Genomic DNA, 56,050 nt, shown 5'->3' with positions numbered 1-56,050 from the left:
GGCTCGAGCGCAACCCCGACGTGGACGTCATCGTCGTCGCCCGCGGCGGCGGCTCGATCGAGGACCTGCTGCCCTTCTCCGACGAGGCCCTGATCCGCGCCGTGCACGGCATGCGCACTCCCGTCGTCTCCGCCATCGGCCACGAGCCCGACCAGCCCCTGCTCGACCTCGTCGCCGACGTCCGCGCCTCGACACCGACCGACGCCGCGAAGCTCGTCGTGCCCGACATGGCCGAGGAGGCCCACGGCGTGACGTGGGCGCGTGACCGCCTGCGCCAGGTGATCCGGCAACGCATCGCCCGCGAGCAGGAGTGGCTCGGGCAGGTGCGCTCCCGACCGGCGATGGCCGACCCGCGCAACCTGCTCACCGCGCGGACCGATGAGCTCGACGAGCTGCTGGCGCGTGCCCGTCGTACGCTCTCGCACCGCCTCGACCGCGCCGCCGACGACATCGGCCACCAGCGCGCCCGCGCCCAGGCGCTGTCGCCGCTCGCGACGCTGCAACGTGGGTACGCCGTCCTGCAGGACGCCCACGGGCACGTCGTCACCTCCGTCGCGGAGGCGGCGGTCGGTGCCGTGGTGTCCGTGCGGGTCGCCGACGGCCGGATCCACGCCACGACGGACCGCATCGAAAAAGCATCCCTGGTCGGAGAGGACCCCCATGCCTGACGCAGCCACCCCCCAGCAGCTCAGCTACGAAGAGGCCCGCGAGGAGCTCATCGAGGTGGTGCGCACCCTCGAGGCCGGCGGCACGACCCTCGAGGAGTCGCTCGCGCTGTGGGAGCGCGGCGAGGCGCTGGCGAAGGTCTGCCAGGAATGGCTCGACGGAGCGCGCAAGCGGCTCGACGAGGCCATCGGCCCCGACGCCGACTGACCGCTGGTCGAGGAGGGACGAAGTCCCGTCACGAGACCGGTCAGCGCGTGAGCAGCCCGAGGTAGGCCTCGATGTCGGCGATGGGAGCCGAGCCGTAGACGAGCACCGCCTCGTCCCCCACCTCGGTCGACCACCCGTGGTCGCCGCCCGAGTCCGACCAGGTCTGCCAGGTGTCGGTGATCTCGGAGTCGACGCTCGCGTCGTCGCCGGCCTCGGCCTTCTCATCGACGTACTGCTCGACGAGCGCGTCGACCGACGCGTCCTGCTGGCGGATGCCGACGAAGTCGCCCTCGTCGGTGAGCACCCCGAGGCCCCAGCGCGGATCGTCGCCGGCCCGCAGGTCGACGCTGGTCGCGACCCACCCGGCCGGGAGCTCGCGGGGGCGGACGACCTGCAGTCCCGCCTGGTCGGCGAGCTCGACGCTCTCCTGCCAGTCGACCGGGACCGGGGTGTCGTCGGTGTCGGTGCGGAACAGTCCCCGCCACGCCACGAAGGCCACCACGAAGAGCACGGTGACGATCAGGGCGCCGGTCATGCCGCCGAAGGAGCGGTTGTACCTGCTCGGCTGCCCTCCCTGCCCACTCACGTGACCCATCCTCCCAGTCACCCCCAGCCCCTGTAACGCCGGGTTAGTTGCTGTACCCACCCCCGAGGAACCTGGTGGGTACAAGCACTAACCCGGCGTTACAGCGGGACTGGCCGACGGCTGCGTGTTCCGCAGGAACGGCGACCACAGGCGCAAACACCCGCACGTGCGGCATACTTTCCCCGTGATCACGTACCGACTCGCGGAAGCAGCGGAGATCCTGGCGGTCAGCGACGACACCGTACGCCGCTGGGTCGACACCGGGCGCCTCCCGTCCCAGCGCACCGAGGGCCGCGCGACCGTCTCGGGGGCCGACCTCGCGGAGTTCGCCGAGCACCTGGTCGAGTCGGGCGAGGTCGCGGAGCGAGACCGCACCCGCGCCAGGACGGTCAGCGCGCGCAACCGGATGAGCGGGATCGTCACGCGGGTCAAGCGCGACCACGTGATGGCCCAGGTCGAGATGATCTGCGGCCCCTACCGGGTCGTGTCGCTGATGAGCAGCGACGCGGCGGACGAGCTCGGCCTCGAGCCGGGCGTACGCGCCATCGCGAGCGTCAAGTCCACCAACGTCGTCGTGGAGGTCCCGAAGTGAGGCGCCACCTGGCCGCCCTCGTCCTCGCCCTGCCGCTGGCCGCCTGCGCGGGTGACGACGGGGGCGCGACAGACCGGCTCACGGTGCTCGCCGCCGCGTCGCTGACAGACGTGTTCGAGGAGCTGGCGACCGGCTTCGAGGAGGAGCACGACGTCGACGTGACGTTCTCCTTCGGATCAAGCACCGACCTCGCGGAACAGGTGGCCGACGGCGCGCCGGGCGACGTCCTGGCCACGGCCGACGAGACCTCGATGGGCCTGGCGGAGAACGCGGGCGTCACCGGGGAGGTCGAGACCTTCGCCACCAACGTCCTGACGATCGTCGTCCCGGCCGACAACCCCGCCGGCATCGAGTCCCTCGACGACCTCGAGGGGTCGACGTGGGTGCGCTGCGCCGACGAGGTGCCCTGCGGCAAGGTCGCGCTGGCCGTCCTCGACGCCACCGGCATCACCGCGGAGCCCGCGAGCCTCGAGGAGGACGTCCGCGCCACCCTGGACAAGGTCGTCTCGGGTGAGGCCGACGCCGGCCTGGTCTACGCGAGCGACGCCGTGGCCGTGGGCGACGACGTCGAGGCGGTCGAGATCCCGGGGGCCAACGACGCCCTCACGTCCTACTACGCCACGACGCTGGACCAGTCGGAGAACCCCGACCTGGCCGCAGACTGGGTCGAGTGGGTGACGTCGGACGAGGGTCGGACGATCCTCGCGGACGCCGGCTTCGGCAGCCCATGAGGAGCTGGCCGTGAGGGACCGGCTCGGCAGGCCGCCCGCACTCCTGATGGTGCCGGCGGCCCTGGCCGCACTGCTCCTCCTCGTCCCGCTGGTGGCGATGGTCGCCAGCACGAGCTGGGCCGACCTCCCCGGCCACCTCACGTCGGAGGTCGCGCTCGATGCGCTCCGGCTCTCGCTCGTCACCTCGACCGTCGCGATCGTGTTCTGCCTGCTGCTCGGCCTGCCGCTGGCGTGGCTGCTCGCCCGGGTCGACTTCCGCGGACGCGGCGCCCTGCGCGCGCTGGTCACGGTGCCGCTCGTGCTCCCGCCGGTGGTCGCCGGCATCGCCCTGCGCAGCGCCTTCGGCCGCACCGGCCTGCTCGGCGAGCCGCTGCTCGACTGGACGGGGTTCGCGTTCCCCTTCACGACGTACGGCGTGGTGCTGGCGCACGTGTTCGTCTCGATGCCCTTCGTGGTGATCGCCATCGAGGGCGCCCTGCGGTCCGCGGATCCGAGGTACGACGACGCCGCCGCCACGCTCGGCGCCACCCGCTGGACGACGTTCCGACGGGTCACCGTGCCGCTCGCGCTGCCCGGCGTCGTCGCCGGGACCGTGCTGGGCTGGGCACGCTCCCTCGGCGAGTTCGGCGCGACGATCACCTTCAACGGCAACTACCCCGGCACCACCCAGACGATGCCGACGCTGATCTACGTCACCCGGCAGGCCGACCAGGACGCCGCGCTCTCGCTGAGCCTGGTGATGCTGGTCGTCTCCATCGGCGTGCTCATCGCGCTGCGCGACCACTGGCTGGGCACGCCGTGACCGCCCAGCTCGTGGCCGACCTCGAGGTGGCCGACCGGGTGCGGGCAGCCTTCACCGCCGAGCCCGGCGAGGTGCTGGCGGTCATCGGTCCCAACGGCGCCGGCAAGAGCAGCCTGCTCCACGCGATCGCGGGGCTCGTCGACGTACGCGGTTCGGCGCGGCTCGGCGGCACCGAGCTGCTCGCCACGCCCGTCCGCGAGCGTCGGGTGGGGCTGGTCTTCCAGGGCCAGCTGCTCTTCCCCCACCTCACCGCGCTCGACAACGTCGCGTTCGGCCGTCGCTCGCGGGGGGAGGACCGTCGCCGGGCGGAGGCCGTCGCCCGTGACTGGCTGGAGCGCTTCGGCATCGCCGAGCTCGCCGACCGCAAGCCGCGCGAGCTGTCCGGCGGCCAGGCCCAGCGCGTCGCCATCGCCCGTGCCCTGGCCACCGACCCCGACGTCCTCCTGCTCGACGAGCCCTTCACCGGTCTCGACGTCTCCGTGCAGATGGCGCTGCGCATCGAGCTCGGCCGGCACCTGCGCGACTTCCCGGGCATCGCGCTGCTCGTCACCCACGACGCGATCGACGCGCTCACCCTCGCCGACCGGGTGCTGGTCCTCGACGGCGGCCGGGTGGCGCAGGTCGGCCCGCCGGCCGAGGTCGCCGCCGAGCCGCGCACACCGCACGTCGCCCGGCTCGTCGGGCTCAACCTCGTGCCCGACGGTGACGACCTGATCTCGTTCACCCCCGACGCGGTGACGGTGTCGCTGGCCGAGCCCGAGGGTTCGTCACGGCTGCGCTGGCGCGGCCCGATCGCGACCCTCGCGCCGCACGGCGACGCCGTACGACTCCTGGTGCACGCCTCCCCCGACCTGCTCGCCGACGTGACACCGGCGGCCGCCACCGAGCTCGAGCTGGTGCCCGGCCAGGAGGTCTGGCTGTCGGCCAAGGCGACGGCCGTCAGCCGGTACGGGGCGCGGGAAGCGGGCCGTTAACCTGTGCGCCATGAGCGCCCCGCAGCCCGAACGCAACCTCGCCCTCGAGCTCGTACGCGTCACCGAGGCCGCGGCCATGGCTGCCGGCCGGTGGGTCGGTCGCGGCGACAAGAACGACGCGGACGGCGTCGCGGTCGAGGCGATGCGCTACATGATCGCCACCGTCGAGATGCGCGGCACGGTGGTGATCGGCGAGGGCGAGAAGGACAACGCGCCGATGCTCTTCAACGGCGAGGAGGTCGGCGACGGCACGGGGCCGGAGTGCGACGTCGCCGTGGACCCGATCGACGGCACCACCCTCACCGCCAAGGGCATGAGCAACGCGGTCTCGGTGCTCGCCGTGTCGCCACGCGGCTCGATGTACGACCCCAGCGCCGTCTTCTACATGGACAAGCTTGCCACCGGGCCGGAGGCCGCCGACCACGTCGACATCCGGCTGCCGGTGAAGGAGAACATCGCCCGCGTCGCCAAGGCCAAGGGCCTCTCGATCCACGACGTCACGGTCGTCCTGCTCGACCGCCCGCGCCACGCGAGGCTCGTGGAGGAGATCCGCGAGACCGGGGCGCGCATCAAGTACATCACCGACGGTGACGTCGCCGGCGCGATCATGGCGGCCCGGCCCGACACCGGTGTCGACCTGATGCTCGGCGTCGGCGGCACCCCCGAGGGCATCATCACGGCCTGTGCGATGAAGTGCATCGGCGGCAAGATCCAGGGCCAGCTGTGGCCGCAGGACGACGACGAGCGGCAGCGCGCGCTCGACGCCGGCCACAACCTCGACCGCGACTTCGTGCTGGGCACCGACGACCTCGTGACCGGCGACGACGCGTTCTTCGTGGCCACCGGGATCACCGACGGCGAGCTGATGCGGGGCGTGCGCTACCGGGGCGACCACGTCGTGACGCACTCGCTGGTGATGCGCTCGCGCAGCGGCACGGTCCGCTCGATCACCGCCGAGCACCAGCTCTCGAAGCTACGCAATCTCTCCACGATCGACTTCGACAACTGACGCGACCACTGGGCGCAGCGCCGCCGACACGACAGCGATGACGGCGGGGTCGAACGCCATGCCCACGTGGGACGAGCGCACCTCGACGGCCCGGGCGACCGGGTCGATGCAGGCCCGCCAGTCGACGATGCCGTCGCGCCGGGAGTAGATCGCGGTGAAGTCGACGTCGGCCGGCAGCTCGGCGCGGGCCTGGGCGAAGCTCTCCTGGGCACAGTGCCCGGCGACGCAGTCCTCGGCCATCACGTTGCGCACGCCGGCGCGGTTGAGCCGCACCAGCAGGTCGACGCTGCGGGCCAGCGACATGTGGTGGGCCCCGGGTGCGAGCATCGGGCTGCCCATCGTGACGATGCCGGCGACCAGGTCGGGGCGACGGGCCGCGACGCCGCGGGCGAGCATCCCGCCGAGGCTGTGCCCGACGATCCGCACGCGCGAGCCGCGGCGCTGGGTGATCTCCTCCAGCCGCTCCTCGAGCTGCGTCGCCGCGGTGAGCGTGCACCCGATGTTGGCGCGGATGTCAGCGCGATAGGTGCGGAAGCCCTGGTGGCGCAGCGACCTGCTCATCGGGCCCAGCGAGGAGTCGCCGGCCATGAAGCCCGGCACGAGCAGCACCGGCTCGCTCGTCCGGACGGGGCGCGAGCCATAGGGCGTACGACGTCGCGCACCGCGCGCGGTGAAGGCCTGCACGGCGTACCGACCGGCCTCGGTGAGGACCGATCCCTCGCGCAGCACGGCCGCCGCGGAGGGCTGCGAAAAGCCCTCCGGCGTCAGGAATGCCGCCATTGTGCGCTGGGTCACAGTCATCGAACCTAGCCCAGACCCCTTGTGGAATGGGGGACATCCCCCACATTCCGTTTTCCCGGAGGCCCTTGTCGTGTTCACTGGAGCCATGCCCACTCGTCGAGACACCACCGAGGCGCCCGTCGGCTCCGACGAGCTCGTCGCGCCCGTCGGCAACGAGGTCGAGCTGTGCTACCAGACCTTCGGCGACCCCGCGGACGAGCCGCTGCTGCTCGTGATGGGCCTCGGTGGACCGATGACGTGGTGGGACACCGAGCTCTGCGTGATGCTCGCGGACGCGGGTTTCTACGTCGTGCGCTACGACAACCGCGACACCGGCCGCTCCACGCGGATCCGCGCGCGGGTCAAGCGCAACCACCTCGTCCGGGCCTTCGGCGGCGGCAAGGTCAAGGCGCCCTACAGCATGGGCGACCTCGCCGGCGATGCCGTCGCGCTGATGGACCACCTCGGCCTCGAGTCGGCGCACGTCGCCGGCATCTCGATGGGCGGAATGATCGCGCAGACCGTCGCGGTCGAGCACCCGAAGCGGGTGCGGTCGCTGACGAGCATCATGTCGACGACCGGGAAGCGCTCCGTGGGATGGCAGGACCCGCGCCTGATCCCGGCGCTCATCGCTCCGCGCAAGCCGGGCCGCGAGTCCTACGTCACCACCAGCGTCGCCCTATGGGACGTCATCGGCTCCCCCGGCTACCCCGCCGACCGTGACCGGCTCACCGTCCGTGCCGGCGAGACCTTCGACCGCGGCTACAGCGCCAGCGGCGTGATGCGCCAGATGATGGCGATCCTCCAGCAGCCCGACCGCACCCAACGGCTGCGCAGCCTCCGCGTCCCGGCGCTCGTCGTGCACGGGATGGCCGACAAGATGGTGCACGTCAGCGGCGGCCGGTCCACCGCGGCCGCGATCCCCGGCGCCGAGCTCGTGCTGATCGACGGGATGGGCCACGACCTGCCCCCCGCGCTCTTCGAGACGCTCGTCGAGGCGATCGTGCGGACGGCCGACCGGGCTTCGTGATCCCCGGCTGACCGGCTCTCGCTGAACTTGTCAGGCCTTGCACGGGCCGACATGTTCAGTGACCCCCGGCTGACCGGGGATCACTGGAAGAAGGTCACACCCGCCGGGCGCCGGCCTCGGCGGAGGCGGTGAAGAGCGACGGCTCGCCGAAGCCCGCGTCGGCGAAGGCACGGCGTACGGCGTCGCCCGCCGCCTCGACGTCGCCCTCGGGCAGCAGCCCGATCACGCAGCCGCCGAACCCGCCGCCGGTCATCCGCGCGCCGAGCGCGCCGGCCGACAGCAGCGCGTCGACCGCCGTGTCGACCTCGGGCACGGTGATCCGGAAGTCGTCGCGCATCGAGCGGTGCGAGGCGGTCAGGGCCTGGCCGATGTCGGGCAGCCGGCCCTCGTCCAGCAGGCGGGCGACGGCGAGGACGCGCTCGTCCTCGGTCACCACGTGGCGGACGTAGCGACGCAGCTCGTCGTCGTCGAGCCGGCCGAGCGCGTCGGCGAGGCCCTCGCCCGACACGTCGCGCAGCGCGGGGACACCCAGGATCCGGGCGGCCTCCTCGCAGCCCCGCCGGCGAGCGCCGTACTCGCCGTCGGAGTGCTTGTGCGGCGCCCTGGTGTCGGCGACGAGGACGGACAGCCCGTGTCCGGCGAGGTCGAGCGGGACGGGGCGCGTGTCGTGGCTCCGCATGTCGCACAGCAGCACGTGACCGGCCTCGCCGCGCAGGCTCACGAGCTGGTCCATGCCTCCGGTCGGCGCACCGACGGCGTCGTTCTCGACGTCCCGGGTCAGCGCGAAGACAGCGTCGTCGTCGAGGTCGAGCCCGAGGTGGTCGCCCACCGCGCGCACCACGGAGCAGACCAGGGCGGCCGACGACGAGAGCCCGGCTCCCGTCGGCACGTCGGAGTCCACCGTGACCTCGAGCGGCGGCACGTCGATCCCCCGGTCGGTGAGCAGCCAGAGCGCGCCCAGCACGTAGCGCGTCCACTCCGGCACGGCGTCGGCCCCGGCCAGCCCCGAGCGGCGTACGACGACGGGCTCGGGCTCCTGCGCGGACCGGACCGACCAGTCCTGCGCCGCTTGCGACACCGTCGCCGTGCACCCCACCGCGAGCGCGAAGGGCAGCACGAAACCGTCGTTGTAGTCAGTGTGCTCGCCGATCAGGTTGATGCGTCCGGGCGCGAACCAGCTCGTCACAACAAGGCCGTCCGTTCGATGTTCATGGGGGTGAGACGCGGTTGCCAAACCCTAGCGGCACCCGCTAGACCAGTGGTCCACGTCACACAGGAGGAGAGCGCATGGAAACCCGATCATCGACCGGGTCCCGGCTGCGCCCCAGGTCCCGACGCGCGGCAGGATCTGTGGCCGCACTGGCGCTCGCCAGCAGCCTCCTGGCTGCGTGCGGTGGGGACGGTGGCAAGCCGGAGCTCGTCTGGTACATCAACCCCGACAGCGGTGGGCAGGACGCCGTCGCCGAAAAGTGCTCGACCGACGACTACACGATCTCGACCCAGGTCCTGCCGCAGGACGCCGGCCAGCAGCGCATCCAGCTCGCCCGTCGGCTCGCGGCCAAGGACCCCTCGATCGACCTCATGTCGATCGACCCGCCGTTCACGGCAGAGTTCGCCGACGCGGGCTTCCTCGCCGAGGTGCCGCAGGACGCCAAGACGCAGCTCGAGGAGCAGGGCACGTTCAAGGGCGCCCTGGACGCGGCCACGTGGAACGACCAGCTGGTCGTCTTCCCGTTCTGGTCCAACACCCAGGTCCTCTGGTACCGCAAGTCCTTCGTCGACAAGGCCGGCATCGACATGTCGCAGCCGGTGACGTGGGACCAGATCATCGACGCCGCCAGCGAGAACGACGGCAAGGTGGCCGTGCAGGCCAACAAGTACGAGGGCTACGTCGTGTGGATCAACGCCCTCGTCGAGGGTGCCGGCGGCACGATCCTGGAGAACCCCGAAGAGGGTGTCGACGCCGACATCACCCTCGGCGACGAGGCCGGCAAGCAGGCCGCGGGCATCATCGAGAAGCTCGCCACCTCCGAGGCCGCACCCGCGGACCTGAGCGTCTCCAACGAAGGCACCGCGGGTTCGACCTTCGGGTCCGACCAGGGCTCCTTCCTGGTCAACTGGACCTACATCTTCAAGAACTACGACGAGACCGCGCCCGACGTCGCCGAGGACATCGGCTACACCCGCTACCCGCAGACGGTCGAGGGCGAGGAGTCCCGCCCGCCCTACGGCGGCATCGGGATCGGCGTCAGCGCCTACTCCGACGAGCAGGAGCTCGCGCTCGAGGCGGCGCAGTGCCTGGTCAGCCCGGAGAGCCAGGGCATCAACGCCGACCTGACCGGCAACATGCCGGCCAGCACGCAGGGATACGACTACCCGAAGCTGAAGGAGCAGTACCCCGCCGACCTCCTGGAGCTCTTCCAGACCAGCGTCGACGCAGCTGCCCCGCGCACCGTGACTCCCTACTGGAGCGACGTGTCGGGATCGATCCAGAACATCTGGCACCCGCCGCGGTCGGTCAACGACGACACACCCGGGCGGTCCACCACGTTCATCGAGGACGTCCTGAAGGGCGGTGACCTGCTGTGACCGCGACCGTGGCCCCCGAGAAGGACGTGACCAAGTCGGGCAAGTCGGGCAAGTCGGCGAAGAAGCCGGCCAGCGACCGCAGCTCCGCCGAGAACAAGCTGGGGCTCAAGCTCGTCGCGCCGGCTGTCGTGCTGATGCTGCTCGTCACCGCCTACCCGATGCTCCAGGCGCTCTACCTGTCGCTCTTCCGCTACCGGCTCACCGCACCCGACGACCGGGCGTTCGTCGGCGTCGACAACTACTTGACGATCCTGAGCGACGACCAGTTCTGGTTGAGCACCGGCACCACGGTGCTGATCATGGTCGTCACCGTCGCCGTCGAGCTCGTCATCGGCTTCGCGTTCGCGATGGTGATGCACCGCATCGTCTTCGCCCGCGGACTGATGCGGACGTCGATCCTGATCCCCTACGGCATCATCACGGTCGTCTCGGCCTTCGCCTGGCAGTTCGCGTTCTCGCTCAACAACGGCTTCGTCAACGCGTGGTTCAACTGGCTGCCGTGGATCGCCGAGGACACCAACTGGTTCGGCGACTACTGGCACGCGATGTTCGCGATCATGGTCTCGGAGATCTGGAAGACCACGCCGTTCATGGCGCTGCTGCTGCTCGCCGGCCTGGCCCAGGTCAGCGAGGACATGCTCGAGGCCGCCAAGGTCGACGGCGCCACGTGGACCCAGCGGCTGACGAAGGTGATCCTCCCGAACATGCGGGCGGCCATCATGGTCGCGGTGCTCTTCCGCGCGCTCGACGCCTACCGCATCTTCGACAACATCTTCGTGATGACCAAGGGAGCTGAGGGAACGCAGTCGATCTCGTTCCTCACCTACCGCCAGGTCATCGAGCAGATGCAGCTGGGCCTCGGCTCAGCGATGTCCGTGCTGCTGTTCCTGTCCGTGCTGCTCCTGGCATGGCTGATCGTGAAGCTGTTCCGGGTCGACCTGGCCCAGGCGAGGGGTGAAGGCTGATGGCAGGCAACACGAGCGGCAAGACCGCTGTCGGCACCTGGATCGGGTTCGCCCTGATCATGCTCTGGTGCCTGTTCCCGGTGGCGTGGATCATCTCGCTGTCGTTCAAGTCCGAGGGCGAGACAGCTGCGGGCAGCGCACAGTTCCTGCCCAAGGAGCCGACCTTCGACAACTACAAGGCGATCATCGACAACCCCGACTTCACCCGGGCGCTGATCAACTCGTTCGGCATCGCGCTGATCGCGACGCTGCTGTCGGTCATCTTCGCCACCCTGGCGGCGTACGCCATCGCCCGGCTGGAGTTCAAGGGCAAGCGGCTCGTGCTCTCCCTCGCCCTCGCGATCGCGATGTTCCCCGTGGTCGCGCTCGTCGGACCGCTCTTCGACATGTGGACCACGTTCGGGCTCTTCAACACCTGGCCCGGCCTGATCATCCCCTACATGTCGTTCACGCTGCCGCTGGCGATCTGGACCCTGTCCGCCTTCTTCCGGGAGATCCCGTGGGAGATGGAGCAGGCCGCCCAGGTCGACGGCGCCACGTCGTGGCAGGCATTCCGCAAGGTCATCGTCCCGCTCGCCGCACCCGGCGTGTTCACGGCGGCGATCCTGACCTTCTTCTTCGCGTGGAACGAGTTCGTGCTCGCGATCTCGTTGACCTCCACGACGTCCTCGCGGACGGTGCCGGCGCAGATGTCGTTCTTCGTCGGACCCGACCCGTTCAACCCGCCGTACGCGCAGCTCGCGACGGCGTCGGTCATCGTCACGTTGCCGGTGATCGTCATCGTCCTGCTGTTCCAGCGCAAGATCGTCGCCGGCCTCACCTCCGGCGCAGTGAAGGGGTGATCAGCTCATGGCTGCCATCGAGATGAAGAACATCGTCAAGAAGTACGGCGACGGGTTCCCGGCCGTCAACGACGTGAGCATCGACGTGGAGGACGGCGAGTTCCTCATCCTCGTCGGCCCGTCCGGGTGTGGGAAGTCGACGCTCCTGCGCATGATCGTGGGGCTCGAGGACATCACCGACGGCGACATGATGATCGGCGGCAAGAAGGTCAACGACCTCGCGCCACGCGACCGCAACCTGTCGATGGTGTTCCAGAACTACGCGCTCTACCCCCACCTGACCGTCTACGAGAACATCGCGTTCCCACTGCGCCTGGCCAACAAGCCGGACTCCGAGGTCGACGAGAAGGTGCGCGAGGCGTCGAAGACGCTGGAGCTCGACGAGCACCTCGAGCGCAAGCCCGGCAACCTGTCCGGCGGCCAGCGCCAGCGCGTCGCGATGGGTCGTGCGATCGTGCGCGACGCCGAGGCGTTCCTCTTCGACGAGCCGCTCTCCAACCTCGACGCCAAGCTCCGCGGCCAGATGCGCACGGAGATCTCGCGGCTGCAGAAGCGCCTCGGCATCACCACGGTCTACGTCACGCACGACCAGACCGAGGCGATGACGCTGGGCGACCGGGTGGCCGTGCTCAAGCGCGGTGTGCTGCAGCAGCACGCCACGCCGCGCGAGCTCTACGAGAACCCTGCCAACCTCTTCGTCGCCGGCTTCATCGGCTCCCCGCCGATGAACTTCCTGCCCGCGAAGGTCGACGGCAACAAGGTCGAGCTCCCCTTCGGCACGCTGACGATCCCCGAGGACAAGGCCGCGAAGGCCCAGGGCAAGGGACTGCTCATCGCCGGCATCCGTCCCGACCACTTCGAGGACGCGAGCGTGATGGACGCCGACAAGGTCTCCGACGAGGCCACCTTCAACGCGACGGTCGACGTCGTGGAGTGGCTCGGCAACGAGGCCTACGCCTACATCCCGTTCGAGGCCCCGCCCGAGGTGCGCGAGCAGCTCACCCAGCTGGAGAAGGACCTCGACGGCGAGTCGATGCGCACCCAGCTGGTGATCTCGCTCGACGGCGCCAGCCGGATCAAGGAGGGCGACGACGCGACGATCTGGGTCGACGCGCGCAAGATCCACCTCTTCGACCCCTCGACCGGCGAGAACCTCACGATGGACGCCGACAACGCCGGGATCGTCCCCGGAGCGGCCGAGGCACTCGCCAAGGCCGAGGAGGTCGGCAAGGAGCAGGACGCGGTCGACCCCCACGCGGCCACCACCTGATAGACGGCTACACGCCGCCGTCGTGGAGCCACACGGCGGCGTAGGGCTCCAGCGGGATCGCACCCTCGTGCAGCGAGGGGGCGGTCCCGCTGATCGCGTCCCGGAGCCCGTCGGTGTGCAGACCGAGCCAGTGCAGGACGTCGGCGTCGACCCACGCCTGTTCCCCCGTCACGTTGTGGGCAGCGAGCAGCGGCCCCGACGGGTGGCGTCGCACGACGAGCAGCACGCCGGGGTCGCGCGGGTCCCACACCTCGGTGGGCGAGGCGGCATGCAGGTGCGGCAGCGAGCGGCGTACGTCCAGCAGGTGCCGCAAGCCCGACGTGATGCCGCGGGGGTCCTGACCCTCGTCGACGACGGTCCACGGCATCCGGGGCCGGTGCACCCAGCGGTTGTCGCCCGCGTGGGCCGGGTCATCGGCCCAGGCGGGGTCGTTGAGGAGACCGAGCTCGTCGCCCATCCAGATCACGGGTAGCCCGCCGAAGGACAGGATCACTGCGTGCGCCAGCAGGATCCGTGCGACCGACTGGGGATCTCCCGCCTCGAGGCCCGCGAGCGACGCCAGCGAGCCGGAGATCCGACGGTCGCCGGTCTGCTCGTTCTGCTGGAAGACCAGCCCGCGCGCCCACGAGCCGGGGTAGGAGCCGGAGTACCAGTCGGAGAGGAACCGGCGGTGGGCCCACGGATCGATGCCGACGGCGTGGGCGTCCTCGTCGGCGATCGCCCACCCGATGTCGTCGTGGCAGCGGACGTACGTCGTCCACGCGGTGGTGGCTGGGGGCTGCGGCACCTGCTGGAGCGCGTGCGAGGCCAGCCGGACGTCGCCCGAGGCGAGCATCGACCAGATCTGCACCATCAGCCCGTTGTGGTAGGCGAGGTCGCTCACCTTGCCGGCGTGCTCGCCGACGCCGAGGTAGGCCGGCAGGTCGGCCGGACCCACGATCGCCTCGGCCTTGAAGAGCACCGACGGCGCCGCGATCCGGGCGACCGTTCGCAGTGCGCGGGTCAGCTCGTGCACCTCGGGCTCGTTCTGGCACGCCGTGCCGAGCCGCTTCCAGATGAACGCGATCGCGTCGAGCCGGAAGACCTCGACCCCGAGGTTCGCCAGGGTGAGGATGATGTCGGCGTACTCGCACAGCACCGAGGGGTTCGACCAGTTGACGTCCCACTGGTAGTCGTTGAAGGTCGTCCAGACCCAGCCCGCGAGCTCGTCGTCCCAGGTGAAGTTGCCGGGCGCGAAGTCGGGGAAGACCTCGGGGAGCGTCGCCTCGTAGGCATCCGGCCCCTCGCGGTCGGCGAAGGTGTGGAAGTAGTCGCGCTTCTCCGCGTCCCCCGCACGCGCCGCCACCGCCCACTCGTGCTCGCGAGCGACGTGGTTGAGCACGAGGTCGAGGCACAGGCTGATGCCCTCGCCGCGCAGCGTCGTCGCGAGGTCGCGCAGGTCGTCGATGTCCCCGAGGTCGGCACGCACGGAGCGGTAGTCGGCGACCGCGTAGCCGCCGTCGTTGGGCGCCGGTCGCGGGGTCAGGAGGGGCATGAGGTGGAGGTAGCCGACGCCGAGGTCGCGCAGGTAGGGCACCCGCTCCTCGACGCCACGCAGGGTGTCGGCGAAGCGGTCGGCGTACGCCGCGTAGCCGAGCATGCCGGGTCGCTGGAACCAGTCGGGCTCGGCCAGCCGCCGCTCGTCGAGCGCGCACAGGTCGTCGGGCCTGGCGGCGTGCGCGGCCCGGGCGATCGCGACCAGCCGGTCCGCGACCTCAGGTGCTGCGGCGGCGCCGTAGACCCGCTCGAGCGTGCGGACGAGGTCGGGCCCCCACTGCTCGAGCCTGCTCTCGAATCCGGGATCCGTCGGGGTCACGCGAGCAGTATGTCGGCCCGGACCCTGCCCGTCACGGGCCCAGCGCCCTACGCTGGCGCGTCGTGAGCACTGATCGGCCGAGCCGCCCGCGCGACCACTTCACACCGGGTCGCGGCTGGCTCAACGACCCCAACGGCCTGATGCACCACGACGGCGAGTGGCACCTGTTCTTCCAGCACTGGCCGGACGCGCTCGTGCACGGGCCGATGTCCTGGGGGCACGCGGTGAGCCGCGACCTGCTCGACTGGACCGAGCTCCCGGTCGCCCTGCCCGCGACGGAGGCCGAGCACATGTGGTCGGGCAGCGTCGTCCACGACGCCGCGAACACCTCGAACCTCGGCACCGAGGAGGCCGGTGCGCTCGTCGCGCTCTACACCAGCTTCGACCCGGTCGGGCTGGGCCAGGCCCAGTCGCTCGCCTGGAGCACCGACCGCGGTCGCACCTGGACGGCGTACGCCGGCAACCCGGTGCTCGACATCGGCTCGACCGCCTTCCGCGACCCGAAGGTGCTCCGCCACGGCGACGGCTGGCTGATGGTGCTGGTGCTCGCCGACGAGCGCACCGTCGAGGTCTACCGGTCCCCCGACCTCGTGCACTGGGAGCACGCGTCGAGCTTCGGCCCGGCGGGCTCTGTCGAGGGCGTCTGGGAGTGCCCCGACCTCGTCCGGGTGCCGATCGAGGGGACGGACACGACGGCCGTGGTGCTGCTCGTCAGCGTGCTCAGCGGCGCACCCGCGGGCGGGTCGGGCATGCAGTACTTCGTCGGAGAGCTGGACGGCGCCCGGTTCCGCCAGAAGCAGGACGCAGAGTGGCTGGACCACGGCGCCGACTTCTACGCCGCGGTGTCCTACTCCGACGCACCCGGCCCGGAGCCGGTCGTGCAGGGCTGGATGAGCAACTGGCAGTACGCCAACGACGTACCGGCCACCGACTTCCGGGGTTCGATGACGCTCGCACGCCGGCTGTCGCTGCGGCGCCGCGACGGCCGCCTCGTGCTGGTCCAGCGACCGGTGGTCCGCGACGGGGAGGTCGTGCACGCGGTGACCGACCTGGAGCTCGACGGCACCACGACGCTTCCCGTCGCCGCGACGTCCTTCCGGGTCACGGCCGAGGTCGAGACCGGGACGGCCCAGCGGTTCGGGCTGCACGTGCGCGTCGGTCCGGACGAGCGGACGACCGTCTGGGTCGACGCTGTCGCCGGCGCGGTGGTGCTGGACCGGACGCGGTCGGGGACCACCGACTTCCATCCGGGCTTCGCGGCCGTGCACACCGCACCGCTGCCGCCCGGCGACGGGCCGGTCCGCCTGGAGGTGGTGGTCGACCAGTCGTCGGTGGAGGTCTTCGTCGGCGACGGCGAGGTGGTCCTCACCGACCTGGTCTTCCCCGGTCCCGACAGCACGGGCATCGAGGTCTTCGCCGAGGGCGGCACCGCGGTCGTCCGACGTCTCGAGGTGCACGGCTGAGACGCGCGAAGGCCCCCGGAGCGTGGTGCTCCGGGGGCCTTCGCGCGTGCGGGTCGGACGGGTCAGTCGGAGAGGCGCTCGCCCGTCTCCGTGTCGAACGCGTGCACGTGCTGCGGGTCGGTCGTGACGTAGAGCGTCTCGCCCTTGGTCGGGTGGTGCCGGCCGGCGATGCGGACGATCACGTTGGAGGGAGTGCCCTCCACGTCGCAGGTGCCGTAGACGAAGCTGTCGGCGCCGAGCTCCTCGACGACCGTGACCGTCACGGGCAGGCCGCCGTCCTCGGCGTTGACCAGGCGCCAGTTCTCCGGGCGGACGCCGACGGTGACCTTGCCGGACATCTTCTTCTCGGCAGTGGGGTCGACCGGAACGGCGTAGCCGCCCACCTTGACCGTCCCGTCCTCGGCCGCCACGCCCTCGAGCAGGTTCATCTGCGGTGAGCCGATGAAGCCCGCGACGAAGAGGTTGGCGGGCTTGTCGTAGAGCTTGAGCGGGGTGTCGACCTGCTGGAGGATTCCCAGCTTCATGACTGCGACGCGGTCGCCCATCGTCATCGCCTCGACCTGGTCGTGGGTGACGTAGACGGTGGTGACGCCGAGGTCCTGCTGGAGCTTGGCGATGTCCGTGCGGGTCGCCACGCGCATCTTGGCGTCGAGGTTCGACAGCGGCTCGTCCATGCAGAACACCTGTGGGTTGCGGACGATCGCGCGGCCCATGGCGACGCGCTGGCGCTGGCCTCCGGAGAGGGCCTTCGGCTTGCGCTGGAGATACTCGGTGAGCTGGAGGATCTCGGCGGCCTTGGCCACCCGCTCCTTCTGCTCGGCCTTCGGCACCTTGGCCATCTTCAGCGAGAACGCCATGTTCTCCTCGACGGACATGTGCGGGTAGAGCGCGTAGTTCTGGAACACCATCGCGATGTCGCGGTCCTTGGGCGGGACGTTGGTGACGTCACGGTCCCCGATGAAGATCTTGCCGTCGTTGACCTCCTCCAGCCCCGCGAGCATGCGCAGGGTGGTGGACTTGCCGCACCCGGACGGGCCGACGAGCACCATGAACTCGCCATCCTTGATGTCGAGGCTGATGCCCGGTACTGCTGGTTCGTCGGCCCCGGGATACCACCGCTGGGCCTTCTCGAACGTGACTGTTGCCATGACTTTTCTCCTTCACCGGCAGGTACGTGCCGGACGATCCGTAGTGAAGTGACGCGCCTCACACTAGGGCGGGCCCATGGGAGTGGCAATGTCCGCCGCCGTTCGTCTCACCTGCGCACGGACCCGCCGTGCCGCACGGCCATGGGAACCGACACGACCCCGCCGCGGTCGTCAGGGTCGAGTAGACGACGTACGGCGAGGGCGCCGAGCTCGGCGAACGGCAGCTCCACGGAGGTGACGGCCGGGCGCAGCCAGTCGGCCAGCGACGACCCGTCGAACGAGACCACGCTCACGTCCTCGGGCACGCTCAGCCCGGCCTCGGCGAGTGCCTGGTAGGCGCCCATGGCGAGCCGGTCGTTCATGCAGATGAGGCCGGCCGCGCGACCACCGCCCGCAAGCCAGCGACGGGTGGCCTCGAAACCCTCGGGCACCGACCAGTCGCACGCGACATGGTGGGCGACCTCGATCCCCCGGGTGGCAAGCTCGGCCCGGATGCCGGCCATCCGTCGCGGCCCGGCCGTCGCCTCGAGGGTCGGGTCCTGCCCGACCACCACGACGTCCTGGACACCGGCGGCGAGCAGGACCGCGGCGGCAGCCCGCCCCCCGCCCTCGTCGTCCGGCACGACCGACGCGAGCCGCTCCGCCGGGGCCTCGCAGTTGAGCAGCACCGAGCGCACGCCCCTCAGGCCGAGGGGCAGCCGGACCGCGCGCGCGGTCCGGGTGGCATAGACCACTCCGTCGACATCGCGCTCGAGCATCTCCTCGATCAGCAGTCGCTCGAGGTCGGGGTCGCCGCCGCTCTCGCCCATCACCACGAGGTGGTCCAGCTCGCGCGCCGCGAGGCTGGCACCGGTCAGCATGCTGCTGCCGTACTGCTCGCCGGCGATCTGGTCGGAGATCAGTCCCACGGTCGCCGTGCGCTGGGTGCGGAGGCTGCGGGCACTGCGGTTGGGGCGGTAGCCGAGGTCAGCGACGGCCGCCTGGACCTTGGCGACGGTGCTCGAGGAGATCCGCATCTCGTCGGCCCGGCCGTTGAGGATGTACGACGCGGTGGTGCGGGAGACGCCCGCACTCGTCGCGACGTCGCGCAGCGTGGCGCTTCGACGACGCGTCATCTCACCTCCGTGGGCTGGAGAAATGTGGGGGGTTCACCTGTGGACTCCCCGTGTTACCGAACTGGGCCTTGACACCTCTTCGAGGAGACAGCATTCTGCTGACACGATTCAGCATGTGGTGTCTATCACATCGCCGAGTCCCGTCACCAGTACCGGCCGGCCCTCCGCTCGGTGCGCCAACGAAAGGGATTTCCCCCATGCTCCAGCGTCGAACCCGGCGAAAGATGGCGGCCACGGCGGTCGCCGGCGCCCTTGCCCTGACCGCTGCCGCCTGTGGCGGCGACGACGGCGGCTCCGGAGATGACGGCGGCCCCGTCACCATCTGGATGAGCCTCGACCAGTCCGTCGTCGACGGCATCGACAAGCAGATGCAGATCGCCGCCGAGGAAGCCGGCATCGAGGTCAACATCGAGCGCGTCGACGGCATCGACAAGCTCATCAAGACCAAGATCCAGGCCGGCGACACCCCCGACATCGCCCTCCTCCCGCAGCCCGGCGTCGTGGCCTCGGTCGTGGAGCTCGGCGCGGCCTTCCCCCTCGACGACGTGCTCGACACCGACGCGCTCGAGAGCTCGATGGTCGCCGGCGCGCTCGACGCGGGCATGGTCGACGACCAGCTCTACGGCCTGCTGACGTCGATGAACGTCAAGTCGCTGATCTTCTACCCGAAGAAGGCCTTCGAGGAGGCCGGCTACCCGCAGCCCGAGAGCCTCGACGAGCTGACCGAGCTCGCCGACCAGATCAAGTCCGACGGTGGCACGCCCTGGTGCCTGACCATGGAGTCCGGTGACGCCACCGGCTGGGTCGCCACCGACTGGATGGAGGACCTCGTCATGCGCTACGGCGGGGCCGACGCCTACAACGACTGGGTCTCCCACGACCTGCCGTTCACCGACCCGGTGGTCAAGGAGGCGGCGGCGTACTTCGAGAACGTCGCGCTGACCGAGGGCAACGTGCTGGGTGGCCAGCAGGCCATCACCGCGACCCCGTTCACCGAGGCCGCACGGCCGATGTTCGACGAGGGCGAGCCGGGCTGCTGGCTGCTCAAGCAGGGCTCCTTCTTCGTCGGTCCGGACTTCCTCCCCGAGGACGTCTTCGCCAACCTCGACGAGGAGCTCGGCGTCATGGGCTTCCCGCCCGCCGAGGCCGGCGGTGAGAACCCCGTGCTCGGTGGCGGTGACCTGGCCGTCCTGATGAGCGAGTCCGAGGACGCCAAGACCGCGATGAACCTGTTGGCCACGGCCGACATCGGCAAGGACGCCGCACCGGTGTCGTCGTTCATCTCGCCGTTCAAGGACTTCGACGCCTCGCTCTACCCGAGCGAGACGACGAGGACGATCGCGAACGTCGCCTACGACTCCACCGCGTTCCTCTTCGACGGTTCGGACTCGATGCCCGCCGAGGTGGGCGCCGGATCGTTCTGGAAGGAGATGACCGCGTGGCTCAACGGTGACACGGACATCGACACCGCCCTGCAGAACATCGACGACAGCTGGCCGTCGAGCTGATCGACCCGCACGACCCCCCGCCTGCGGGGCTCGCGTGACGCGAGCCCCGCAGGCTCCCCGGCTTCCTGCAGGAAGGTTGTCCCCGCATGCTCGAGAAGACACTGACGGCCCTCATCACCGTCCTGGCCGGCATCGGCGCCGCGCTCATCCTCTACTGGGTGCTCAACAAGATCTCCGAGCTGCTGCCGGAGAAGTACGAGGAACGGCTCAAGCCCTGGTTCTACATCCTGCCGGCCTACGCGGCGATCGCGATCTTCGTGATCTACCCCGCCGTGCAGACGTTCATCTACAGCTTCAAGACGAAGGTCGGCTTCCCGGCCGAGACCTGGACGGGCATCGACAACTACACGACGCTCCTGTCCAGCGACGCGTTCCGGCAGACCCTGCTCAACACGTTCCTGTGGATCCTCTTCGTCCCCGTCACGGTCGTCGTGCTCGGCCTGCTGGTGGCGCTGCTCGCCGACCGGCTCGCCACCCGCGGTGAGAACGCGGTCAAGACGCTCATCTTCATGCCGATGGCCATCTCGATGGTCGGCGCGGCCACCGTCTGGGGACTGGTGTACGACTACCGCCCGCCGGGTCGGCCGCAGGTCGGCCTCCTCAACGGGATCGTCGACGCCTTGGGCGGCGACCCGATCGCCTGGCTGCAGGAGAACACGCTCCACTTCAACAGCTTCCTGCTGATGGTGATGCTGCTCTGGATGAACGTCGGCTTCGCGATGGTGCTGCTGTCGGCAGCCGTGAAGGGCGTGCCGACCGAGACCCTCGAGGCCGCCCGCATCGACGGCGCCGGCGAGCGACAGGTCTACCTCCGCGTCGTGCTGCCGCAGATCAAGGGCTCGATCATCACGGTCTTCATCACCGTGCTGATCGGCGTGATGAAGGTCTTCGACATCGTCTTCGTGATGACCAACGGAAACTTCAACACCAACATCGTCGGCAACGAGTTCTACCTGCAGTTCTTCAACAACAACAACCAGGGCGCGGCGGCCGCCATCGCGGTCATGCTCATGCTCGCGGTGATCCCGATCATGATCTACCAGGTCCGCACCTTCCGGGCCGAGGAGGCAGGACGATGACGACCTCAGCCACCCCGCCGGTCGCCGAGGCGGCACCCGAGACCACGGCAGCACCCAAGCGCCCCGACAGCAAGGAGGGCGGGGCCGGCGGCAACGCCGGCTGGTTCACCTACCTCGCCCTCGGGCTGGTCGTCCTGATGTGGGTGCTCCCCACGCTGGGCATCCTGCTCACCTCGTTCCGGTCTCGCGATGATGCGGCGTCAGGCGGGTGGTGGGAGCTCTTCCTGAAGCCGTCCGGCTTCGGCGACATGACCTTCGAGAACTACCAGCGGGCGATCCAGGACACCAACCTCGGCGAGGGCTTCATCAACAGCCTGGCCATCGCCCTGCCGGCGACGTTCATCCCGATCCTGGTCGCCGCCTTCGCGGCGTACGCCTTCACCTTCATGAAGTTCCCGGGTCGCGACGTCCTGTTCGTGATCATCGTGGGGATGCTGGTCGTGCCGAACTTCGTCTCCTTCGTCCCGATGCTCAGGATCTACCGCGACCTCGGGATGGGCGGCACGTTCCCGGCGGTGTGGCTCTTCCACGTGGGCTTCGGCATGTCGCTGGCGATCTTCATGATCCGCAACTACATGGCGACCCTGCCCGTCACCATCATCGAGTCCGCCAAGATCGACGGCGCCAGCCACTTCCAGACGTTCTTCCGGCTGGTGCTCCCGATGTCCGTGCCGGTGCTGGCGTCGTTCGCGATCTTCCAGTTCCTCTGGGTCTGGAACGACCTGCTCGTGGCCCTGGTGTTCCTCGGTCCCGGAGAGAACGCGCCGATGACGGTCTCCATCTCGCAGCTGCTCGGACAGCAGGGGCAGAACCAGGAGCTCGTCACCGCATCCGGCATGTTCTCGATGATCGTGCCGATCATCGTGTTCCTGTCGCTGCAACGGTTCTTCGTCCGCGGTCTGACCGCCGGCGCCGTCAAGGGCTGACGACGACGTACGCTGCCCGGCGCCCGACGCCGGGCGGCGTACGCATGAACTGACTCGGAAGGTGGACATGCTCTTCCCTGCCCGCAGCCTCGACGGCTCGCCCCAGCTGACCCTCGAGCTCGACACGAGGGGCGACCTCCTCCCGCGGATCCTGTGGGCGGGCGTCGCGACGTCCGTGACGGCCGCTCCGGGCGGCTACCCGTCGACGTTCCGCGGTCCCGGCGTGCCGCTGCTCGGCGAGCACGCCCACGAGCTCTTCACCCGGCCACACCTCATCGGACACCGCGACGGCGCGCCCGGGTCGGACGCGGCGTGGTCGACCCGCTTCGTCGTGTCCGACACCGACGCCTCCGACGAGCGGCTCGTCGTGCGGGCGAGCGACGCCGCGGCCGGCCTCGAGCTGGTCGCCGAGCTCGAGGCGCTCCCCGGCGGGCTGCTGCGCGCCCGGCACACGATCACCAGCACCGGCGAGGGGAGCTACCACCTCGCCGCGCTCGACGTCGTCCTCCCGGCGGCCGACGACCTCGTCGAGGTGCTGGACTTCACCGGCCGGCACGAGGGCGAGCGCACCCCGCAGCGACACCTCGCCACCGACGGCCTCTGGGTGCGCGAGGGTCGCGAGGGACGCCCCGGTCTGGGCGGGGCGACGCTCGCCGTCATCGGGACGGCCGGCTTCGACACCCGCACGGGCACGGTCCTCGGTGTGCACGTGGCCTGGAGCGGCAACTGCTCCTACCGCGTCGAGCGCTCCCCCGACCTCGGCGCGACCATCGGCGGCGGCGAGCTCCTGCAGCCGGGCGAGGTGGTGCTCGAGCAGGGCGACGCCTACACCAGCCCCTGGGTGGTCCTCGGCGCGTCCGAGGAGGGACTCGACGGCCTGGCGGCGGCCTTCCACACCTACGAGCGCTCGTGGCCGGGGCACCCGGTGCACCAGCCGGTGGTGCTCAACGTCTGGGAGGCCGTCTGGTTCGACCACGACCTCCCCCGCCTGCGGGAGATCGCCGATCGCGCGGCCCGGGTGGGCATCGAGCGGTTCGTGCTGGACGACGGCTGGTTCCACGGCCGGCGCGACGACACCGCCGGGCTCGGCGACTGGTGGGTCGACCACGACGTGTGGCCGGAGGGACTGACGCCGATCGCGGAGCACGTGCGCTCCCTCGGCATGCAGTTCGGGCTGTGGTTCGAGCCGGAGATGGTGAACCCCGACTCCGAGCTCTACCGCGCCCACCCCGACTGGATCCTCGCGACCGGTGCGCGCGTGCCGCAGCTGCACCGCAGCCAGCTGGTCCTCGACCTGTCACGCCCCGAGGTGTGGCAGCACGTCCACGACCACGTCCACCAGGTGCTGTCCTCGGCGCCCGTCGACTACGTGAAGTGGGACCACAACCGCGAGCTGCTCGACGCCGGCTCGGCCGTACGCGGTGGGGCGGCCGCCGTGCACGAACAGACCCACGCCTTCTACCGGATGCTCGACTCGCTCCGCGACCTGCACCCCGACATCGACTGGGAGTCCTGCGCCTCCGGCGGCGGCCGGATCGACCTCGGCGTGCTCGAGCGGACCCAGCGGGTGTGGACGTCCGACATGACCGACGCCCTGGCCCGCCAGCACATCCAGCGGTGGACCGCCCAGCTCGTCGCGCCGGAGTACCTCGGCGCCCACGTCAGCTCGCCCGTCGCGCACCAGACCGGCCGCACCCTGCCGCTCGACTTCCGCGCCGCTACGGCGATGTTCGGCGCGTTCGGCGTCGAGTGGGACCTCAGCACGGCGTCGGACGACGAGCTCGACGCGCTGGCGGAGTGGGTGGCGCTGCACAAGCAGTTCCGACCCCTGCTGCACTCCGGCCGGCTGGTCCGGCCGGAGTCCTCGGACCCGGCCGTGCTGCTCCACGGGGTGGTCTCGGCCGCCGGCGACCAGGCCCTGCTGGCGCACGTCCAGCTCGACGAGTCGGCGAGCAACCGCGGCACGGTGGTGCGGGTTCCCCGCCTCGCCGGCGAGGCGACGTACGCCCTGCGCTGGGTGGGTCCCGTCGAGCGCCAGGCGGTGAGCCGCTCCGTCGAGCTCCCGCAAGGCGGACCCACTGAGGGCGTCGAGGTCCCGGGTGCGGTGCTCGCGTCGCGCGGCTACTGGATCCCGCGCCGACGTCCGGAGACAGTCACACTGGTGCACATCGAGAGGGTCGGGTGACGACGATGGCGATCAAGGACAGCTCCGAGGACTGGTGGCGCACCGCGGTGGTCTACCAGGTCTACCCGCGCAGCTTCGCGGACTCCGACGGTGACGGCATCGGCGACCTGCGCGGGCTGATCGGCCGGCTCGACCACCTCGCGCTGCTCGGCGTGGACGTCGTGTGGCTGTCGCCGGTCTACCGCTCGCCGCAGGACGACAACGGCTACGACATCAGCGACTACCAGGACATCGACCCGACGTTCGGCACGCTGGACGACGTCGACGACCTCGTGGCGGCCCTGCACGAGCGCGGGATGCGCCTGATGATGGACCTCGTCGTCAACCACACCAGCGACGAGCACGCGTGGTTCGTGGAGTCGCGGTCGTCGACCGACAACCCGAAGCGCGACTGGTACTGGTGGCGACCGCCGCGCGACGGGATGGCCGGTGGCACGCCAGGCGCCGAGCCCAACAACTGGGAGAGCGCCTTCTCGGGGTCGGTCTGGGAGTACGACGAGGCGAGCGGCGAGTACTTCCTGCACGTCTTCTCCCGCAAGCAGCCCGACCTCAACTGGGAGAACCCGGAGGTCCGCGAGGCGGTCTACTCGATGATGCGGTGGTGGCTCGACCGCGGGGTCGACGGATTCCGGATGGACGTCATCAACCTCATCTCCAAGGACCCGGCACTGCCCGACGGGATCGTCCACTCGGGCACCTTCGGTGACAGCTCGCCCTACCTCATCAACGGTCCGCGCATCCACGAGTTCCTCGCCGAGCTCAACCGCGAGGTCCTCCGGGGACGCGAGCGCAAGGTCCTCACGGTCGGCGAGATGCCCGGCACGACCGTCGAGCAGGCGCGACTGTTCACCGACCCCGACCGCCACGAGCTCGACATGGTCTTCACCTTCGAGCACGTCGGCGTCGACCACGCGCAGACCAAGTGGGACCTGGTCCCGCTGCAGCTCACCGCGCTCAAGACCGTCCTCGGGCGCTGGCAGGCGGGGCTCGCCGACGTCGGCTGGAACTCGCTCTACTGGAACAACCACGACCAGCCGCGTGCGGTCTCCCGCTTCGGCGACGACGGCCCCTGGCGGGTGCGCTCGGCGAAGCTGCTCGGCACCGTGCTGCACCTGCACCGGGGCACGCCGTACGTCTACCAGGGCGAGGAGCTCGGGATGACGAACCATCCCTTCGGTGGCATCGACGAGCTCCGCGACATCGAGTCGCTCAACCACTACGCCCAGGCCGTGGGGCTCGGCGCCGACCCGGAGCACGTGATGACGTCGCTGCGCTCGCGCGGCCGCGACAACGCCAGGACGCCGGTGCAGTGGGACGACTCGGCGCACGCCGGCTTCACGACGGGCGAGCCGTGGCTGCCGGTGAACCCGAACCACGACGAGGTCAACGCTGCGGCGGTGATCGCCGACGAGCACTCGGTCTTCCACCACTACCGCCGGCTGATCGAGCTCCGCCACACCGTGCCGGCCGTGGCCCACGGCGACTTCACGATGCTGCTGCCCGACGACGAGGTGGTCTACGCCTTCACGCGCTCGCTCGACGACGTCGAGCTGCTGGTCGTCGCCAACTTCTCCGGCGACCCGGTGCAGGTCGAACGGGACGCTGCGCTCGACCTCGACTGGGCCGACGCGGAGGTGCTGCTCGACAACGTCGAGCCCGGCGCCGGGGCCTTCACCGGACGGCTCGAGCCGTGGCAGGCGCTGGTGCTGCGGCGTACGAAGGGATGAGTCAGTAAGAGCCGAGGAACTTCTTCGGCGTGCCCGGGGCCGGTTGGCGCTGGACGTTGACCGAGCCCATGAGGGCCATCCCGCGGATCCGCACGGTCGGCGAGTCGGGGCCGACCTCGGCGGGCGTCTTGTCCTTCTGCTGGGCGAACTCACCCATGATCGGCGTCCCGTCCACGATCACGTGCATGTGCGCCGGGACGATGATCTTGACCTCGCCCATGATCGTGCTGGCGTTGATCTGGGTGTGGTGCGAGGAGAGCTGGGCCTCGCGCAGGTCGATCACCACGGAGCCCATCAGGGCGAAGGCGCTGTGGTTCTCCGGGACCGACCAGACGCCCTGGCGCTTGCACTCGCCCATGATCGCCGTGGACGAGGCGTGCCCGACCGCGGGCACCCCGGCGGGCGTACGACGGACGGGCGCGGCGGTCGGCGGCGTGACCGGACCGGTCGACTGGAGGTCGAGGGTGATCGGCACGAGCTCGCCGTAGGTCTTGGCGGCGAAGGTCAGCTCGAGGCGCTCCTCGAGCTCGTCGAGGTCGAGGCGGCCATCACCCGCGGCGTCGCGCAGCACGTCGGCGACGCGCTGGCGGTCCGCGTCGGAGATGCGCATCTGCGACGGGTCGTGCGGACGGTTCTCGATCTCCCCCATGCGGTCAGGATAGCGAGCACCGGCCCCGCCCACACGTGACGGCCGTCAGGGTCCCCGGAGCGCGGCCACGTGCTGGTAGTCCTTCGACGACGACCAGTAGCCGCCCCACTCCCAGCCGATGCGCGCGAACTCCCGGACCAGCAGGTCGTCCTGGCGGATCACGCCCAGCGGCACCGGCGCCGAGCGCCCGCGATCGATGAAGGCGTAGCGGCGGCCGGCCGGCGGGTCGATCGAGCCGGGCCGGACGTAGGGGTTCTGCACGGGGTTGACGTCGATGGCCGCACCGCGGGCGTGGTCCGACCAGTTCGTCTGCCCGGCGACGCGGCGGCAGTTGTAGCCGGACGTGTTGTTGTCGGCCATGGACGCGTCGTCGTCGCCGCCGTAGTGGTCGACCAGACGCATCCGCGCGATCGGGTAGCCGACGTCGTACAACCGGCCGAAGACGGCAGTGACGTCGCGGGCGAAGCGCCGGTGCACCACCATCTCGCCGGTGCGGGCCAGGCCGCCGAAGCCGCGGTAGGTCATGGTGAGGTGGCGCAGGTCTGCCAGCGGGACGGGGCAGCCGGGCCGGTGGCTGCTCCCCCGCATCCGCTCCGCGAGTGCCGCGTCGATGGGCGCGATGGTCGACTCGTAGGCCGGGTCGTCGGTCTGGGCCTCGCCACGCTCCGCCCCGAGGCCGGCGCAGCGGCCACCGGCCCGCCAGTCGCGGACCGCGGACGCACGGGCGTTGCCCGCCACCGGCAGCGGGCGTCCGTCGGCCGCGATCCGCGCCGGGGTCCAGGTCTCCTCGACCACGCCGTCCGCGTCGAGGCGCAGGGTCAGGACGCCGGTGTCGGGCTGCCGGGAGTGGTACCAGACGAAGTTGCCGAGCCCGTAGGACACGTAGGTGTCGCCGGACCAGCCGGCGCCGCCGAGCACGTGCGAGTGGCTGCCGACCACGACGTCGGCACCGGCGTCGGCGAGCTCGCGGCCGAGCACGCGCTGGCTCTGGGTGGGACACGCCTCGTTCTCACGGCCCCAGTGCAGGTAGACCACGACCAGGTCCTGCTCGGCAGCCGCGGACTCGACGGCGTCGAGCAGCCCGTCCGTCCGGCTGCCGCGCGCCGCCGCGATCCCCGCGTTGCCCGGAGCGGCAGACCACACCCCGCTCGCACCCTCGCGCTGCACGGTGTCGGCAGCCAGGAACGCCACGTCGAGGCCGTCCACCCGCTCCACGTGCGGGGCGAACGCCTCCGCCGCGTCCCGTCCGGCACCGACCACCGCGACCCGGTTGCGACGGGCCGCCCGGATCGTGTCGGCCAGCCCGACCTGCCCGTAGTCCCCGGCATGGTTGTTGGCAACCGTGACCACGTCCACGCCGGCCTCGGCGAGCGCACCCAGCGCGCGCGGCGGCGTGCGGAAGTAGTAGCGGTCGGAGGCGAACTCGAGCTCCTTGGGGTCCTGGCGTCCACGCACGGTGACCGGGGTCTCGAGGTTGACCATCGCGACGTCCGCGGCCCGGAGGGTACGGGCGATCGGGCCGAGGCCCCGCCGCAGCAGCGCGCCGACGTGGGTCTCGAAGTGGACGTCGCCGGCGAAGGCGAGGGTGACCTCGCCGCTCGGAGGTGTTGCGACCGCCTCGTCGACCGCCGGGGTCGGTTCACGGTCGCGGGTGCGCGTGTCCGCGGGGGTGCTCGCGGTGCAGGCGCTCAGGGCGAGCGCCGCCACCGTCGCACCGCACCAGGTCTGCGCCCTCATCCCACGAGTGTGCCCGGGTGGTGGTAGAAGGTTCGTCCAACGTTGGTGTCAGGCGGCTACGGCCGCGAGGTGGCGGGACACCGCCAGCGCCGCCTGTCGGCCGGCGCGCGAGGCGCCGATCGTGCTGGCCGACGGACCGTAGCCGACGAGCTGCACGCGCGGGTCGACCACCGACGTCGTCGCTCCCTGCACGTTGCCGCGCACCGGCACCAGCGCGATGCCGCCCTCCGGGGTGCGCAGGCCGAGCGGCGCGAGGTGGTCGACGGCGGGCCGGAAGCCGGTCGCCCACAGGATCGCGTCGACGGGCTCGAAGCGGCCGCCCGACGCGTCGGACCAACGCACCCCGTCGGGCTCGATCCGCTCGAACATCGGCAGCCGCTCGTAGGCGCCGAGGAGGGCCGCCTCCTGCTCCTGCGGGCGGAGCCCCAGCCCGGTGACGCTGACGACGCTCGCCGGCGGCAGCCCACGGCGTACGCGATCCTCGACCGCGGTCACCGCCGCGAGCCCGGCGGCCGCGTCGAAGTCGTCACGCCAGACCGGCGGCCTGCGCGTCACCCACAGGGTGTCGGCGACCGGAGCGATCTCGCCGAGGAACTGCACGGCCGACGCACCCCCGCCGACGACCAGCACCCGCCGGCCGCGGAAGTGCTCGGCGCCGGGGTAGTGCGCCGTGTGCACCTGCTCCCCCGAGAAGGACGCGATGCCCGGGTAGTAGGGCACGAACGGCCGCGTCCAGGTGCCGGTGGCGTTGACGAGGGTCCGCGTCCGCCAGGTGTGCTCACCAGCCCGGACCACGAGGAGGTCGCCCTCGCTGTCCACGCGCTCGACGCGCACCGGGCGCACGACCGGGAGGCCCTGGTCGCGCTCGTAGTCGCCGAAGTAGTCCGGCACGACGAGGTTGGCCGCACGCCGCGAGCCGGCCGGTGCCGCGGACCCGGGCAGGTCGGCCACGCCGTGCACGTCGTCCATCCTCAGCGAGGACCAGCGGTGCTGCCACGCACCGCCGGGCTCGGGGTTCGCGTCGAGCACCAGGTGGTCGATGCGGCGCTGGCGCAGGAAGTACGACGCCGCCAGGCCGGCCTGCCCGGCGCCGATCACCAGGGAGTCGAGAGCTTGCACGGAGGGAGAACGCCGAGGGGGTCGCGGCTATGCCCACGCCCGTGGCAGCCTCGGGTGCATGGACATCTCCGCCAAGGCCACGCGCCTCCTCGAGCTCCACCACACCGGCACCACGCTGGTCCTCCCCAACGTCTGGGACGCCTGGTCGGCCCGCGCCGTCGCCGACGCCGGCTTCGGGGCCCTCAGCATCGGCAGCCACCCGCTCGCCGACTCGCGCGGGCAGGGCGACAACGAGGACATGTCGCTCGACGACGCCCTCGATGGCGTACGCCGGATCTGCTCGGCCGTGCCCGACGTGCCCGTCACCGCGGACATGGAGGCCGGCTACGGCGCCACGCCCGCCGAGCTCATCGAGCGCCTGCTCGAGGCCGGAGCCGTCGGCCTCAACATCGAGGACACCGTGCACTCCGAGGGCGGTCGCCTCCGCTCGGTCGCCGAGCACGCCGACTACATCGGTGGCCTGCGGCAGGCCGCCGACGCCGCCGGTGTGGACGTGGTCGTCAACGCCCGCACCGACGCCTTCATCAAGAAGGACCAGTTCGAGGACCCGGCCGCCGAGGCGATCACCCGCCTGCTCGCGTGCGAGGAGGCCGGCGCCCGCTGCACCTATCCCGTGGGCGCTCCGGACGCCGAGACCCTCCAGCGCCTGCTCGACGCGCTGGCCGGACCGGTCAACGTGATCGCCAACCCGCGCAAGGGCTCGGCTGCCGGGTCGCTGGAGGACCTGCAGACGATGGGTGTGCACCGGGTGACCTTCGGTCCGCTCCTCCAGAAGGAGCTCGCGCCGGATCTTGCTGCGCTCGTCGCCCCCTGGAAGTAGTCACCGTGCGGCGCCTGCGGTGCGCCAGCCGCACCGCAGGCACCGCACAGTGTGGCTCGACCTAGCGCGCCGCCGCCCGGCACACGTCGGGCTGGCAGCCGTCCCACAGCTCGAGGCGCCGCATGAGGTCGCGCGCCCAGGGCTGGGTGTGGTCGGTGGCGAACACGTTCACGTCCTCCCACGGCTGGTCGTAGCGGTAGAGCTCCCACGCGTGGTCGGTTCGCTCCCAGTCCGGGTCGAGGTCGAAGCGGACCAGCAGGCCCTCCGCGCCGCGCACGGCGACGAACGACGGGATGATGTCGATCGTCCCGCCCGAGCCCTGGTCGGAGTCCACCTCGCCCGGCACGGACTTGGCGAAGGTGTGCTCGTAGAAGGCGTACCTCGCACCCGGCGCACCCGGCCGCCACAGCGTGTCGGCGAACGAGCGCCCGTCGCGGAACCGCTCGGGCCGCCGACCCGCCAGCTCCTCGAAGGTCGGAGCGAGGTCGATGTTGTTCACGTGCTGGGCCCGCTCGCCGGGCACCACGCCCGGCCCGACGACCACGAGCGGGACCCGCGCGTCCGAGTCGTACGGCGTCCCCTTCCCGCCGTTGAGCTGGTGCTGGCCGAGGTGGAACCCGTTGTCCGCGGTGAGGACGACGTAGGTGTCCGGCCCGACCGCCGCGCGGATCTCGGTGAGCATCCGATCGATGGACTGCACCATGCGGGCGCGGTCGCGGTAGCGGGTGAGCGCCTGGTCCGCGGTGAGGCTCACCTCGTTGGTGCGCCACGCCGGTGCCGGCTCGACGGTGCCGTCCTCGCGCAGGTAGGTGGGGGCGTTGTCGTCCCGCGGGTCGTTCCACCCGGCGAGGTCGGCCAGGGTGAGGTCGCCGCAGGCCGTCGTGCCGCAGTTGCCTCCGGTGGGGCTGGCGTCCGGAGCGCGGTCGACGTACGCCGGCGGGAACTGCGGGCTGTCCGGGTAGGCCTTCTGCAGCTGTGAGTGCGGGCCGTAGGTCGCGACCTCGAGGAAGTACGGCTCGCCCGAGGCCTCCTGGTCCTGGATGAAGTCCAGGGCCTTGTCGCGGGTGACGGTCTGCATGTAGGACCGGTCGATCACCTCGAGCGGCGAGGTGCGCGGCGGCTTGGGGTGGTTCTGGAGCTGCGGGTCGCCGTCCTCGTCGAGGTAGACGCTCTTGTAGCCCCAACCGTTGTAGCCGCCACCGAGGATCGGGTTCCAGACGTCCCAGCCCGGCACCCTCTCCGGCGCGGCGGTGGTGCCGTCGACGGTGCGCGCCTCGTAGCCGTTCATGAACTTCCCGACGAAGCCGGTGGTGTAGCCGGCGTCCTGCAGGGCCAGGGAGAACTGCCGGTCCTGGTTGCCGTACGTCGTGAACGCGTCGTAGCCGCCGATCGGGATGTCGGGGTCGTTGGGCGTGTTGGTCAGCACGCCCGTGTGGTGCGGCGCCTGACCGGTGAGGATCGACGCGCGGGAGGGGCAGCAGAGGGAGTCGATGACGAAGGCGTTGGCGTAGGACGCCCCGTCCGCCTTCATCCGCTGCGCCTCCGGCATGGTCGCCAGGAGCTCGAGGGAGAAGTCGTCCATCAGGACGAGGACGATGTTGGGCTGTCCGGCACCTGCCGGTGTGGCCTGCCGGGAGGCAGAGGCAGCGACGTTCCCGGGCAGGATCGCGGTCGCCGCGAGGATCGTGGTCCCGAGCGCCACGAGCGATCGCGTGAGAGGTGCGCGCATCAATCACTCCTTGTGTAGTGGGTTACTAGAGTTTTACGTCGCGATCACGACCGCCGCAACTCGCGCCGCGCACGGGCGGAAACCTCTACCTGTCACCCCGCAGCGGCGCTAATCTCGGCGCACGCCGGGGCGTCCCGACGTCCGGGGCCCCGGCCGGGCCGACCTGCGGGGGTCCACGTGCTGCGGTTGCTGTTCTTCCTCGTCCCACTCGTCCTGTGCGTCTTCTGCCTCGTGCAGGCGATCTCCAGCAGGGACGACGAGATCCGTCACCTGAAGAAGACGTGGTGGATCCTGCTGATCCTCTTCTTCCCGTTCGTCGGTTCGATCGCGTGGCTCGTCGCCGGGCGTCCCCAGACGGTGCAGCGACGCCAAGGGCCGCACGAGCGGAGCGCGAGCGCGTTCCCTGAGTACGACCGCCCCGGCCGGTTCGCCGCGACGGACCCCCGGGCGGACGAGGAGTTCCTCAGGAAGGTGCGCGAGCGCGCCGAGGAGCAGCGCCGCAAGCATCGCGAGCAGCAGGAGCGCGAGGCCCGCGGGAGCGACGAGGCCGGGCCGGCACCCGAGGAGCCGACCGCCTGAGCGACTGGCTCAGCCGGCGACGACCAGCACCGGCGACGGCTCCACCTCGAGGCGTACGGCCTGACCCGGCTGCAGCCGCAGCGCGTCCGAGCTGGCGAGCTGGGCGACGACGTCGGTGCCGTCGGCGAGCAGGCAGGTGACCCGCGAGAGCGGTCCGAGGAACATCACCGCGGTCACCGTCGCGCCACCGTCGGCGTCGGCCACGACGGAGACCGCCTCCGGGCGGACCAGCGCGAAGCCGGGGCCGCTCGTCGACCCGTCGAGCGCGGGCACGTCACGACCGAGGACTGACGCGGTGCCGCCCTGCACGGTGGCCGGGAGCCGGTTGCTGAGCCCGACGAACTCCCCCACGAACTTCGTGGCCGGCGCCGAGTAGAGCTCGGCCGGCGGCGCGAGCTGCTCGAGCCGCCCGGCGTTCATCACGCCCACCCGGTCGGCGACGGCGAGCGCCTCCTCCTGGTCGTGGGTGACGAACAGCGTCGTCGTGCCGACCTCGATCTGGACCCGGCGGATCTCGTCACGCAGCTGCACGCGGACCTTGGCGTCCAGCGCGGACAGCGGCTCGTCGAGCAGCAGGACGGACGGCTCGATCGCAAGCGCGCGGGCGAGGGCGACGCGCTGCTGCTGGCCGCCGGAGAGCTGGCTGGCGTAGCGCGAGCCGTGCTCGGAGAGGCCGACGAGTTCGAGCTTCTCCTGCGCGACCTTGCGGCGCGCACCCGCGTCCTTGCCGCGCAGCTTGAGGCCGAAGGCGACGTTCTCCAGCACCGTGAGGTGCGGGAAGAGGCTGTAGGCCTGGAAGACCATCCCCATGTCGCGCTTGTTGGCGGGGACGCGGGTGAGGTCCTTGCCGCCGACCTCGACGCGGCCCGACGTGGGCTGGTCGAGCCCGGCCAGGATGCGCAGCGCCGTGGTCTTGCCGCAGCCCGACGGGCCGAGCAGGGCCACGAGCTCGCCCGGCGCGAGGTGGAGGGTGAGGCCGTCGAGCGCCTTCACGGAGCCGTAGACCCGGGTGAGATCCGTCAGCTCGACCGCGAGCCCGGCAGCGGTGGGGGGTCGAACGGGGGTGGTCGTCATGCCTTCTGTCCTCCGACGTCGGGGGCCTTGCTGCGGTTGAAGAACGAGAGTCCGAGCAGGAGCAGCGAGATGAGGACGATCGAGGCGAAGGCGCCGGCGATGGCCGTCGAGGTCTCGGACTTGTAGATGGCCGCGAGCGCGACCGGCATCGTGTCGTAGTGCAGGAGCGAGGCGAAGACGTACTCACCGAGCACGAGCGCGATCGCGATGAACGCCGCCCCCAGCACGCCGCTCACGATGTTGGGCATCACGATGCGGGTGATCACGGTCGTCCAGCCGGCACCGAGCGACCGGGCCGCCTCGGCGAGCGTGGTCACGTCGATCGCCGACAGCGCCGAGTCGATCGAGCGGTAGGAGTAGGGCAGCACCAGCACGACGTAGGCGAAGACGAGCACCTGCGGGGAGTCGCCGAGCAGGTAGTTGACCCACGTGTAGACGTTGGTGATGCCGACCACGATGACCAGCGGCGGGACGGTGAGCGGGAGCAGGCACAGGAACTCGACCGTCCGGCTCAGCCCCGGCGTGCGCAGCCGCACCCAGATCATCGTCGGCACCAGCAGGACCACCATCAGCAGGACGGTGAACGCCGCCAGCAGCAGCGACGAGACGATCGCGCTGCGCAGGTCCTCGTTGCGGACCAGCTCGGCGTAGTAGTGGAACGTGATCTCGCCCTCGAGCGGACCCTTGCCCTGCACGCTGAAGTTGGCCATCGAGATCAGCGGCAGGAAGAAGTAGAGCGCGAAGAGCCCGAGCAGGACCGCCCGGACGACGCGGAAGCCGGCGCCGTGCCTCATCGCAGCCACCTCGACGTACGACGCAGCAGGAGGGCGTACAGCCCCATCACGATCGCGACGACCACGATCATCTCGGTGGCGAGCGCGAAGCCGAGGTTCTGCTGGCCCAGCAGCACCTCGCTGGTGAGGGCCGAGCGGATCAGCAGCGGGACGATCGGGTTGCCCTGGCTGACCAGGATCGCCGCAGTGGCGTACGCCGCGAACGCGTTGGCGAACAGCAGCAGCACCGAGCCCAGGAAGGCCGGGGTGAGCAGCGGGATGCCGACCATCCGCCAGTACTGGAAGTTGGTGGCACCGAGGTTGACCGCCGCCTCCTTGAGCTGGGGCCGGAGGCCCTCGAGCGCCGGGGTGAAGACGATGACCATCAGGGGCACCTGGAAGTAGGTGTAGACGACGATCAGGCCCTTGAGCCCGTAGAGCCAGCCGGTGCCGTAGATGTCGAACCCGATCCCGTCCCTGAGCACCACGGTGAGCAGGCCGGAGAAGCCGAGCAGCGAGATCCAGGCAAAGGCGAGGGTGACGCCGCCGAACTGGGCGAGCACGCCCGCGATCGACAGCGTCGTGCGGCGCAGGATGCTGCGCGGACCCAGCGAGACGATGAGGTAGGCGAGCACGGCACCGAGCACTCCGCCGAGGAGGGCGGTGCTGCCCGAGAGGAGGAGGCTCTTGCGGAGCGTGTCGATCGCGGCAGAGGACCCCAGCGCCTCGATGTTGCCCATCGTGAAGCCACCGGTCTCACCGTCCTGGAAGGCACCGATGATCACGGTGACCGTCGGCACGATCAGGAAGACGGCGAGGAACCCGAAGAACGGGAGCACGGGCAGGTACCGGCCGACGGAGATCCGTCGACCGGCACCTGCCTGCGCAGGAGCGACCGTGCTCAGCTGATGACCTTGGACCAGTTGTCGGCGAGGTACTCGCCGGCCTTGACGGTCTGGTCGTCGGTCGGGATCACCGGCTCGCCGGCGACCTCGGGCAGCGCGCCCCAGAGGTCGGCGTCGATCGTGCCGGCCTCGTTCATCGCGTCACCGCGGACCGGACGGGCACCGCCCTTGAGCCAGAGGTTCTGGCCCTCGTCGCTGTAGAGAGGAACTCCTGCCACAGGCGAGCGGCGGCCGGGTGCGGGGCGTCGGCGTTGATGGCCTGGAAGTAGTAGCCGGCCACGACGGCCTCCTCCGGGACGATGGTCTTCCACGTGTCGACGTTGGCCGCGGCGGCCGAGCCCAGGTAGTCCCAGTCGATGACGACCGGGGTCGCGCCGGACTCGATGGTGCCGGAGTCGGGGTCGACGGGCAGGAAGTTGCCGGCCTTCTTGAGGTCGCTGAAGAAGTCGACACCGGGAGCGATGTCGTCGGCGGACCCGCCGTTGGCGATCGCGGCCATCATCACGCCGCTGAACGCGGCACCGGCCTGGGTCGGGTCACCGTTGAGGGCGACCGCGCCCTTGAACTCCGGCCCGAGCAGGTCCTGCAGCGAGGTCACGTCGGGCACCTTGGCGGAGTCGTAGCCGATCGACATGTAGCCGCCGTAGTCGTTGACCCAGGTGCCGTCGGCGTCCTTGAACTCGTCGGGGATGTCGTCCCAGGTCTCGACCTTGTAGGGCGCGAACATGTCGGTGTTGGCGAGGGCCACCGACTGGCCGAGGTCGAAGACGTCGGGCGCCTTGTCGGTGCCGGCCAGGTCGTTGGCGGCGTTGATCTCGTCCTGCGACGCGGCGTCGGGCTGGTCGGAGTTGACCGTGATGTCGTACTTCTCCTCGAAGGTGGAGATCATCTCGCCGTAGTTGGCCCAGTCGGGCGGCAGCGCGATGACGTTGAGCTCGCCCTCGTCCTGGGCGGCCTTGATCAGGTCGTCCATGCTGCCGAAGTCCGCAGCCGACGTGGCCGTCGCCGCGTCCACACCGCTCTCGGTGGTGGTGTCGGCCTCCTGCTCGGGAGCAGCGCAGCCGGCTGCTGCCGCGAGGGTCGCCAGCACGGCGAGCGATACGAATGTCTTGCGGGTCTTCACAGGGGTCCTCCAAGGGGGGGCTCGACCGAGATCTGGAACGAGGTGCAAGGCGGAGCCTCTCTGGTCCCGTCGGATCGGAGGCTACTCCCGAATGACGCGTCTGAGGCGTAACGATGAACCAACGGTTTGGGCAAGAAATGCCGCGCAGGCGGCGCTGGGTAAACTCGACCGTCGTGACGAGCACCGCTGGACCCGAGTTCCACTACTCCGACATCCTCCCGACCGCCGGCTCCAACGGTGAGCCCGAGACGCCCTACCGGCTGATCACCACCGAGGGCGTGTCCACCGTGGAGGTCGAGGGCCGCACCTTCCTGAAGGTCGAGCCCGAGGCGATCCGGCGGCTCACCGAGGAGGCGATGCACGACATCAGCCACTACCTGCGCCCGGGCCACCTCTCGCAGCTGCGCAAGATCATCGACGACCCCGAGGCCTCCGGCAACGACCGCTTCGTCGCGCTCGACCTGCTGAAGAACGTCAACATCTCCGCCGGCGGCGTGCTGCCGATGTGCCAGGACACCGGCACCGCGATCGTGATGGGCAAGAAGTCCGAGGGCGTGCTCACCGGCTCCGACGACGGCGAGGCGATCAGCAAGGGTGTGTACGACGCCTACACCCGGCTCAACCTGCGTTACTCCCAGCTCGCGCCGCTGACGACCTTCGAGGAGAAGAACACCGGCACCAACCTGCCGGCGCAGATCGAGCTCTACTCGACGCCGGCCAAGGACGTCCCGGAGTACAAGTTCCTCTTCATGGCCAAGGGCGGCGGCTCGGCCAACAAGTCGTTCCTCTTCCAGGAGACCAAGGCCGTCCTCAACCCGGCGCGGCTGATGGAGTTCCTCGACGAGAAGATCCGCTCGCTCGGCACCGCCGCGTGCCCGCCGTACCACCTCGCCGTCGTCATCGGCGGCACGAGCGCGGAGTTCGCGCTGAAGACGGCCAAGTACGCCTCCGCGCACTACCTCGACGACCTCCCGACCGAGGGCTCGATGTCCGCCCACGGCATCCGCGACGTGGAGCTGGAGGAGAAGGTCTTCGAGCTCACCCAGTCGTTCGGGATCGGCGCGCAGTTCGGCGGGAAGTACTTCTGCCACGACGTCCGCGTCGTCCGGCTCCCCCGCCACGGCGCGTCCTGCCCGGTGGCCATCGCGGTCTCGTGCTCCGCGGACCGTCAGGCGCTCGGCAAGATCACGCCGGAGGGCGTCTTCCTCGAGCAGCTCGAGATGGACCCCGCCCACTACATGCCCACCGACGGCGTCTCCGACGACATCTCCGGCGGCGAGGTCGTCTCGATCGACCTCAACCGGCCGATGGCCGACATCCTCGCCGAGCTCTCGAAGCACCCGGTGAAGACGCGGCTCTCGCTGACCGGACCGCTCGTCGTGGCCCGCGACATCGCGCACGCCAAGATCAAGGAGCGCCTCGACGCCGGCGAGGAGATGCCGGCCTACATGAAGGACCACCCCGTCTACTACGCCGGTCCGGCGAAGACGCCGGAGGGAATGCCGTCGGGATCGTTCGGCCCGACGACCGCGGGCCGGATGGACTCCTACGTCGAGCAGTTCCAGGCGGCCGGCGGCTCGATGGTGATGCTCGCCAAGGGCAACCGCTCCAAGCAGGTCACCGAGGCGTGCGACGCCCACGGCGGCTTCTACCTCGGCTCCATCGGCGGTCCCGCCGCCCGCCTCGCGCAGGACTGCATCCGCTCGGTGTCGGTCCTCGAGTACGAGGAGCTCGGCATGGAGGCCGTCTGGAAGATCGAGGTGGAGGACTTCCCGGCCTTCATCGTCGTCGACGACAAGGGCAACGACTTCTTCACCGATCCCTCGGGCGCCGTGACCGTACCGATCACGGGCATCCGGGTCCGGTCGGCCGAGTAGTCCTCCCGGACCGTCGGGAGCGCTCAGGCGGTGAGGCGGGCGGCCAGCTCGGCGGCGGCCTGCCCGGCCCGGTGACCGAGCGGCTCGGCGCCCTCGACGCGGTGCTGGTGGGCGCCTCCGAGGAGCACGGGAGCGGTCGCGGAGATCGCCTGCACCGCCTCGCGCACGGCTGGCAGGTCCTCGACCGTCGGTACGCCGAGCACGACGGCGTCGGGCCCCACCGCGCGTACGGTGTCGACCCACGCCTCGACGGGGAGGTCGGCGCCGAGGTAGGTGACCGCCACCCCACGGCTGCGGAGCACCATCGCGAAGGCCATCACCCCCAGCTCGTGGCGCGATCCTCGCGCCAGCCCCACCATCACGCTCGGGGCACCGGCCGCCGGGTGCGGCAGCTGGTGGAACTCCTGGGCCAGCCGTCGCAGCACGGCCGCACTGGCGAAGTGCTCACCGGCGATGCTGACCTCACCGCGCTGCCAGGCCCCGCCCAGCCGCACGAGCGAGGGCATCAGCCACTCGTCGACCACGGCGGCGAGGTCGGTCTCGGCGAACGCCTTGTCGATGAGGCTCTCGAGGCGTACGACGTCGAAGTCGAGCGCGCACCCGATGAGCTCGTCGACCTGCGACAGCGGGGAACCGTCGGCCGGCAGCGGCAGCACTGAGGCCGAGCCGGTCGGCTCCTCGAGCACCTTGCGGGCCGCGATCCGTGGTGCCCAGCCGGCGTCGACGAGGTCGCGCATCACCGACAGCCGGCGCACCGCCTCGTCGTCGTAGAGCCGGTAGTTGCCCTCGCTCCGCACCGGTTCGACGACGCCGTAGCGCTGCTCCCACTTGCGGAGGGTCTCGCGCGGGATGCCGGTGAGCTGCGCGGTGCGGCCGGCGGTGTACACACCCGGGAGGGTACCGCAGAGTGGACAAACCGTGGACAGAGTGTCTAGCGTCGCCGTCATCCACAACAGTGGACAGACTGTGGACAGAACCCCTGGGAGGGGCCGTGGAGCAGGTGTACGAGATCGAGGACGCCGGTCCCGGCAGGTGGCTGCAGGCCACGGGGATCTCTGCGATGGTCGCGGCGGCGCTCGCCACGATCGTGTTCGGCACCCCCGCCATGCCCGACCACGGCTCGACGGACGGCTCGTGCCGGCTCGACTTCGTCGCCCAGGAGTGGACCGGCAGCTCCTGCCGCGACGTCGCGGCCGAGTCCGCCAGCCGCTGACGCAACGGTCGGGGCTCAGCCGGCCATGAGGTCGCGCAGGGTCGTCAGGACGTCTGGCCAGTGCGCCACGAGGGTGGCGAGGTGGGTGGTGCGAGGTCGTACGACGACTTCGACATCGCCGAGTCCTGCGAACAGGTCGGCCGCGGCATCCGCTCCCGAACGGTCGTCCAGCTCGCCGAACCAGGCGCGCACCGCACAGTTCACCTCCGCCGGTCCGTGCTCCCACGGCCGGTGGAGCAGGGCTGCGTCGCGGAGGTAGCCCTCGGGCCCGGCGAGCGCCTCGCGCACCGACGCCGCGACCTCGGCCGGCCCGAGCGCCGCCACCAGGTAGGCGTCCTCCGGCGGAAGCATCGTGAGCCACCGGGCCGCGAGCGCGTCGTCTGACGGGTCGGCGGGGTCGACGCCGGCGCGCCAGTGGAGGAACTCGGGTGCGAACTCGGCGACCAGCTCCTCGACCGCCTCTGACCGTGCGCCCGGCGGCTGGGTCGCCACCAGGCCGAGCGCGGTGACCCGGTCGGGGTGCCGCGCGGCGGTCGCCACGGCGTACGCCCCTCCCACCGACATGCCGAGCACCGCGAGGCGTTCGTGCCCGAGCTCGCTCGCCACCCCGGCGAGGTCGTCGGCCACGCTGCCGTGGGTGCTCGCGTGGGCGGTGGAGCGTCCGTAGCCGGGGCGGTTCACGCACAGGAGTCGTACGCCGGCCGCACGGGCCGCCGCGTCTCCCGTCATCGCCACGTGGCGGGTGTCCGGGCAGCCGTGGAGCACCGCGACGAGGGGACCGTCGGGATCCCCGCCGACCCAGCACTCGAGGACCCGTCCGTCCGTTGCGTGCCGCAGCACCTCAGCCGGCCGCGGTGAGGCGGGCGGCCAGGGCGGACGCCGCCGCACCCGCACGGTGCCCGAGTCGTTCGGGGCCGTCGACCTGGTCCTGGTGCGCGCCGCCGAGGAACACCGACGTCATCGGCGTGAGCGCCTCGACCAGCTCCCGGACGGCCGGGAGGTCCTCGACAGTGGGCGCCGCGATGACCACGGCGGCGGGCGAGAGGAGACGGACGGTGCCGACCCACGCCTCCAGCGGGAGGTCGCCGCCGAGGTAGGTGACCGAGACGCCGCGCGAGCGCAGCACCAGGCAGAACGCCAGGACGCCGAGCTCGTGGCGCGACCCGCGCGCCAGCCCTGCCACGACCCGCGGGCCGTCAGGGTTCACCACCGGGACGGACTGGAAGGCCTGCGCGAGCCGGCGGTGCACGGCGGCGGACACGAAGTGCTCGCCGGCGACGGACACCTCGCCGCGCTGCCAGGCCCTGCCGAGCTCGACCATCGCCGGGAGCAGCCACTCGTCCACGGTGGTCGCGTGGTCACCGTCCACGAAGGCCTCCGCCAGCAGCCGCTCGAGCGCCGGGACGTCGAAGTCGACCGCGCACCGCACGACCTCCTGGATCCGCGGGTCGGTGCACGGCACCTCCGGCCGGGCGACCTCGGCCGCTGCGGCCGAGACGTCGACCGCGACGTGCTGCGCCGCCTCGTGCGCGGACCAGCCCGCGTCGACCAGGGTGCGCATCACGCTGAGCCGGCGGACGGCCTCGTCGTCGTAGAGCCTGTAGTTGCCGGAGGACCGCTGCGGGGCGACCACGCCGTAACGCTGCTCCCACTTGCGCAGGGTCGTGCTGGGAACGCCGATGAGCTCGGCGACCCGCCCAACGGTGTACATCCGCTCACGGTAGGTCCTGGACGGCCTGCAGGACAGCCCTTCCGCGACGCATGACCACCCTTGGGGGCGAACAACGTGCGACGAAGCGTGCCCGGAGCGCCGCTCGCGGCAGGATGGGCGCGTGAGCATCGACAGCGTCTCGGAGATCGCCCGGGCGGAGACCGACCGCGGCGAGCTCGTGCTGCGCCGCCGCACGTCCGGGACCGCCGCCGACGTGCTCGAGCTGCGGGTCAACGGCGTCTTCGTGATGGACACCCTCGAGACGACCAGCGAGATCGAGCTCGCCGCCCAGGCGCTCGAGCTGGTCGACGACCCGCGGTCGGTCCTGATCGGCGGGCTCGGCCTCGGCTTCACGCTCCAGCGGGTGCTCGCCGACATCCGTGTCGAGCGGGCCGTGGTCGTCGAGATCGAGGAACCGCTCATCGACTGGATGCGCAACGGCACGGTGCCGCACGGGCCGGCGATCCTCGCCGACGCCCGCGCCACCATCGTCAACGCCGACATCGCGATGGCCATCGCCGAGGCGCGGTCGACGTACGACCTGGTGCTGCTCGACGTCGACAACGGCCCGGGCTACCTCGTCCACGAGGCCAACGAGCAGGTCTACGAGGCCGGGTTCCTCCGCCGGTGCCACGACCTGCTGAGCCCGGGCGGGGTCCTGGTCGTCTGGTCGGCCGACGCCGCGCCGGGCCTGCTCGCCGCGATGCGCGAGGTCTTCGCCCGGACCGAGGAGCAGGCCCACGACGTGCTGCTGCAGGACCGGCCGGAGCAGTACTTCCTCTACCTCGCGCGCCGGTCCTAGCGCAGGAACGCCTCGAGCACCGGCCCGGCGGTCTGCGAGCCGGAGACGCCGGTGCCGACGAACACCGCGACGGCCAGGTCGCCGCGGACGGCGATCATCCAGGCGTGGGTCGGCAGGGCGCCGGACGCGTCGGGCTCGCCGTACTCGGCAGTGCCGGTCTTCGCGCCGTCGACGCCGGGTACGTCGAGCAGGAACCGGCCCGACCCGGTGGTCACCACGCCCCGCATCAGGCTGCGCAGCGTGGCTGCCTCGCCACCGGTCAGCGGCGCCGAGATCGCCGTCTGCTCGACCTGGTGGTCGGGCAGGAGCGTCGGCAGCACTGCGCGACCAGCCGCGACCGACGCGGCGACGGTGGCCATCGCGAACGGACTGGCGAGCACGGTGCCCTGCCCGATCAGGTCGGCGGCAGCGCCGGTCTCGGTCTCGGGCGGCGGCACCTGGCCGAAGTAGACCGGGAAGCCGAGGTCGTGGTCGGTGCCGAGCCCGAGCGCCTGGGCCGCCGCGGCGAGGTCGCCGTCGGCGAGGCGGTCGACGTTGCCGATGAAGGCGGTGTTGCACGACTGGGCGACGGCCTGGGCGAGCGTGATCTCGCCGACGGACGAGGCGGGGTAGTCGTCGTAGTTCTTGAAGGAGCGGCCGTCGACGGTGGTGGTCGCCGGGCACGCCACGCGGTCGCCGGGCGCCAGCCCACTGCGCAGCAGCGCGAGGGAGGAGACGACCTTGAAGGTCGAGCCGGGTGCGTACTGCCCGGTGTCGGCGAGGTCCGCGCCCTCCGCGCCCGCACCGTTGGCGGTCGCGAGGACGGCGCCGTCGGAGGGTCGGATGGCCACCAGGGCGCTGGCCGGGGCGCCGTCGCCGAGCGTGGCCAGCGCGGCCTCCGCCTTGTCCTGCAGCGCCGGGGCGATCGTCGTCGCGAGGTCCGCGCCGTCGACCGCAGGGACCTCGACGAGCGTGCGCAGCCGGTCGTCGGCGCTCCGGGCGACGACGGCCCTGCCCGACGCGCCGCGCAGCTGCTCGTCGTAGCGCGCCTGGAGGCCGGACAGCCCGACCTCGTCGCCGGCGACGATCGCGCCGTCGGACTCCTCGACGACCTCTGCGGTCGCCGCTCCGACCCGGCCGAGCAGGGCAGCGGCAAAGTCTCGGCTCGGTGCCAGCGGCAGGGTGTCGTTCACCGCGAGCGCCCCGGGCACCTTGCGGAAGGCCGGCAGCACCTCGAGCGCGTCCTCCTCGCGGAGCACGACCGCCTCGACGAAGGCCTCGGCACCCATCGCCTCCGCGCGCTCGACGTACGCCGCGGCGTCGACGTCGAGGATCCGCGCGATCCGCCGCGCGCTGCGGGCCACCTGCGTGCCCTCGACCTTGGTCTTGTCGAGGCCGTAGCGCAGCACCGGCCGCTCCGTCACGAGCACTGTCCCGTTGGCCCCGGTGATGTCGCCGCGGTCCGGGGTGAGGGTGCGCAGGCCGAGGGTGTCGCCCTCGACCAGGTCGGGCGCCAGCGTGGCAGGCGACCACTCCACCTGCCAGCCGTCCTCGCCCTCCACGAGCGCGGCAGGTGTGTCGTACGTCCAGGGGTCGGGGCCGCCGATGTCCCACTGCCACGACAGCGTCGCGGTCGCGGTTCGGGGCTCGTCACCGGTCGCCTCGGGATGCTCCACCCCGGCCACCTCGACCGCGACCGGCACCTCGTCGAGCGGCGAGACCAGCTCGGCGAACGCGTCGCGCGCCGCCTCGTCGGTGAGCGGCACCTCGCCCAGCGAGTGGTCGGAGAGCGCCGCGGCGAGCTCGCTCGCCAGGTCGGCTGCGGGGTCGGAGTCGTCGTCGCCACCGGCCGAGGAGCAGGCGGAGCCCACCCCCATGAGCACGACGGCGATCCCGAGACGAAGTGATCGCATGTGCTCCATGGTCCCCAATGCGGTCTGCGCGGATCCACCCGACCCTCCGGTCGACGCCGACCGGTCAGGCGAAGTGCTCGCGGTAGTACGACGAGCCGGCGGCGTAGGACTCCCAGTCCACCGCGGCCACGTCGTCACCGGCCAGGTCGGCGCCCAGGCGGTCGAGGTAGTAGTCCCAGCCCGGTCCGACGCTCGCGACCATCGTCCGCCCGGTGTCTCCGGGCGCGAGCACCTGCGTGAACCGCAGCGAGGTGGTGCCGTTGGCCTCGGTGAGCTCGAGCCCCATCTCCCAGTGCACCTTCTCCCCCGAGCCGTCCTCGGCGAAGGGCTCGGGATCACGCCCGCGGACGACGAAGCGGCGTGGCGGATCGCAGGCGAGGACGTCCATCTCCTCGGCCTTCACGTCCTCGCCCTCCGCCGTCATCCGGAACATCACCGTGCCGGACGAGGGATCACCGCTCCACGTGCCGATCCACCGCTCCATCCGGCCGGGCTCGGTGCACGCCGCCCAGACGTCCTCGATGGGTGCGCGGAAGGTCCGCTCGATCACGAGCAGGCTCCGGCCGTCGCTCTCCTCGCGGCGGCCGGTCATCAGGTCGGTGGAGCTGGTCATGCGGTGTCCTCCTGGGATGGGTGTGTGGCACGGACGTCGGCCGCTGCGCGCCGCTCGCGGCCCGTGCGCCGGACCTCGAGGTCGAGGCCGTCGAGCACCGACTCGTCGAAGCGAGGACGCAGCTCGAGCGCGGCCACCCAGTCCGTCACGACGGCCAGGCCGCCCCGTTCGAGCCGGTAGTGCCGCTCCCGTCCGCGGTCCTCGGCGGTCACCAGCCCTGCCTCGGACAGCACGCGCAGGTGGCGGCTGACCGCGGGGCGGCTGATGGACTGGTCGGCCGTGAGGTCGACGACCCGCGCCGGGCCGCGTGCGAGCGTCTCGAGCAGCGCGCGACGCACCGGGTCGGCGATCGCGGCGAACGGGTCCATGCGTCATTGGTAACTGATGAGTTACCTGTTCGTCAAGGGCTACCGTCAATCCCATGACTGCACACGGCGCACCGACGCGCACCGAGCACGACTCGATGGGCGACGTCGAGGTCCCCCGCGACGCCCTCTGGCGCGCCCAGACCCAGCGGGCCGTCGAGAACTTCCCGATCAGCGGACTGACCCTCCAGCCCCGCCACGTCCAGGCGCTCGCGCACGTCAAGGCCGCCGCCGCGACCGCCAACGGCGCCCTCGGCGTGATCAGCCACGAGCAGGCGAAGGCCGTCGTCGACGCCGCCGACGCCATCGTCGCCGGGGAGCACGACGGCGAGTTCCCGATCGACGTCTTCCAGACCGGGTCCGGCACCAGCTCCAACATGAACGCCAACGAGGTGATCGCCAGCCTCGCCGACCGTGCCGGCGTCACCGTCCACCCCAACGACCACGTCAACGCCTCGCAGAGCAGCAACGACACCTTCCCCACCAGCATCCACGTCGCCGCGACGCTCGCCGTCGTCGACGACCTGCTCCCCGCCCTCGACCGTCTCGCGACGTCGTTCGAGGCCAAGGCCGAGGAGTTCGCCGACACCGTCAAGGCCGGGCGCACCCACCTGATGGACGCGACGCCGGTGACGCTCGGCCAGGAGATGGGGGCGTACGCCGCCACGCTGCGCCTCGCGGCCGAGCGGCTGGACGGCGTGCTCCCCCGCGTGCGTGAGCTGCCGCTGGGCGGCACCGCCGTCGGCACCGGCATCAACACCCCCGCCGCCTTCGCGGAGCGGGCGATCGCGGCGCTCGCCGAGCGCACCGGGCAGCCGTTCACCGAGGCACGCGACCACTTCGAGGCGCAGGGCACCCGCGACTCGCTCGTCGAGCTGTCCGGAGTGCTGCGGACGATCGCGGTCGGCCTCACGAAGATCTGCAACGACCTCCGCTGGATGTCGTCCGGCCCGACCACCGGCCTCGCGGAGATCCACCTCCCCGACCTCCAGCCGGGGTCGAGCATCATGCCCGGCAAGGTCAACCCGGTGCTGCCCGAGGCGACCCTGATGGTGTGCGCGCGAGTCGTGGGCAACGACGCCACCATCGCCTGGGCCGGCGCCGCCGGCAGCTTCGAGCTCAACGTGATGATGCCGGTGATGGCGCACGCGCTGCTCGAGTCGGTCCACGTGCTCTCCACCTCGACCGTGCTCCTCGCCGAGCGCTGCGTCGACGGGATCACCGCCGACGCCGAGCGGATGCGGCGCTACGCCGAGTCCTCGCCGTCGGTCGTGACGCCGCTCAACGCCCACATCGGCTACGAGGAGGCAGCGAAGGTCGCCAAGACGGCGCTGGCCGAGGGCGCCACGATCCGCGAGACGGTGATCGCGATGGGCTACGTCGAGCGCGGCGACCTCACCGAGGAGCAGCTCGACGCCGCCCTCGACGTGGACTCGATGACGGGTCGTTGATGGACGCCGTGCGTGAGGCCTTCAAGGCGATCGACCGTGCCATGACAGGGGACTCGCGCGTCCTGGAGGTCGGCTGCGGCTCGGGCGAGACGGCGGAGCGGATCCACGCCCTGCCGGGCGTCTCCTTCGTCGCGACCGACTACGCGGACGACATGGTCGAGCTGGCCGCCGCCCGCGGAGTCGACGCACGCCAGGCCGACATCTGCTACCTACCCTTCGACCCTGCGAGCTTCGACGTGGTCTACGCCGGGTGGGTGCTCGACCATGTCCGCGACATCGAGCGTGCCCTCGCCGAGGTTCGGCGCGTCCTGCGTCCGGGCGGCACGTTCGTCGCCCTGACCGACGCCGAGGACCGCGCCACCGAGCGACGCCGCCACCGCTTCTCCAGCGAGACCGGCGAGCGGATGCTGTCGCGCCGGTTCGAGGACGTACGTCGCCAGGACCTCGAGACCGCGTCGGGCGACGTGACCGTCTTCGAGGCACGCTGACACCAGACGAGGCGCGACCCGCTCGTCCCCGTGGAACGTGCGAGCCGCGCCTCTCCGACCCCCCTGGTCGGCCGTGGTGCGAGGTGCACGCGTCGGTGCACCTCACACCCGCAGGATGGCGCGCCGGGAGGGCCGGTGAGAGTAGTTCAGGCCTTGACTAGTCCGATCGGTTGGACCAGTGGTCCTGCCCGGGGAGAACTGCTCAGTACCAGCCGTTGCCGGACTTGAAGCTCCACGCACTGCAGGGCGAGCCGTAGGTGTCGCGGATGTACTCCAGGCCCCACCGGATCTGGGACTCGGCCGAGGTCATGTAGTCGGCCGGCAGGTCGTGCAGCTGCGTGAGCGCCTGCGGGATGCCGTACGCCGACGAGCTCGGGTTGTCCGCGTCGACCCTCCAGCCCGACTCGCTCATGTAGAGGGAGTCGAGGCAGGAGAACTGGTCGGACGAGAAGCCGTAGAGCGGCAGGAGGGCCTGGGCGATGTCACGCGGGTCGCCCTCGGAGAGGGACTGCGACTTCGTGACGACCGGGCCGGCCGACATCGTCAGGGCCGTCGCCTTGGTCGCGTCGCGGCGCGAGGAGCGCGAGGTGACCTCGCGCTGCGCGCGCTCGGCGACCGCCTCGGCGGCAGCGGACTCGCCCGACTCGCCGGACGCGGCGGGGGCGGCGGCGGTGGTCGGCCCGACGTCAGCCGCGGCCGGCGTCAGGCCGGGGTCGCTGGAGAACATGCCACCCGTGACGCTGATGCCGGTCACGGCAGCCGCCAGCCCGGTCAGCGCGACCCCGGTGCGGAGCGCCTGGCGAGGACCGCGCGCGGCCTTGTGCTTGCCGGGGGCGCGGTGCGTGGGGACGTACTTGGAGGAACGGGGCACGGAGGAGTCTCACGGGGGTGGGGAACGGGGGCGTTCGACAAAGATCACGAAACGATCTCGGCCCACCATGCATGAGGTCGCGGAAGCGTGCAAACCGAACGCCCGAACTGACTAGAGCCCTTGTGCCACAAGGGTTTCGTTGCGTCCCTGAAGTCACACGAGCCCCAGGATTCCCTCGCACCCCTTGACCACCGGGCCTCCCCATGTAACGCCGGGTTAGTGCTTGTACCCACCCGGATATATCCCAGTGGGTACAGCACCTAACCCGGCGTTACAGCGGGAGAGGGAGGCGGATCAGAGGGTGACGTCCTCGAGCATCTCGGTCACCAGGGCGGCGATCGGCGAGCGCTCGGAGCGGGTGAGGGTCACGTGGGCGAAGAGCGGGTGGCCCTTGAGCTTCTCCACCACCGCGACGATGCCGTCGTGGCGCCCCACGCGCAGGTTGTCGCGCTGGGCGACGTCGTGGGTGAGCACGACCTTGGAGTTGGCGCCGATCCGGGAGAGGACCGTCAGCAGGACGTTGCGCTCGAGCGACTGGGCCTCGTCGACGATCACGAAGGCGTCGTGGAGCGAGCGGCCGCGGATGTGGGTCAGCGGCATCACCTCGAGCATCCCGCGGTCCATCACCTCGTCGATGACGTGGTTGCCGGTCAGCGAACCGAGGGTGTCGAAGACGGCCTGCGCCCAGGGCGACATCTTCTCGTTCTCCGAGCCGGGCAGGTAGCCGAGCTCCTGGCCGCCGACGGCGAAGAGCGGACGGAAGACCACGACCTTCTTGTGCTGGCGGCGCTCCATCACGGCCTCGAGGCCGGCGCACAGCGCCATCGCCGACTTGCCGGTGCCGGCACGGCCACCGAGCGAGACGATGCCGACCTCGGGGTCGAGCAGCATCTCGAGGGCGATGCGCTGCTCGGCCGAGCGGCCGTGCACCCCGAAGGCGTCGCGGTCGCCCCGGACGAGGTGGACGCGCTTGTCCGCACCCACCCGGGCCAGTGCCGTACCCCTGTCGGACAGCAGGACCAGGCCGTTGTGACAGGGCAGGTCGCGCGCCTCGGCGAGGTCGATCGTGCCGTCCTCGTAGAGCTCGTCGAGGTCGGTGGCCGGGACCTCGAGCTCGGTCATGCCGGTGTAGCCGGAGTCGCTGATCGCCTCGGCGCGGTACTCCTGGGCGTCGAGGCCGACGGCCGAGGCCTTGATCCGCAGCGGCAGGTCCTTGGAGACCAGGGTGACGCGGTGGCCCTCGTCGGCGAGGTTGCGGGCGACCGCGAGGATCCGGGTGTCGTTGTCGCCGAGCCGGAAGCCGGACGGCAGCGCCTGGGGGTCGGTGTGGTTGAGCTCGACGCGGAGCGTGCCGCCCTCGGTGCCGATGCCGACCGGCTGGTCGAGGCGCCCGTGGACGACCCGCAGGTCGTCGAGGGCGCGCAGCGCCGAGCGGGCGAAGAAGCCGAGCTCCGGGTGGTGCCGCTTGCCCTCGAGCTCGGTGATCACCACCACGGGCAGCACGACCTCGTGCTCCGCGAAGCGCGTCAGGGCGCCTGGATCGGCGAGGAGGACGCTGGTGTCGAGGACGTACGTCCGGCGGGCGGGCTCTGCGACGGAGCTGGGCGATGCAGGTGAGGTCTTGCTGCTGGCCACGACTAACCCCTAGCTGCGGGCCGGCGCGCACACTCCTCGCCCGGCCCGATGTCATTCAACGGACCGGAGAGCTCCCATTCGAGTGCTCAAGGCTGCCTCCCGGTTCAGCAGGCTTCCCCACCTGCCGATGTCGCGAAAGTACGCCCGCGACGAGACCGATCTGCGACGACACGCCCGAACACGTGGTGACGAGCAGGTGACGACCGGGGTGCGGGTCGCTCAGCCGCCGAAGCGGCGCTCGCGTGCGGCGTACGCACGGATCGCTCGCAGGAAGTCGACCCGGCGGAAGTCGGGCCACAGCGCCTCGCAGAAGTAGAACTCCGAGTTCGCCGACTGCCACAGCAGGAACCCGCCGAGCCGCTGCTCGCCCGAGGTCCGGATCACCAGGTCGGGGTCGGGCTGGCCCTTGGTGTAGAGGTGCTCGGCGATGTGCTCGACGTCGATGATGTCGGCCAGCTCCTCCAGCGAGGTGCCCTTCGAGGCGTGGTCGGCGAGCAGGGCACGTACGGCGTCGGCGATCTCGCGACGCCCGCCGTAGCCGACGGCCACGTTGACCAGGATCCCGTCGAGGTGGCGGGTCGACTCCTCGGCCGCCTTGAGCCGCTCGGCGGTCTCGGTGGGCAGCAGGTCGAGCGCGCCCACAGGGTGGATCCGCCAGCGCTGGGCCTCGGCGAGGGACTCGACCGCGCCCTCGATGATCGTCAGGAGGCCGGTCATCTGCTCGGGCGGGCGGTTGGTGAGGTTGTCGCTCGAGAGCAGCCACAGCGTGACGACCCCGACCCCGACCTCCTCGCACCAGCCGAGCAGCGGACGGATGTTGTCGGCGCCGGCCTGGTAGCCCTCGGCGGTGTTGAGGCCGACCGCCTTGGCCCAGCGCCGGTTGCCGTCGAGCATCACGCCGACGTGCTTCGGGATGCGGTCGGGCGGCAGGGACTTCACCACCCGGGCCTCGTACGCCGGGTAGAGCACCCGTCGCACGGCGTCCTTCACGTTGACCACCGACCGATCGTAACGCCGTGTGACCGAGTGCTCTCATCTGTTGGTGTGCGACGCCGACCGCCCGACCGCTACTTTGGTAGGTATGGAGCCCCGCCGATGACCCCTCGAGATCGCGTCGACCACGCCGTCGACCGCGTCGAGCACGCCGTCGAGGTCATGTCGGACAAGATGGCCGAGGTCAAGCCCAAGCTCCGCGGCTGGCTGCACGCGGGCACCGCGCCGCTCGCCCTGGCCGCCGGCATCGTCCTGGTCGCGATGTCGCCGACCGCCACCACCCGTCTCGGTTCCGCGGCGTTCGCGCTCTCCGCGCTCCTCGTCTTCACCGTGTCGGCGATCTACCACCGCGGCACCTGGTCGCCCCGCACGTGGGCGTTCCTCCGCCGCTTCGACCACGCCAACATCTTCGTGCTCATCGCCGGCACCTACACGCCGTACGCCCTGCTCTTCCTGGACGGCACCGCTCGGACGACGCTGCTCGTGGTCGTGTGGGCCGCGGCGATCGCGGGCGTGGTGTTCCGGGTCTTCTGGACCGACGCCCCGCGCTGGCTCTACACGCCGATGTACATCGCGCTCGGCTGGGCGGCGGTCTTCTTCATCCCGCAGTTCCTCGAGGGTGCAGACCGGTTCAGCAGCGGCATCGCGATCGCCACCCTCGTGCTCGTCGCCGTCGGCGGCCTGCTCTACACGGTCGGTGGAGTGGTCTACGGGCTGAAGCGCCCGGACCCCTCGCCGCAGTGGTTCGGCTTCCACGAGGTCTTCCACTCGTTCACGGTGCTGGCCTTCGCCGCGCACTACGTCGGCGTGTCGCTGGCGACCTACAGCCTGCGCTGACCCCGCGTCGGGATCCGGCGGGCGGTGAGCCTGCTCACGTCGGGAAACAATCGACGGTCCCCCGTCGTCCTACTGGGGAGCCTGTCCCCCACCCCCCTCCGCGAGATGTCTGAGACTCCCCAGCCCGACCGTCAGCCCGACCGCCAGCCCTTCCTCGACCTGAGCCTCCCCCAGCTCGTCGCCGGTGCCACCGCCGCGGCGACCTCGGCGATCCTGATCAGCCGCCTCGACCTCCTCGGCACCGTCATCGGCGCCGCCGTCGCCAGCATCGTCTCGGCGATCGTGACCGCCGGCCTCGTCGGCGGCTGGCACCGCGTGCGCACCGTGCCGAGCCGGTTCCCGCGCAACGTGAGCGGGATGCTCGTGACCGCCGTCGCCGTGGGCCTGGTCGTGGTCGCCGCCCGCACCGGGGTCGACCTGGTCACCCAGGACGTACCGTCGACGGGCTTCACCGGCCGCCTGCTCGCGCAGGTCAGAGGGTGAGGCGAGCTCAGAGGGTGACCGCGGCGAAGGTCACCAGCGCGCCCACGACGACGACCGCCGCGAGCGCCCACGCGAGCAACGGCGAGCGGCGGGCGAGCCGCTCCAGCGCGAGGTAGGTCGTGCCGATCACCGCCAGCCCGACGGTGACGTGGAGCAGGACGGCGAGCATGACCCCGGCGATCGCCCCCGCCATCCGCAGCCGGCCCCACAGCAGACTCAGCGCGAGCGGCAGCACGATCGCGCCCGACAGGCCACCGGCGACCTCGGTCCACCACGGGCGATCGCCCATCCACGGCACGTCCACCGCACCGACCCACGAGCGGTCGACGAGGTCGCTGGTCGAGGAGTAGCCGAGCCAGAGGATCGTCACGATCGTGACGGCCGCGGCGACGCGGTAGGACCAGTGCTTCGCCGGTGTCCACGGCACCGCGCGGCCGACGAAGATCGTCGCCACCGTCACCGCCGTCCAGACGATCCAGCGACGGATCACGCCCGTGCCGGTGTCGGCCATCGCGTCGCGGAAGATCCGGTCCGCCTCGACCCTGTCGACCTCGCGTCCCAGCGTGGAGACGTACGACGTCGGGTCATCGCGTGCCGCCACGAGCGCGTCGTGGAGCAGGGCCGCCGGGAGGTGCGCGCCGGTCTTCGGGACCAGCCAGGTGAAGAGCGCCGGCACCGAGGTCAGGTCGGTGCGGAAGTCGGGGTCGGCCGGCACGAGGAGCTCCCCGAGGTGGCGGTCGAGGTAGGCCAGCCGCCGCTCGAGCTCGAACGTCTCGACGCCCTCCTCGGCGTGCCGCTCGAGGACGATCCGCGGGTCCGCGCCCGGGTCCGGCAGCTCGCCGGCGACGCCGTCGCCCCCGAGCGTGCCGCCGTCGTAGAACCGCCGGGGCTCCTGTGCCACCTGTCGCGCCATCCCCTGGATGCGTTCCCGAGCTCGCATGACCCCAGTGTGGCGGCCCGCGCCGACATCTCCCGGTAGTCCCGATCAAACGGGTCGTCGGGATCGGCTCGACGCGACCAGTTTGATGGGGACTACCTAGGGTGCGGGCATGCGGATCCTCTGCACCTTCGTCGGCGGGCACGGCCACCTCACCCCGCTGCTGCCGCTCGCGCGCGCCGCCCGGGACGCTGGGCACGAGGTGCTGATCGCCGGGTCGGGCGGCCTGGTCCCGGCGATCGAGGCGGCCGGGTTCCGAGGGTTCGCGACCAGCCCACCCCGCCACCATGACGGAGCTGCTGCGGACGGCACCACCACCCCGCTGGAGGTGACCGGTGCGCGGGCGGCGCAGGTCGAGTTCGCCGCGAACTTCGCCTCGCGCGGGGCGCGCCGGATGGCCGCCGCCGTGTCCGACCTGCTGGAGGAGCACCGGCCCGACCTCGTGCTGCGCGACGAGACCGACCTCGGCAGCACGATCGCCGCCGAGCTCCACGGCGTCCCGGTCGCCACCCACCTCGTGCTCGCATCGGGGCTCCTCGTCCGGCCCGAGCTCGTCGCACCCGAGCTCGACGCCGTGCGGGCCGAGCACGGACTGGCACCGGACCCGGACCTGACGCGGCTGACGTCCGGCCCGGTGCTGTCGGACTTCCCGCCGTCCTTCCGCAGCCCGGACGCGCCGCTGACGGTCCACCCGCTGCACTACCGGTCAGCGACGCCTGTGCGCGGACGTCGTACGACATCGAGGCCGACGGTCTACGCCACGCTCGGCACCATCTTCAACAAGACCTCGGGCGACCTCTTCGAGCGGCTGGCCGCGGGGCTGGGCGGCCTGGACGCCGACGTCGTGGTCACGATCGGCCGCGAGCTGGACCCGGCCACGTTCGGCCCGCAGCCCGCACACGTGCGGATCGAGCGGTTCGTCCCGCAGGCCGAGGTCCTGGCCGGGGCCGACCTCGTCGTGAGCCACGGCGGCTCCGGCAGCCTGATGGCCGCACTGGCCCACGGCCTGCCGTCGGTGCTGCTGCCCCTGGGCGCGGACCAGCCGCACAACGCGCTGCGCGCCGACGAGCTCGGCGTCGCGACGACGCTCGACGCCGCCACCGCCAGCCCTGCCGAAATCCGTGACGCCGCACGGGCAGTGCTCGGCGACGACACGATGGCCGAGCGGTGCCGGGAGGTCGCCGACGAGCTCGCGTCGCTGCCGCCCGTGGGCGCAGCCGTCGCCACGCTCGAGGACGCCCTTAGGGTGCGGCCATGACGACCGCACGCACCGTCCCCGTCACCACCGAGATGGACGGTGACGAGCTCGACGCGCTCGACGCCTGGCACCTCGCGCGGCAGCACGGGCTGCGGACGATCGCGGTCGAGTCGTTCGTGCGGTTCCGCTACGGCGACGGCTTCACCAACTCGCGCGCGCTCGCGCTGCAGGCGTGCCTCGCCGTGGTGCCGTTCCTCCTCGCCCTCACCGGGCTCGCGGCCGACCTCGACGAGGAGCGCCCGGCCGCCGTGGTGGCCCACGTCGTCGACTCCCTCTCCCCCGGCGCCGGCGACAGCGACGCGCTGGCCTCGGCGGTCGAGAAGTCCGACGAGGCCGAGAAGGCGGGTGAGGTCGCCCTCGTGCTCGGCCTCGGCTTCGCGCTCCTGTCGATGACGACCGCGATGGCGCAGGTCGAGCGCGGGGCCAACCGCATCTACGGCATCCGTCGCGACCGCAAGGCCCTCGCGAAGTACGGCCGCGCGGCAGTGCTGACGGCCGTGCTGGCCGTGCCCGTCGGCATCGGCTTCGTGATGATCGTCGGCGGCGCCGCGCTCGGCGAGGCGATGGTCGACAACTACGGCTGGTCCGACACGACCGAGGACTGGTGGAACGTCCTGCGCTGGCCGGTCGGGCTCGGCCTGCTCGTCCTCACCATCGCCGTCCTCCTCGACCACGCCCCGCGGCGCCGTCAGCCCGCACTGTCGTGGCTGGCGCTGGGCTCGGGGATCGCGGTGGTGCTGAGCGCGATCGCGACCCTCGGGCTGGCGGCGTACGTCTCCTTCAGCGGCTCGTTCGGCAGCGTGTACGGCCCGCTGGCGGGCGTCTTCGCGCTGCTGCTGTGGGCGCTGCTGTCGTCGATCGCGTTCTTCTACGGCACCGCGGTCTGCGCGCAGCTCGAGGCACTCCGGGCGAGCGAGCCCTCGCCGGCGCTCGACGACCCCGGCCGGCCGCACGCCCACACCGTGGGCGACCGACCGGCCGAGGACACGTAGTCACATCGGGTGGTCCGACGCGGTTCGACTGCGTCATGGGCGATGCGCCCCTAGCGTTCCCCCGATCCTCGAGGAGCTTCCATGCATCGTCTGGCCGTGCGTCTCGGCATGCCCGCCCTGTCCGTCCTGCTCACGCTGGGAAGCGTGTCCGGTGTCCCCGTCTCCGCCCAGGCCGCGCCCGCAGGTGCGAGCGACGTCGACCTCGACCACCCCGCGCGGGGTGCGCAGGCCGTACGCCTCCTCGGGAGCGACCTCGACGACGCGGCCGCCGGCAACGACATGTCCTCCGCCGAGCTGACCGAGCTGCTGACGACCGACCCGTCGGCGTGGGTCGACACCAGCGGCGCGGTGTTCTTCCTCGACGGGACCGCCACGGCACCGGCCGACGATCCCGTCGTCGCCGAGGCGCCGCTCGACCAGACCTTCCTGCTGCACAGCAAGCCCGGCTCGACGAAGACGATCTACCTCGACTTCAACGGCGGCACCGCCAGCGGCACGGGGTGGCACGCCAGCTACCCGACGACGCCGACCACGCAGCCGGCGTGGGACCCCGCCGGCAACGGCGCGGCCTTCAGCGACGCCGAGCTCACCTCGATCCAGACGATCTGGCAGTACGTCGCCGAGGACTACGCGCCCTTCGACGTCGACGTGACCACGGCCGACCCCGGCCCCGCGGGCATCCACCGGTCGAGCGCCCTCGACCCGGCCTACGGCTCGCACGTCCTCATCACGCCGAGCGTCGGCGCGCAGGAGGCGATCTGCCCGGGCGGGTGCGGCGGCGTGGCCTACATCAACGTCTTCAACACGATCAACGGCGGCGGCGCGGGCGCTGCCGGAGACGGGTACGGCTACCGGCAGCCCGCCTGGGTCTTCCCGCACAGGCTCGGCAACTCCCCCAAGAACATCGCCGAGGCGGCCACCCACGAGGTCGGGCACAACTTCGGCCTGCGGCACGATGCCAACGCCACGCAGTCCTACGACCGCGGCCACGGCGCATGGGCGCCGATCATGGGTGTCGGCTACGACCGCCCGATCAGCCAGTGGAGCAAGGGCGACTACCTCGGCGCCACCAACC

55 protein-coding genes (2 of these 55 running past the window's edge) are annotated in these 56,050 nt (G+C 71.3%); 30 read left to right on the top strand and 25 right to left on the bottom strand.

The annotated features are described in order from the left end of the window. Positions 1 to 668: the 3' portion of an exodeoxyribonuclease VII large subunit gene (xseA, locus tag EUA06_RS07140; RefSeq protein WP_129474307.1), read on the top strand. 586 nt of this gene lie to the left of the window's left edge; 668 of the gene's 1,254 nt are visible here — the last part of the coding sequence; the start codon falls outside the window, past its left edge; its stop codon occupies positions 666 to 668. Next, positions 661 to 873, top strand: coding sequence for an exodeoxyribonuclease VII small subunit (locus EUA06_RS07135; RefSeq protein ID WP_129474306.1), 213 nt, complete (start codon positions 661 to 663; stop codon positions 871 to 873). The genes xseA and EUA06_RS07135 overlap by 8 nt, the downstream gene beginning before the upstream one ends. 40 nt (positions 874 to 913) lie before the next feature. On the opposite strand, the gene EUA06_RS07130 is transcribed toward EUA06_RS07135, so the two are convergent. Then, on the bottom strand, positions 914 to 1,459 hold the full coding sequence (locus EUA06_RS07130; protein ID WP_165354294.1) for a DUF4245 domain-containing protein: 546 nt from the start codon (positions 1,457 to 1,459) through the stop codon (positions 914 to 916). Between the two features lie 184 nt (positions 1,460 to 1,643). Here EUA06_RS07130 and EUA06_RS07125 point away from each other — a divergent pair, with 184 nt between their 5' ends. From EUA06_RS07125 to glpX, 5 genes are read left to right on the top strand one after another with little or no spacing between them, the layout of a single operon-like run. After that, on the top strand, positions 1,644 to 2,051 hold the full coding sequence (locus tag EUA06_RS07125) for a TOBE domain-containing protein (RefSeq protein WP_129474304.1): 408 nt from the start codon (positions 1,644 to 1,646) through the stop codon (positions 2,049 to 2,051). Continuing rightward, on the top strand, positions 2,048 to 2,782 hold the full coding sequence (modA, locus tag EUA06_RS07120) for a molybdate ABC transporter substrate-binding protein (protein ID WP_129474303.1): 735 nt from the start codon (positions 2,048 to 2,050) through the stop codon (positions 2,780 to 2,782). Before EUA06_RS07125 ends, modA begins: the two co-directional genes overlap by 4 nt. Positions 2,783 to 2,792: 10 nt before the next feature. Further along, positions 2,793 to 3,584 carry an ABC transporter permease gene (locus EUA06_RS07115; protein WP_242498003.1) on the top strand — a complete coding sequence of 264 codons (792 nt, stop codon included), beginning with the start codon at positions 2,793 to 2,795 and terminating at the stop codon, positions 3,582 to 3,584. Then, positions 3,581 to 4,558 carry a sulfate/molybdate ABC transporter ATP-binding protein gene (locus tag EUA06_RS07110; RefSeq protein ID WP_129474302.1) on the top strand — a complete coding sequence of 326 codons (978 nt, stop codon included), beginning with the start codon at positions 3,581 to 3,583 and terminating at the stop codon, positions 4,556 to 4,558. Before EUA06_RS07115 ends, EUA06_RS07110 begins: the two co-directional genes overlap by 4 nt. A 10-nt stretch (positions 4,559 to 4,568) precedes the next feature. Further along, positions 4,569 to 5,567: a class II fructose-bisphosphatase gene (gene glpX / locus EUA06_RS07105; protein ID WP_129474301.1), complete on the top strand. Its 999-nt coding sequence runs from the start codon at positions 4,569 to 4,571 to the stop codon at positions 5,565 to 5,567. On the opposite strand, the gene EUA06_RS07100 is transcribed toward glpX, so the two are convergent. After that, positions 5,532 to 6,362 (bottom strand): alpha/beta fold hydrolase, encoded by an 831-nt coding sequence (locus EUA06_RS07100; RefSeq protein ID WP_165354293.1) that lies wholly within the window; start codon positions 6,360 to 6,362, stop codon positions 5,532 to 5,534. The two genes, glpX and EUA06_RS07100, sit on opposite strands and share 36 nt — an antisense overlap. A 91-nt stretch (positions 6,363 to 6,453) precedes the next feature. Here EUA06_RS07100 and EUA06_RS07095 point away from each other — a divergent pair, with 91 nt between their 5' ends. Next, positions 6,454 to 7,377, top strand: coding sequence for an alpha/beta fold hydrolase (locus tag EUA06_RS07095; RefSeq protein WP_129474299.1), 924 nt, complete (start codon positions 6,454 to 6,456; stop codon positions 7,375 to 7,377). A 94-nt stretch (positions 7,378 to 7,471) separates the two neighbouring features. Here EUA06_RS07095 and galK read toward each other — a convergent pair whose 3' ends face one another. Further along, on the bottom strand, positions 7,472 to 8,563 hold the full coding sequence (gene galK / locus EUA06_RS07090) for a galactokinase (protein ID WP_207208239.1): 1,092 nt from the start codon (positions 8,561 to 8,563) through the stop codon (positions 7,472 to 7,474). A gap of 101 nt (positions 8,564 to 8,664) precedes the next feature. Here galK and EUA06_RS07085 point away from each other — a divergent pair, with 101 nt between their 5' ends. From EUA06_RS07085 to EUA06_RS07070, 4 genes are read left to right on the top strand one after another with little or no spacing between them, the layout of a single operon-like run. Then, complete coding sequence (locus tag EUA06_RS07085) at positions 8,665 to 9,966, top strand: extracellular solute-binding protein (protein WP_129474297.1); 1,302 nt, start codon at positions 8,665 to 8,667, stop codon at positions 9,964 to 9,966. Next, on the top strand, positions 9,963 to 10,931 hold the full coding sequence (locus EUA06_RS07080; RefSeq protein WP_242498002.1) for a carbohydrate ABC transporter permease: 969 nt from the start codon (positions 9,963 to 9,965) through the stop codon (positions 10,929 to 10,931). Before EUA06_RS07085 ends, EUA06_RS07080 begins: the two co-directional genes overlap by 4 nt. Then, positions 10,931 to 11,773, top strand: coding sequence for a carbohydrate ABC transporter permease (locus tag EUA06_RS07075; protein WP_129474296.1), 843 nt, complete (start codon positions 10,931 to 10,933; stop codon positions 11,771 to 11,773). The genes EUA06_RS07080 and EUA06_RS07075 overlap by 1 nt, the downstream gene beginning before the upstream one ends. Before the next feature lie 7 nt (positions 11,774 to 11,780). Then, positions 11,781 to 13,043, top strand: a complete 1,263-nt coding sequence (locus EUA06_RS07070; RefSeq protein ID WP_129474295.1) for an ABC transporter ATP-binding protein — start codon at positions 11,781 to 11,783, stop codon at positions 13,041 to 13,043. A 7-nt stretch (positions 13,044 to 13,050) separates the two neighbouring features. Here the strand turns inward: EUA06_RS07070 and EUA06_RS07065 are convergent, their stop codons facing one another. Continuing rightward, on the bottom strand, positions 13,051 to 14,682 hold the full coding sequence (locus tag EUA06_RS07065; RefSeq protein WP_207208260.1) for an alpha-amylase family protein: 1,632 nt from the start codon (positions 14,680 to 14,682) through the stop codon (positions 13,051 to 13,053). Positions 14,683 to 14,960: 278 nt separating this feature from the next. Here EUA06_RS07065 and EUA06_RS07060 point away from each other — a divergent pair, with 278 nt between their 5' ends. Then, positions 14,961 to 16,361 (top strand): glycoside hydrolase family 32 protein, encoded by a 1,401-nt coding sequence (locus EUA06_RS07060; RefSeq protein WP_207208238.1) that lies wholly within the window; start codon positions 14,961 to 14,963, stop codon positions 16,359 to 16,361. Between the two features lie 62 nt (positions 16,362 to 16,423). Here EUA06_RS07060 and EUA06_RS07055 read toward each other — a convergent pair whose 3' ends face one another. After that, positions 16,424 to 17,509 (bottom strand): ABC transporter ATP-binding protein, encoded by a 1,086-nt coding sequence (locus EUA06_RS07055; protein ID WP_129474293.1) that lies wholly within the window; start codon positions 17,507 to 17,509, stop codon positions 16,424 to 16,426. A gap of 107 nt (positions 17,510 to 17,616) precedes the next feature. Continuing rightward, positions 17,617 to 18,624, bottom strand: a complete 1,008-nt coding sequence (locus tag EUA06_RS07050) for a LacI family DNA-binding transcriptional regulator (RefSeq protein ID WP_129474292.1) — start codon at positions 18,622 to 18,624, stop codon at positions 17,617 to 17,619. 197 nt (positions 18,625 to 18,821) lie between these two features. On the opposite strand from EUA06_RS07050, the gene EUA06_RS07045 reads away from it, so the two are divergent. The 5 genes from EUA06_RS07045 (at position 18,822) to EUA06_RS07025 (ending at position 26,049) form a co-directional block, all read left to right on the top strand. After that, positions 18,822 to 20,132, top strand: coding sequence for an ABC transporter substrate-binding protein (locus EUA06_RS07045; protein ID WP_165354292.1), 1,311 nt, complete (start codon positions 18,822 to 18,824; stop codon positions 20,130 to 20,132). A gap of 86 nt (positions 20,133 to 20,218) precedes the next feature. Then, positions 20,219 to 21,211, top strand: a complete 993-nt coding sequence (locus EUA06_RS07040) for a carbohydrate ABC transporter permease (protein WP_129474290.1) — start codon at positions 20,219 to 20,221, stop codon at positions 21,209 to 21,211. Beyond that, positions 21,208 to 22,137, top strand: a complete 930-nt coding sequence (locus EUA06_RS07035) for a carbohydrate ABC transporter permease (RefSeq protein WP_129474289.1) — start codon at positions 21,208 to 21,210, stop codon at positions 22,135 to 22,137. The genes EUA06_RS07040 and EUA06_RS07035 overlap by 4 nt, the downstream gene beginning before the upstream one ends. A 67-nt stretch (positions 22,138 to 22,204) precedes the next feature. Next, positions 22,205 to 24,322 carry an alpha-galactosidase gene (locus tag EUA06_RS07030; protein ID WP_129474288.1) on the top strand — a complete coding sequence of 706 codons (2,118 nt, stop codon included), beginning with the start codon at positions 22,205 to 22,207 and terminating at the stop codon, positions 24,320 to 24,322. A gap of 5 nt (positions 24,323 to 24,327) precedes the next feature. Further along, positions 24,328 to 26,049, top strand: a complete 1,722-nt coding sequence (locus EUA06_RS07025; RefSeq protein ID WP_129474418.1) for an alpha-glucosidase — start codon at positions 24,328 to 24,330, stop codon at positions 26,047 to 26,049. A 1-nt stretch (position 26,050) separates the two neighbouring features. On the opposite strand, the gene EUA06_RS07020 is transcribed toward EUA06_RS07025, so the two are convergent. The 3 genes from EUA06_RS07020 to EUA06_RS07010 are packed head-to-tail and all read right to left on the bottom strand — an operon-like array spanning position 26,051 to position 29,554. After that, positions 26,051 to 26,698, bottom strand: coding sequence for a DUF1707 SHOCT-like domain-containing protein (locus tag EUA06_RS07020; protein ID WP_129474287.1), 648 nt, complete (start codon positions 26,696 to 26,698; stop codon positions 26,051 to 26,053). A 45-nt stretch (positions 26,699 to 26,743) separates the two neighbouring features. Further along, positions 26,744 to 28,435: a CapA family protein gene (locus tag EUA06_RS07015; RefSeq protein ID WP_129474286.1), complete on the bottom strand. Its 1,692-nt coding sequence runs from the start codon at positions 28,433 to 28,435 to the stop codon at positions 26,744 to 26,746. A 48-nt stretch (positions 28,436 to 28,483) separates the two neighbouring features. Further along, positions 28,484 to 29,554, bottom strand: a complete 1,071-nt coding sequence (locus EUA06_RS07010) for a flavin-containing monooxygenase (RefSeq protein ID WP_129474285.1) — start codon at positions 29,552 to 29,554, stop codon at positions 28,484 to 28,486. 58 nt (positions 29,555 to 29,612) lie between these two features. Here EUA06_RS07010 and EUA06_RS07005 point away from each other — a divergent pair, with 58 nt between their 5' ends. Then, positions 29,613 to 30,374, top strand: coding sequence for an isocitrate lyase/PEP mutase family protein (locus tag EUA06_RS07005; RefSeq protein ID WP_129474284.1), 762 nt, complete (start codon positions 29,613 to 29,615; stop codon positions 30,372 to 30,374). Positions 30,375 to 30,435: 61 nt separating this feature from the next. Here EUA06_RS07005 and EUA06_RS07000 read toward each other — a convergent pair whose 3' ends face one another. Beyond that, on the bottom strand, positions 30,436 to 32,103 hold the full coding sequence (locus EUA06_RS07000) for a sulfatase-like hydrolase/transferase (RefSeq protein WP_129474283.1): 1,668 nt from the start codon (positions 32,101 to 32,103) through the stop codon (positions 30,436 to 30,438). Positions 32,104 to 32,280: 177 nt separating this feature from the next. On the opposite strand from EUA06_RS07000, the gene EUA06_RS06995 reads away from it, so the two are divergent. Beyond that, a complete protein-coding gene (locus EUA06_RS06995; RefSeq protein WP_165354291.1) occupies positions 32,281 to 32,682 on the top strand; it encodes a PLD nuclease N-terminal domain-containing protein in 402 nt (133 codons plus the stop codon). 9 nt (positions 32,683 to 32,691) lie between these two features. Here EUA06_RS06995 and EUA06_RS06990 read toward each other — a convergent pair whose 3' ends face one another. The 5 genes from EUA06_RS06990 to EUA06_RS06975 all read right to left on the bottom strand — a co-directional run bounded on the left by EUA06_RS06990 (position 32,692) and on the right by EUA06_RS06975 (position 36,557). Beyond that, complete coding sequence (locus EUA06_RS06990) at positions 32,692 to 33,756, bottom strand: ABC transporter ATP-binding protein (RefSeq protein WP_129474282.1); 1,065 nt, start codon at positions 33,754 to 33,756, stop codon at positions 32,692 to 32,694. Further along, positions 33,753 to 34,550 (bottom strand): ABC transporter permease, encoded by a 798-nt coding sequence (locus tag EUA06_RS06985; RefSeq protein ID WP_129474281.1) that lies wholly within the window; start codon positions 34,548 to 34,550, stop codon positions 33,753 to 33,755. Before EUA06_RS06985 ends, EUA06_RS06990 begins: the two co-directional genes overlap by 4 nt. After that, complete coding sequence (locus tag EUA06_RS06980; protein WP_242498001.1) at positions 34,547 to 35,368, bottom strand: ABC transporter permease; 822 nt, start codon at positions 35,366 to 35,368, stop codon at positions 34,547 to 34,549. Before EUA06_RS06980 ends, EUA06_RS06985 begins: the two co-directional genes overlap by 4 nt. 62 nt (positions 35,369 to 35,430) lie before the next feature. After that, entirely contained in the window at positions 35,431 to 35,571 is a 141-nt protein-coding gene (locus EUA06_RS22705; protein ID WP_207208237.1) for a hypothetical protein, read from the bottom strand. Beyond that, a complete protein-coding gene (locus EUA06_RS06975) occupies positions 35,568 to 36,557 on the bottom strand; it encodes an ABC transporter substrate-binding protein (RefSeq protein WP_207208236.1) in 990 nt (329 codons plus the stop codon). Before EUA06_RS06975 ends, EUA06_RS22705 begins: the two co-directional genes overlap by 4 nt. Before the next feature lie 173 nt (positions 36,558 to 36,730). On the opposite strand from EUA06_RS06975, the gene EUA06_RS06970 reads away from it, so the two are divergent. After that, positions 36,731 to 38,434 (top strand): fumarate hydratase, encoded by a 1,704-nt coding sequence (locus EUA06_RS06970; RefSeq protein WP_277985659.1) that lies wholly within the window; start codon positions 36,731 to 36,733, stop codon positions 38,432 to 38,434. Positions 38,435 to 38,457: 23 nt separating this feature from the next. On the opposite strand, the gene EUA06_RS06965 is transcribed toward EUA06_RS06970, so the two are convergent. Beyond that, positions 38,458 to 39,321, bottom strand: a complete 864-nt coding sequence (locus EUA06_RS06965) for a MerR family transcriptional regulator (protein WP_165354290.1) — start codon at positions 39,319 to 39,321, stop codon at positions 38,458 to 38,460. Between the two features lie 104 nt (positions 39,322 to 39,425). Here EUA06_RS06965 and EUA06_RS06960 point away from each other — a divergent pair, with 104 nt between their 5' ends. Next, the gene (locus EUA06_RS06960; protein WP_129474277.1) at positions 39,426 to 39,647 is read left to right on the top strand and encodes a hypothetical protein; all 222 of its coding nucleotides are present in this window, start codon (positions 39,426 to 39,428) and stop codon (positions 39,645 to 39,647) included. Positions 39,648 to 39,662: 15 nt separating this feature from the next. On the opposite strand, the gene EUA06_RS06955 is transcribed toward EUA06_RS06960, so the two are convergent. Then, on the bottom strand, positions 39,663 to 40,487 hold the full coding sequence (locus tag EUA06_RS06955; RefSeq protein WP_129474276.1) for an alpha/beta fold hydrolase: 825 nt from the start codon (positions 40,485 to 40,487) through the stop codon (positions 39,663 to 39,665). 1 nt (position 40,488) lies between these two features. Next, positions 40,489 to 41,358: a MerR family transcriptional regulator gene (locus EUA06_RS06950; RefSeq protein ID WP_165354289.1), complete on the bottom strand. Its 870-nt coding sequence runs from the start codon at positions 41,356 to 41,358 to the stop codon at positions 40,489 to 40,491. Between the two features lie 121 nt (positions 41,359 to 41,479). Here EUA06_RS06950 and EUA06_RS06945 point away from each other — a divergent pair, with 121 nt between their 5' ends. Continuing rightward, entirely contained in the window at positions 41,480 to 42,160 is a 681-nt protein-coding gene (locus EUA06_RS06945; protein ID WP_242498000.1) for a spermidine synthase, read from the top strand. Here the strand turns inward: EUA06_RS06945 and EUA06_RS06940 are convergent. From EUA06_RS06940 to EUA06_RS06930, 3 genes are all read right to left on the bottom strand, one after another. After that, positions 42,157 to 44,052 (bottom strand): penicillin-binding transpeptidase domain-containing protein, encoded by a 1,896-nt coding sequence (locus EUA06_RS06940; protein WP_242497999.1) that lies wholly within the window; start codon positions 44,050 to 44,052, stop codon positions 42,157 to 42,159. The two genes, EUA06_RS06945 and EUA06_RS06940, sit on opposite strands and share 4 nt — an antisense overlap. 64 nt (positions 44,053 to 44,116) lie before the next feature. Next, positions 44,117 to 44,665 carry an SRPBCC family protein gene (locus EUA06_RS06935; protein WP_129474273.1) on the bottom strand — a complete coding sequence of 183 codons (549 nt, stop codon included), beginning with the start codon at positions 44,663 to 44,665 and terminating at the stop codon, positions 44,117 to 44,119. Next, complete coding sequence (locus EUA06_RS06930; RefSeq protein ID WP_129474272.1) at positions 44,662 to 45,033, bottom strand: ArsR/SmtB family transcription factor; 372 nt, start codon at positions 45,031 to 45,033, stop codon at positions 44,662 to 44,664. The genes EUA06_RS06935 and EUA06_RS06930 overlap by 4 nt, the downstream gene beginning before the upstream one ends. Before the next feature lie 53 nt (positions 45,034 to 45,086). On the opposite strand from EUA06_RS06930, the gene EUA06_RS06925 reads away from it, so the two are divergent. Beyond that, positions 45,087 to 46,481, top strand: a complete 1,395-nt coding sequence (locus EUA06_RS06925; RefSeq protein ID WP_129474271.1) for a class II fumarate hydratase — start codon at positions 45,087 to 45,089, stop codon at positions 46,479 to 46,481. Then, positions 46,481 to 46,969, top strand: coding sequence for a class I SAM-dependent methyltransferase (locus tag EUA06_RS06920; protein ID WP_129474270.1), 489 nt, complete (start codon positions 46,481 to 46,483; stop codon positions 46,967 to 46,969). The genes EUA06_RS06925 and EUA06_RS06920 overlap by 1 nt, the downstream gene beginning before the upstream one ends. A gap of 202 nt (positions 46,970 to 47,171) precedes the next feature. Here EUA06_RS06920 and EUA06_RS06915 read toward each other — a convergent pair whose 3' ends face one another. The 3 genes from EUA06_RS06915 to EUA06_RS06905 form a co-directional block, all read right to left on the bottom strand. Continuing rightward, positions 47,172 to 47,840 (bottom strand): aggregation-promoting factor C-terminal-like domain-containing protein, encoded by a 669-nt coding sequence (locus EUA06_RS06915; protein WP_129474269.1) that lies wholly within the window; start codon positions 47,838 to 47,840, stop codon positions 47,172 to 47,174. Between the two features lie 294 nt (positions 47,841 to 48,134). After that, positions 48,135 to 49,475, bottom strand: coding sequence for an RNA 5'-3' helicase PhoH2 (locus EUA06_RS06910; protein ID WP_129474268.1), 1,341 nt, complete (start codon positions 49,473 to 49,475; stop codon positions 48,135 to 48,137). Between the two features lie 219 nt (positions 49,476 to 49,694). Then, positions 49,695 to 50,474, bottom strand: coding sequence for an isoprenyl transferase (locus EUA06_RS06905; RefSeq protein ID WP_129474267.1), 780 nt, complete (start codon positions 50,472 to 50,474; stop codon positions 49,695 to 49,697). A gap of 96 nt (positions 50,475 to 50,570) precedes the next feature. Here EUA06_RS06905 and trhA point away from each other — a divergent pair, with 96 nt between their 5' ends. Then, the gene (trhA, locus tag EUA06_RS06900; RefSeq protein WP_129474266.1) at positions 50,571 to 51,305 is read left to right on the top strand and encodes a PAQR family membrane homeostasis protein TrhA; all 735 of its coding nucleotides are present in this window, start codon (positions 50,571 to 50,573) and stop codon (positions 51,303 to 51,305) included. 105 nt (positions 51,306 to 51,410) lie between these two features. Further along, the gene (locus EUA06_RS06895) at positions 51,411 to 51,788 is read left to right on the top strand and encodes a hypothetical protein (RefSeq protein ID WP_129474265.1); all 378 of its coding nucleotides are present in this window, start codon (positions 51,411 to 51,413) and stop codon (positions 51,786 to 51,788) included. Between the two features lie 7 nt (positions 51,789 to 51,795). Here the strand turns inward: EUA06_RS06895 and EUA06_RS06890 are convergent, their stop codons facing one another. Then, positions 51,796 to 52,728, bottom strand: coding sequence for a DUF1353 domain-containing protein (locus tag EUA06_RS06890; RefSeq protein WP_129474264.1), 933 nt, complete (start codon positions 52,726 to 52,728; stop codon positions 51,796 to 51,798). A 109-nt stretch (positions 52,729 to 52,837) separates the two neighbouring features. Here EUA06_RS06890 and EUA06_RS06885 point away from each other — a divergent pair, with 109 nt between their 5' ends. From EUA06_RS06885 to EUA06_RS06875, 3 genes are all read left to right on the top strand, one after another. Continuing rightward, complete coding sequence (locus EUA06_RS06885) at positions 52,838 to 53,983, top strand: glycosyltransferase (protein ID WP_129474263.1); 1,146 nt, start codon at positions 52,838 to 52,840, stop codon at positions 53,981 to 53,983. Next, positions 53,980 to 54,975, top strand: coding sequence for a YihY/virulence factor BrkB family protein (locus tag EUA06_RS06880; RefSeq protein ID WP_129474262.1), 996 nt, complete (start codon positions 53,980 to 53,982; stop codon positions 54,973 to 54,975). Before EUA06_RS06885 ends, EUA06_RS06880 begins: the two co-directional genes overlap by 4 nt. Positions 54,976 to 55,056: 81 nt before the next feature. After that, on the top strand, positions 55,057 to 56,050 hold the start of the coding sequence (locus EUA06_RS06875) for an Ig-like domain repeat protein (protein WP_129474261.1). It continues 1,052 nt past the right edge of the window; 994 of the gene's 2,046 nt are visible here — the first part of the coding sequence; its start codon is at positions 55,057 to 55,059; its stop codon lies off the right edge, out of view.

Origin of the sequence: Nocardioides glacieisoli (assembly GCF_004137245.1) — a bacterium.
GTDB classification, from domain to species: Bacteria; Actinomycetota; Actinomycetes; order Propionibacteriales; family Nocardioidaceae; genus Nocardioides; species Nocardioides glacieisoli.
Note: the sequence above shows the minus strand (reverse complement) of the source record. Positions and strands in the feature narration are given on the sequence as shown.

What these genes read in the sequence shown, in the direction of transcription:
- EUA06_RS07005 (WP_129474284.1), top strand. Translation starts at nt 29,613, where the DNA reads ATGGACATCTCCGCCAAGGCCACGCGCCTCCTCGAGCTCCACCACACC.
- EUA06_RS07095 (WP_129474299.1), top strand. Translation starts at nt 6,454, where the DNA reads ATGCCCACTCGTCGAGACACCACCGAGGCGCCCGTCGGCTCCGACGAG.
- EUA06_RS07025 (WP_129474418.1), top strand. Translation starts at nt 24,328, where the DNA reads ATGGCGATCAAGGACAGCTCCGAGGACTGGTGGCGCACCGCGGTGGTC.
- EUA06_RS06985 (WP_129474281.1), bottom strand. Translation starts at nt 34,550, where the DNA reads ATGAGGCACGGCGCCGGCTTCCGCGTCGTCCGGGCGGTCCTGCTCGGG.
- EUA06_RS07015 (WP_129474286.1), bottom strand. Translation starts at nt 28,435, where the DNA reads ATGAGGGCGCAGACCTGGTGCGGTGCGACGGTGGCGGCGCTCGCCCTG.
- EUA06_RS22705 (WP_207208237.1), bottom strand. Translation starts at nt 35,571, where the DNA reads ATGAACGAGGCCGGCACGATCGACGCCGACCTCTGGGGCGCGCTGCCC.
- EUA06_RS06950 (WP_165354289.1), bottom strand. Translation starts at nt 41,358, where the DNA reads ATGTACACCGTTGGGCGGGTCGCCGAGCTCATCGGCGTTCCCAGCACG.
- EUA06_RS07000 (WP_129474283.1), bottom strand. Translation starts at nt 32,103, where the DNA reads ATGCGCGCACCTCTCACGCGATCGCTCGTGGCGCTCGGGACCACGATC.
- EUA06_RS07075 (WP_129474296.1), top strand. Translation starts at nt 10,931, where the DNA reads ATGGCAGGCAACACGAGCGGCAAGACCGCTGTCGGCACCTGGATCGGG.
- EUA06_RS07020 (WP_129474287.1), bottom strand. Translation starts at nt 26,698, where the DNA reads ATGGGGGAGATCGAGAACCGTCCGCACGACCCGTCGCAGATGCGCATC.
- EUA06_RS07030 (WP_129474288.1), top strand. Translation starts at nt 22,205, where the DNA reads ATGCTCTTCCCTGCCCGCAGCCTCGACGGCTCGCCCCAGCTGACCCTC.
- EUA06_RS06895 (WP_129474265.1), top strand. Translation starts at nt 51,411, where the DNA reads ATGTCTGAGACTCCCCAGCCCGACCGTCAGCCCGACCGCCAGCCCTTC.
- EUA06_RS06880 (WP_129474262.1), top strand. Translation starts at nt 53,980, where the DNA reads ATGACGACCGCACGCACCGTCCCCGTCACCACCGAGATGGACGGTGAC.
- EUA06_RS06990 (WP_129474282.1), bottom strand. Translation starts at nt 33,756, where the DNA reads ATGACGACCACCCCCGTTCGACCCCCCACCGCTGCCGGGCTCGCGGTC.
- EUA06_RS07035 (WP_129474289.1), top strand. Translation starts at nt 21,208, where the DNA reads ATGACGACCTCAGCCACCCCGCCGGTCGCCGAGGCGGCACCCGAGACC.
- glpX (WP_129474301.1), top strand. Translation starts at nt 4,569, where the DNA reads ATGAGCGCCCCGCAGCCCGAACGCAACCTCGCCCTCGAGCTCGTACGC.
- EUA06_RS06920 (WP_129474270.1), top strand. Translation starts at nt 46,481, where the DNA reads ATGGACGCCGTGCGTGAGGCCTTCAAGGCGATCGACCGTGCCATGACA.
- trhA (WP_129474266.1), top strand. Translation starts at nt 50,571, where the DNA reads ATGACCCCTCGAGATCGCGTCGACCACGCCGTCGACCGCGTCGAGCAC.
- EUA06_RS06935 (WP_129474273.1), bottom strand. Translation starts at nt 44,665, where the DNA reads ATGACCAGCTCCACCGACCTGATGACCGGCCGCCGCGAGGAGAGCGAC.
- EUA06_RS06885 (WP_129474263.1), top strand. Translation starts at nt 52,838, where the DNA reads ATGCGGATCCTCTGCACCTTCGTCGGCGGGCACGGCCACCTCACCCCG.
- EUA06_RS06890 (WP_129474264.1), bottom strand. Translation starts at nt 52,728, where the DNA reads ATGCGAGCTCGGGAACGCATCCAGGGGATGGCGCGACAGGTGGCACAG.
- EUA06_RS06940 (WP_242497999.1), bottom strand. Translation starts at nt 44,052, where the DNA reads ATGCGATCACTTCGTCTCGGGATCGCCGTCGTGCTCATGGGGGTGGGC.
- EUA06_RS07085 (WP_129474297.1), top strand. Translation starts at nt 8,665, where the DNA reads ATGGAAACCCGATCATCGACCGGGTCCCGGCTGCGCCCCAGGTCCCGA.
- EUA06_RS07050 (WP_129474292.1), bottom strand. Translation starts at nt 18,624, where the DNA reads ATGACGCGTCGTCGAAGCGCCACGCTGCGCGACGTCGCGACGAGTGCG.
- EUA06_RS06930 (WP_129474272.1), bottom strand. Translation starts at nt 45,033, where the DNA reads ATGGACCCGTTCGCCGCGATCGCCGACCCGGTGCGTCGCGCGCTGCTC.
- EUA06_RS07040 (WP_129474290.1), top strand. Translation starts at nt 20,219, where the DNA reads ATGCTCGAGAAGACACTGACGGCCCTCATCACCGTCCTGGCCGGCATC.
- EUA06_RS07045 (WP_165354292.1), top strand. Translation starts at nt 18,822, where the DNA reads ATGCTCCAGCGTCGAACCCGGCGAAAGATGGCGGCCACGGCGGTCGCC.
- EUA06_RS07070 (WP_129474295.1), top strand. Translation starts at nt 11,781, where the DNA reads ATGGCTGCCATCGAGATGAAGAACATCGTCAAGAAGTACGGCGACGGG.
- EUA06_RS07135 (WP_129474306.1), top strand. Translation starts at nt 661, where the DNA reads ATGCCTGACGCAGCCACCCCCCAGCAGCTCAGCTACGAAGAGGCCCGC.
- EUA06_RS06925 (WP_129474271.1), top strand. Translation starts at nt 45,087, where the DNA reads ATGACTGCACACGGCGCACCGACGCGCACCGAGCACGACTCGATGGGC.
- EUA06_RS07065 (WP_207208260.1), bottom strand. Translation starts at nt 14,682, where the DNA reads ATGCTCGGCTACGCGGCGTACGCCGACCGCTTCGCCGACACCCTGCGT.
- EUA06_RS07055 (WP_129474293.1), bottom strand. Translation starts at nt 17,509, where the DNA reads ATGGCAACAGTCACGTTCGAGAAGGCCCAGCGGTGGTATCCCGGGGCC.